Source organism: Dorea sp. AF24-7LB (genome assembly GCF_003478575.1).
Classification (GTDB): domain Bacteria; phylum Bacillota; class Clostridia; order Lachnospirales; family Lachnospiraceae; genus Dorea_D; species Dorea_D hominis.
The window spans coordinates 403,700-461,370 of record NZ_QUFR01000001.1; the positions used below are offsets into that span (position 1 = coordinate 403,700).

Sequence of the window (57,671 nt, forward strand, 5' to 3'; positions counted from 1 at the left end):
GTTTATCCTTTTTCACTTCTACTTCTAAATATTTGTTATCTGAATACTTGCAGATTGCTTCATGCTTTGCTTAACTGCAATTTCCCACTTGTTCACATATAGAATAGAATATAATCTTAATCAATAATTGCAATACGCATCATATTACTGAATCCGCTCTTCTGTGCTCCAACATTTGGAGAAGGGATTCCTGCTGTCAGGATTACGATATCTCCTGTCTCTGCAAGCTGTTTTGCGCATACAAGATCAATCGCCCCTGTACAGATATCTTCTGTTGTCGCTACTTCAATAGATTTCAGTGGCTGTACACCCCAGTAAATCTGCATTCTGCGGAGAGTTGCCTCGTTCGGGCTTACACCGATAATATTTGTCTTTGGTTTGAACTTGGATACCACTCTTGCAGTTGCTCCGGATACAGTCGGAGTAATAATGCATTTCGCTCTTAAGTTCGTTGCTGTTGTAACGGTTGCATGTCCCAATGCGCTGGATGCACTCTTCATACGGTGTTCTTCAGCTTTTCTCAGAATAGAATCGTATTCCAGATGCTCTTCTGTGCTTTCTACAATATGGACCATCATCTGCAATGCCTCAACCGGATATTTACCTTGTGCAGTCTCACCGGATAACATTACTGCATCTGTTCCATCATATACAGCATTGGCAACATCTGTCACTTCCGCTCTTGTCGGACGTGGGTTACGAATCATGGAATCCAGCATCTGTGTTGCAGTAATAACCGGTTTAAAATTATCATTACATTTCTGGATCATCAATTTCTGTAAATACGGAACTTCTTCTGCCGGAATCTCTACACCAAGATCTCCACGGGCAACCATGATTCCATCTGCGCAGCGGATGATCTCATCAATATTCTTAATTCCTTCTGCGTTCTCAATCTTTGCAATGATTGGAATATAAGGTGCATTGCACTGCTTCAATACTGCTTTGATTTCCAAAATACACTCTGCATTTCTTACAAAAGAAGCTGCGATAAAATCAACACCCTGTTCTACACCGAATTTGATATCGTCTCTGTCTTTTTCTGTAATAGCCGGAAGTCTGACCGGTACATTCGGCACGTTGACTCCCTTCTTCTCACCAAGCTCACCACCGTTGATGACTTTACAGACAATCTCATCATTTCCTTTGTCTTTAACTTTCAGTTCGATCAGTCCGTCATCGATCAAAATTGTGCTTCCGATCTGCACATCATTGACAAGTCCTTCGTATGTGATGTAAGTCTTTGTCTCATCTCCAACACATTCTGTTGTTGTCAGAGTAAATGTCTCGCCTTCTTTTAAATGTACTTTCTTACCGTCTTTCAGAACACCGGTACGGATCTCCGGTCCCTTTGTATCCAGGAGGATTGCGATCGGCTTGCCTTCTTCTTCACGGATTTTCTTCAGCATATCCATACGGAACTTCTGCTCTTCATGATCTCCGTGTGAAAAATTAAATCTTGCAATATCCATTCCATTGCGTACAAGTGCACGCATTGTATCTTCGTTATTTGTATTTGGTCCCATTGTGCATACAATCTTTGTTTTCTTCATAATAAACCTCTTCATCCTTTCCCATTTACTTCATTTACTAAATTTACTATTGTTCATTTACTGAACATGTATATGTGTGAACAAATGCTCCTGGCAATATTCATAGTTGCCGTGGCATTTTGAACAATACCGAAATTCAAGATTCGGATCATCTAATTCGGTCCGCCCGCATACTGCACATCTGTGCTTTGCACCACCTGTCGCATACGGATTCTGTGTCGAACGCGCCTGTCTTACATTCTTCTGAAAATCTCTCTTGCGTTTCATCTGCTTCGGGCTGTATGCTCTTGTCTTTCTTGAACTCAAGAAAAACAGCAAGAAGTTAAGAATCGACACAAATGCAGCAAGCGCATTTGCTTTATAATAAATGCCATAAACGGCATTTCCGCCATAACTTGGAATAAACGCCTGTGCAATCCCGTAAAGGAAAAATGCACCGTCAAGCCATGCAAGCCATTTTGCTTTTACCGGAATGACAAACCATACCAGGAACTGTACGTCCGGATACAGAAATGCGAATACAAAAAACAGCGACATATTCAGATACGCTGTATCAAGATGCATGGAAATACCTGTAATCAGATAGACAAGGATCGCTGCAATCACATGGAACAGTACTCCCGCAAAGAAATATACATTAAATCGGAACGCTCCCCATGCTGCTTCAAGCTGCTTTCCGATAAAATAATACAGCATTAATGCAAATGCCACCCAGATAAGGCTTGTACTCGGCGGATCAATAATAAATGTAATAACTCTCCACACCTGACCATGTAAGATTGCCGGAGCATCCAGGCTCAGCCATGTAGAATAAAATGTTGGATTCACCATGTCAAGTATAAACCCGAAACCATACAATATTACTATGTAAAGCATCAGATTGTCAATGGCATACCTGCCAAACTTTCTCTCTAATTTATCTAACCAGTTCATAATCTAATCTTCTATACTCCTTTTTCTTATCATGACTCTCATTCTAACGGCTTCAAAAATATTTGTCAATTCTGTCATATAAGTTTCACAGCTTTTTTACAATTCTATAACATTTGTTAATTGTCTTTTTGTTTTTTTTGTCGTATAATGTTACAGTCTATTAAGCTTACATGCATTTAATAAGAAAGAATACATATATTTAACTAGATAAGGAGTACATATTATGAGCCAAAACGAAGTATACACACTGGGGATCGATATTGGTTCTACTACCGTGAAGATTGCTTTGTTAGATTCTGATAATGAAGTAGTCTTTTCTGATTATGAGAGACATTTTGCTAATATCCAGGAGACACTGTCCGATCTGTTAGGACGTGCCATTTATAAAGTCGGACCTGTTTACGCATCCCCGGTCATTACCGGTTCCGGCGGACTGACACTTGCCAAACATCTGAAAGTGCCGTTCGTCCAGGAAGTTATTGCCGTATCTACAGCATTACAGGATTACGCACCACAGACAGACGTTGCGATTGAGCTTGGCGGAGAAGATGCTAAGATTATTTATTTTGAAGGCGGCAATGTAGAGCAGCGTATGAACGGTGTCTGCGCCGGTGGTACCGGTTCTTTCATTGATCAGATGGCTTCTCTGTTACAGACAGATGCTTCTGGTCTTAATGAATATGCAAAGAATTATCAGGCGCTTTACACGATTGCCGCAAGATGCGGTGTATTTGCCAAATCGGATATCCAGCCACTTATTAACGAAGGAGCCTCCAAAGAAGACCTGGCTGCTTCTATTTTTCAGGCTGTTGTCAACCAGACCATCAGTGGTCTTGCCTGCGGAAAGCCGATTCGTGGTCACGTTGCCTTCTTAGGTGGACCGTTACACTTCCTTTCCGAGTTAAAGGAAGCATTTATCCGTACTTTAAAACTGGATGATGAGCATACGATTGCTCCTCACCATTCACATTTATTTGCAGCGATTGGTTCTGCACTGAATTCAAAAAAAGACCTGCACGTTTCCTTACAGGAGATGCAAAAGCGTCTGGAAGGCAAGATCCAGATGGAATTTGAAGTAGAACGTATGGAACCATTATTTGCAACGGAACAGGATTTCAAAGAATTTAAAGAACGTCACGACAAAGACCAGGTACCGATGGGCGACCTTGCCTCTTATAAAGGAAAAGCATTCCTGGGAATCGATGCCGGTTCAACAACTACAAAGGCTGCTCTTGTCGGCGAAGACGGCACACTGCTTTATTCTTTCTATCATAATAACGAAGGAGATCCGCTTGGTACAACAATCCGTGCGATCAAGGATATTTACAGTAAACTGCCGGAAGGTGTTGAGATTGTTCACTCCTGCTCGACCGGATATGGCGAAGCGCTGATCAAAGCTGCTCTTCTGCTGGACGAGGGAGAAGTAGAGACAGTTTCCCACTACTATGCTGCATCCTTTTTTGAGCCGGATGTAGACTGTATCCTTGACATCGGTGGTCAGGATATGAAATGTATTAAGATCAAGAACCATACAGTTGACAGTGTACAACTCAATGAAGCATGCTCTTCTGGATGCGGTTCTTTCATCGAGACATTTGCAAAATCATTGAACTACAGTGTAGAAGATTTTGCACAGGAAGCATTATTTGCAAGAAATCCGATCGACCTCGGAACCCGCTGTACGGTATTTATGAATTCCAAAGTAAAACAGGCGCAGAAAGAGGGCGCAGAAGTTTCCGATATTTCTGCCGGTCTTGCTTATTCCGTTATCAAAAACGCATTGTTTAAAGTAATCAAAGTTTCCGACGCATCCGAGCTCGGTGAGCATATTGTTGTGCAGGGAGGAACTTTCTATAACAATGCCGTTCTCAGAAGTTTTGAGAAAATCGCAAACTGCGAAGCCGTACGTCCGGATATTGCCGGTATCATGGGAGCATTCGGAGCTGCCCTCATTGCCAGAGAACGTTATGTTGACTGTGAAGGTACTACGATGCTTTCCATTGAGGACATTGAAGCGCTGGAATACTCTACAACAATGACTAAATGTCGAGGATGTACAAATAACTGCCGTCTGACGATCAATCATTTCAGCGGCGGACGCAGATTTATTACAGGAAACCGCTGTGAAAAAGGACTAGGCAAAGAAAAATCAAAAAATAATCTTCCAAACCTTTTTGCTTACAAATTAGAACGTTATTTTAATTATGAACCATTAAAAGCCGAGGATGCAAAACGCGGTACGATCGGTATCCCACGTGTACTGAATATGTATGAGAACTATCCGTTCTGGTTTACATTTTTCAATACATTAGGATTTTCCGTTGTACTCTCTCCTGCTTCTACACGTAAGATTTATGAACTGGGAATTGAGTCCATACCGAGTGAATCCGAATGTTATCCGGCGAAACTTGCGCACGGACATGTACAGTGGCTGATCAACCAGGGCATACAGAATATTTTCTATCCAAGTATTCCTTATGAGCGCAATGAGTTTGAAGAAGCAAATAACCACTATAACTGTCCGATCGTAACCTCCTACCCGGAGAATATTAAAAATAATATTGATGCGATCGTCCAGGGCGAAGTGAATTTCATTCATCCGTTCCTCTCCCTGCAAAGTGAAGAGACGATCCGCTATCGTTTAAAAGAAGAACTCTGCGAAAGATTTGATATTTCCGGAGCTGAGATCGACACTGCTGTACATGCAGCATGGGAAGAATTAAAAGCATGTCGTGAAGATATGCGCAGAAAAGGCGAAGAGACAATTAAATTTCTTAAAGAGACCGGCAACCGCGGCATTGTCCTTGCAGGACGTCCATATCACATTGATCCGGAAGTCAACCACGGTATCCCGGAACTGATCAACTCCTATAACATTGCCGTTCTGACAGAAGATTCGATCTCTCATCTGAATCCTGTCGAGCGTCCATTAAATGTTATGGATCAGTGGATGTATCACTCCCGCCTTTATGCAGCCGCAAACTATGTGAAGACAGTAGATAATCTGGATCTCATCCAACTTAACTCTTTCGGCTGTGGACTAGATGCTGTTACGACAGATCAGGTTGCTGAGATCCTTACAAATTCAGATAAGATTTATACTTCTCTGAAGATTGACGAAGTAAATAACTTAGGTGCTGCACGTATCCGTGTCCGCTCTCTACTGGCTGCGATCCGTGTCAGAGAACAGAGAAAAGACGAAAGACATATCCAGTCTTCCGCGATCAAGAAAGTTTCCTTCACAAAGGAAATGCGTAAAGACTATACGATCCTCTGCCCGCAGATGTCACCAATCCACTTTGAACTTCTGGAGCCTGCATTCCGTGCTTCCGGATATAACATCGAAGTACTTCCGAATGACAACAAACAGGCTGTTGACGTAGGGCTTAAATATGTAAATAATGATGCATGCTACCCATCTCTGATGGTTGTCGGACAGATCATGGAGGCAATTCTTTCCGGCAAATACGATACTGAAAAGATTGCTGTGATCATCAGCCAGACCGGTGGTGGATGCCGTGCTTCGAACTATATCGGATTTATCCGCCGTGCCCTTAAGAAAGCCGGTTATGCACACATTCCGGTAATTTCCATCAACTTAAGCGGACTGGAAGGCAACCCTGGATTTAAGATTACACCTTCTCTCGCACTCCGTGGCGTATATGCGGCTATATTTGGAGATATTTTCATGAAATGTACTTACAGACTTCGCCCTTACGAAGCCGAAAAAGGTGCTGTAAATGCCATGCATGAGAAATGGAAGAAAGTCTGCATTGACTTCTTATCTTCCGGATATCCGTCCAGACGCAAATTCAAGAAACTGTGCCGTGAGATCATCGAAGACTTTGACAACAACATTAAACTGTTGGATATTAAGAAACCGCGTGTCGGTGTTGTTGGAGAAATTCTTGTCAAATTCCTTCCGGCGGCAAACAACTATCTTGTAGAACTTCTGGAAAGTGAAGGTGCCGAAGCTGTTGTTCCGGATCTTCTGGACTTCCTGCTTTACTGCTTCTACAACCAGAACTTCAAGGTAGAAAAACTTGGATTTAAGAAATCCAAAGCCACACTCGGCAATCTTGGTATCAAGGCACTGGAGTGGTTTCGTGCACCGGCAACCGAGGCATTCAAAGCAAGTAAACACTTCGATCCACCGGCTAAGATCGAAAATCTTGGCAAGATGGCTTCCAAGATCGTATCTCTCGGAAACCAGACCGGTGAAGGCTGGTTCCTGACCGGCGAGATGTTAGAGTTGATCCACAGTGACGCACCGAACATTGTGTGTACACAGCCGTTTGCCTGCCTGCCAAACCACGTCGTAGGAAAAGGCGTTATCAAGGAACTGCGCAGACGCTACCCACAGTCCAACATTGTCGCTATCGACTTTGATCCGGGCGCCAGTGAAGTAAACCAGCTGAACCGTATCAAACTGATGCTGTCTACGGCTAATAAGAATTTAAATCAGTAATAAAGTTTCAATATAAAAACGACACAGAGAAAAATTACTTTTAATTTATTCTCTGTGTCATTTTTTATTTCCGATTACACCAGAAATTACGGCATCATACATATTTCAGTATATCCGCAACATCTGCCTCTACATAATCGGCTCCTGCCTGTGCAAATTCTTCTTTGTCTCCGAATCCATATAAAATGCCAAGACAGTCTATTCCAATCTTATGCGCGCCGATAACATCATATTCTCTGTCTCCGATCATAAGCACATTTTTCAGATCTGTAATGCCATTTTCACGAAAAGCATATTCTATCACTTCCGCCTTCGTCCCTCTGCCACCATCCAGTTCCATTCCGGCAACGCATGTGAAATACGGCGTAAGTGAGAAATGATCCATAATCTGTTTTGCATATACTTCCGGTTTGGAAGTTACCACCAGAGCTTTTTTTCCTGCTTGTTTAACGGCTTTCAGCACATCAGGTATCCCATCATACAGCTTACACTCAAAAATGCCTTTGTCCTGATAATACTCGCGGTAAGCGTCAACCGCTTTCCAGCTTTCTTCTTCAAAAAATCCATAATATTTTGTAAAAGAATCCGTAAGCGGCGGTCCGATAAACGCATGCAGTTTCTCACGTTCTGTCTCCTCGATTCCGAATTTCTTCAACGCATAAATAACTGAATTGATAATCCCTTCTGACGAATCAATTAATGTCCCGTCCAGATCAAATAAAAATGTGTTATATTCCATGAGCTTCTTCCCCCTGATTTATTTTATCATATAGCGGATCAGACATAAAATCAGCAAATGCACCGGATAAAATATATAGAAAAACCACTGGTTCCATTTTTTGAACTTTGTCATCTGATTTCCATTATAATAGCACAAAAGTATAATCCCGGACAAGGCGATTCCAAGTCCGTTTCCGCAGGCGAGGCATGCCGCTTTAAAAATTCCATGCGCACTTATATAGGTACTGAAATTTAAAATCATAAATAAAATTGCCACGATCACATAACTCTTTGCAAGCTCTTTTTTCCTACCACGATAACGGACAAATAAATACACGCCAAGTGGCGCAATTAATTTCCAACAACAAAAGAAACTGGTTGCAAAAATCAAAACCAGAGAAATCTTGTGCTCCCACTCTGCCATCGGACGTTCCATAAGCTCCGGAACTGCCAGGCATAGAAGCAATGTAAACAGCATATTTAACTGTCCATCCCGAAACGCCATACTATATGGGATCTGCGAAAGGACTGCAAAAACAAGTAATCTTCCTGCATAATTTTTTCGGCTTCTCGTGTAATAATACCCTTCCACAAGAAAATAGCACATGGTCATCGCTGCAAAATATCCGATGTCGCTTAAGCTCTCATATAAAAAATTGCCCGGTGTCAAGAACATCCGGGCAATATGATTGCAAACCATTGTCAGAATTGCAATGTATTTACATGTATCACGGTTCATTATTTCACCAGTAAAGAAGTGCCATTCATCTCTTTTGGCTGCTCCATACCCATTAATTCGATCAGTGTTGGAGCGATATCAGCCAGGCATCCACCTTCTCTTAATTTGTAAGCCGGATCAGCATTTACAAGGATAAACGGTACCGGGTTTGTTGTGTGGGCGGTAAATGGTTCTCCTGTCTCATAATCAATAAGCTGTTCTGCATTTCCGTGATCAGCACAGATGAACATCTGTCCGTTAACTTCTTTCAAAGCTTCAACTGCCTTGCCAACACACTCATCAACTGCTTCCACTGCCTTAATCGCAGCTTCCTGTACTCCGGTATGTCCTACCATATCCGGATTTGCAAAGTTGATGATGATAACATCATACTTATCAGATTTGATCGCAGTTGTTAATTTGTCGCATACTTCGTATGCACTCATCTCCGGTTTCAGATCATAAGTTGCTACTTTTGGAGATTTAACAAGGATTCTGTCTTCGCCCTCATTCGGTTCTTCCACTCCACCATTGAAAAAGAATGTTACATGTGCATATTTCTCTGTCTCTGCAATACGTGCCTGTTTCAGACCGTGTGCAGCCAGATACTCACCGAATGTATTTGTAATCTCTTCTTTGACAAATGCAACCAGTTTATTTTCGATCGTAACATCATATTCTGTAAAGCATACAAATGTTGTCTTTACTCTGTCACCTCTCTCAAATCCGTCAAATGCGTCATCACAGAAAGTTCTTGTGATCTCTCTTGCACGATCCGGACGGAAGTTAAAGAAAATAACAGAATCATCATTTTTAATCGTTGCAACCGGTTTCCCGTCTTCAACAACAACGGTCGGCAGAACAAATTCATCTGTTGTATCTTTGTCGTAAGAAGCCTTGATTCCTTCCGGTCCGCTTACTGCCTGCTCGCCTTCACCGCAGACAAGTGCACGGTATGCTTTCTCGACACGATCCCAGCGGTTATCACGATCCATAGCATAGTAACGTCCCATAACCGATGCAACTTTACCTACACCGATTTCTTTCATCTTAGCTTCCAGTTCTTCTACATATTCTTTACCGGATGCCGGTGGTGTGTCACGTCCATCCAGGAAGCAGTGTACATATACTTTCTCGATGCCCTGTTTCTTTGCCAGTTCCAGAAGTCCGTAAATATGTGAATTGTGACTGTGTACTCCACCATCAGATACCAGTCCAAAAAGATGCAGTGCGCTGCCATTATTCTTCACATTCTCGCACGCAGCAAGAAGCGCTTTATTTTCAAAGAAGTCTCCATCCTGGATTGCTTTTGTGATCTTTGTCAGATCCTGATATACGATTCTTCCGGCTCCCATATTCAGATGTCCGACTTCCGAGTTACCCATCTGTCCATCCGGAAGACCTACTGCCATTCCGCTTGCATTTCCTTTTACAAAAGGATATTCTGCCATTAATTTATCCATAACCGGTGTGGCTGCCTGCGCAACTGCATTACCGTTTGTATTCTCATTTAATCCATAACCATCCAAAATCATTAAAACTGTTGGTTTTTTACTCATAAAATATTGTATCTCCTTTCTCGTTTTTTGCAATTAAAAACTGCTTCGATTCCTGCATACAGAAATCGAAGCAGTCAAAATACTTATTATTTGTAATTTACAATCTTGCCAAAGTCAGCTTTCAGGGAAGCTCCACCTACAAGACCACCGTCGATATCTGCCTGTGCAAATAATTCAGCAGCATTTCCTGCATTTACAGATCCACCATACTGGATACGGATTGCTTCTGCTGTTGCCTCGTCATATACTTCAGCGATGCATGCACGGATTCCTGCGCATACTTCTTCAGCCTGCTCTGTTGTAGCTGTCTTACCTGTTCCGATTGCCCAGATTGGCTCATAAGCGATAACTGCTGTCTTAGCCTGATCTGCTGTAACATTCTGGAATCCGACTTTAACCTGCTGGCGAATGAAATCCATTGTTACACCCTGTTCTCTCTGCTCAAGCGTCTCTCCACAACACATGATCGGTGTAAGACCATGTTCAAATGCTTTGAGGACTTTTTTATTAACAGTCTCATTTGTCTCTGCGAAATATTCTCTTCTCTCAGAGTGGCCGAGAACAACATATTTAACACCAGCGTCTGTGAGCATTGCCGGAGAGATCTCTCCTGTGTAAGCTCCGCTTTCTTCAAAATACATATTCTCTGCTCCGACTTCAATGTTGCTTCCTTTACATGCTTCTACAACCGGAATGATATCAATTGCAGGTACGCAGAATACAACATCTACTTCTTCGTTAGCAACTAATGGTTTTAATTCTTCAACCAAAGCAACTGCTTCACTTGGAGTTTTGTTCATTTTCCAGTTTCCTGCTACAATTTTCTTTCTAGCCATTTTTATCTCTCCCTAATTTTATATTTGTAAGTCTTTACTTATCATTTGCAGCCGCAACACCCGGCAGTTCCTTTCCTTCCAGGAACTCTAAGGATGCACCGCCACCAGTAGAGATATGAGTCATCTTGTCACCGTATCCAAGCTGGTTAACAGCTGCTGCAGAATCGCCACCGCCGATAATTGTAGTAGCTTCTGTATCAGCAAGCGCTTTTGCTACTGCTTCTGTTCCTTTTGCAAAGTTCGGCATCTCGAAACATCCCATTGGTCCGTTCCATACAACTGTCTTTGCGTCTTTTACTGCATCACAGAAAATCTTGATCGTCTCTGGTCCGATGTCAAGTCCTTCCCATCCGTCCGGAATCTCGCCACGTTTTACAACTTTGATATTTGCATCGTTAGAGAAATCATCTGCGATTACGTTATCTACAGGAAGAAGAAGTTTTACACCTTTTTCTTCTGCTTTCTTTTTCATGTCCAGTGCATACTGGCAGTAATCTTCTTCCAGAAGGGACTTACCAACTGTACCACCTTCTGCTTTTGCAAATGTATAAGACATTCCACCACCAATGATCAGTGTGTCAACTTTGTCAAGCAGGTTGTTGATTACAGAAATCTTGCTGGATACTTTGGCTCCTCCAAGGATCGCAACAAACGGTCTTGTCGGATTGTTTACTGCATTTCCGAGGAAATCGATCTCTTTCTGCATAAGATATCCTACAACTGCTGTATCCACATATTTTGTAACACCCACATTGGAACAGTGCGCACGATGTGCTGTACCAAATGCATCATTTACAAATACATCGCAAAGAGAAGCGAGTTCTTTGCTGAATGCATCCCCGTTCTTTGTCTCTTCTGCTCTGTAACGGGTATTCTCAAGAAGAATAACATCTCCGTCTTTCATTGCAGCTACTGCTGCTTTTGCATTCTCGCCTACGACTTCTCTGTCTGCTGCAAATTTAACTTCCTGTCCGAGCAGTTCTGATAAGCGTACTGCAACCGGTGCCAGAGACAGCTCCGGTACTGGCTCTCCCTTCGGCTTTCCAAGGTGAGAACAAAGAATAACCTTACCTCCGTCTGCAATCAGCTTCTTGATTGTTGGAAGAGCTGCTACAAGACGATTCTCATCTGTGATCTTACCATCGATAAGCGGTACGTTAAAATCGCATCTTACGAGTACCTTTTTTCCTTTTACGTTGATGTCATCAACTGATTTTTTGTTAAGCATATCGTTTACCTCCTAATATTCAAAAAAAGAGGCCCGGTCCAATAAGACCGGACCCTTTTTTGAGTCATAATTAAGCTAATTCAGAGAAGTATTTGATTGTTCTTACCATCTGGCTTGTGTAAGAATTCTCATTGTCATACCAAGATACAACCTGAACTTCTGTTGTTCCGTTGTCTAATGGCAGAACCATTGTCTGAGTAGCATCAAATAAAGAACCATATCTCATTCCTACGATGTCGCTTGAAACGATCTCATCTGTGTTATATCCGAAAGACTCTGTAGAAGCTGCTTTCATAGCTGCATTTACTTCGTCAACTGTAACTGTTCCGTCAACAACTGCTGTAAGAATTGTTGTAGATCCTGTAGGTGTTGGAACACGCTGAGCAGATCCGATTAATTTTCCATTTAATTCTGGAATAACAAGACCGATTGCTTTTGCAGCACCTGTGCTGTTAGGTACGATATTAACTGCAGCAGCACGGGATCTTCTTAAATCACCTTTTCTCTGCGGTCCGTCAAGTGTCATCTGATCTCCTGTGTAAGCATGGATTGTGCACATGATACCAGATTTGATAGATGCAAGGTCGTTCAATGCTTTAGCCATTGGAGCTAAGCAGTTTGTTGTACAAGAAGCTGCGGAAATAACTGTGTCTTCCGGTTTCAGTTCTGTATGGTTTACATTGTATACGATTGTAGGAAGATCGTTTCCTGCCGGTGCGGAAATAACAACTTTTCTTGCTCCTGCTTTGATGTGTGCAGATGCTTTCTCTTTAGATGTGTAGAAACCTGTACACTCAAGGACAACGTCTACTCCGATTTCTCCCCAAGGAAGTTCCTCAGCGTTAGCCTTTGCATAAATTTTGATTTCTTTTCCGTCAACAATGATGGAATCTTCTGTAGCTTCTACTGTATCAGCCAGTGCATATTTTCCCTGTGATGAATCATATTTTAACAGGTGAGCAAGCATCTTAGGAGATGTTAAGTCGTTGATTGCAACTACTTCATATCCCTCTGCTCCAAACATCTGTCTGAATGCCAGACGTCCAATACGTCCAAAACCATTAATCGCTACTTTTACTGCCATGATCAATTCCTCCTAAAGTTTATTCTAACTATACTTTATTGTGAACGCTTTAACATTTTAAAGCACTCCCAACTGGCTTAATTGTACTAAATCTGGTACAAAAGTTCAAGTGTCTTCTATATTTTTATGAAAGTTGCTTAAAAACAGGCTTTCTTTGCTTAAATTCTGTATAATATGTAAAACCGCATGCCCGCAATATGCCATTTGCCTTGTCAAAATCCCATGCAATATGCTCCGGACAGTGTCCGTCTGCACCGACTGTGATGATCTCTCCACCTAACTCCCGGTATCTTTTTAATACATCCGGGTGTGGGTGTGCATATGGAAGTCCATATTTTAATCCTGCCATATTGAGTTCAAGTCCTTTGCCTTTTGCAATGATATTTTTCAGGATCTCATCGATCAGCTCTGCATATTTCAGATACGAATATGCCTGTTCTTTATCTTTTCCATAACGGATCATATAATCCAGATGTCCGAGCACATCATAATCTTCATAAATACGGACATCTTCCAGCATCTCTTCCAGAACTTCCCGGTAAACTTCTTCATCTGTTTTTCCATCAAAGATCTCTCCGTGTGCGATATCCAGTTTATGTGTGGAATGTACGGATCCAATCACAAAATCAAATGGATATTTTTTTACAAATTCCCGGTAAAACGGTTCCAGATAAGGCTGAAGTCCGATTTCTACACCGATCCGTACATCAATCTTATCTTTGTATTTGTCCCGCAGCGGCGGCATTACTTTAAAATATTCTTCCGGCTTAAACACTTCTTCCGGTCCCCATGCAAAATCATCTTTGTCGTGGTGATCCGTAAAACAGACTGCCTGAAGCCCTTTGGCTATCGCACCAAGGATCATCTCCTCCGGTGTGGACTTTGAATCATGTGAAAAATTCGTATGCATATGCACATCTGCCCGCATCATCGCATTTCCTCCTGTCACTGTTTTTCATTTACTGTTTCGTATTCTCTAGCGGTCTCCGATGATCGTTCCACCGCCAAGCACATAATCCCGGTCATAGAGGACAACTGCCTGTCCCGGCGTAATTGCTCTCTGCGGTTCTTCAAATGTACAGAGGATCTCATCTTCCCCTGTTTTCTCTACCATGCACCAGGCGCCTCTGTGATTATAACGGATCTTCGCCCAGACGCGTTTCGGTTCTTTAAGGTTCTCCACAGACATGAAATTAACCGCATTGGCACGGACATAACGCGACATGGACTCTTCATTGGAACCAACTACTATTTCATTCGTCTCCGGTCTGATCTCAAGGACAAATACCGGATATCCGAGAGAAAGTCCGAGCCCTTTTCTCTGTCCTACTGTATAATGGATGATTCCTTTATGTCTGCCTACAACAGTTCCATCACTTGTCACGAAATTGCCCGGCTGCATCTTCTCTCCGGTATACTCTTCTATATAAGAAGCATAATCTCCATCCGGAACAAAACAGATATCCTGACTGTCTGGTTTGTGCGCCACCTGAAGTGCGACTTCCGATGCAAGCTCACGGATCTGGTCTTTCGTATATTCCCCGACTGGCATAAGTGTTCTCGCAAGCTGTTCCTGCGTCAGATTATAGAGTGCATAAGTCTGGTCTTTTGCTCCGGTTGCGGATGTATGAAGCGCATAGCGTCCGTTTGGAAGCTGTTCGATCTTCGCATAGTGACCGGTCGCGATATAATCTGCTCCGATATCCAGGCTTCTCTTCAGGAGAGATTCCCATTTTACATATCGATTACAGGCAATACACGGATTCGGTGTCCTTCCGTTTTTATATTCATTTACAAAATAATCAATGACATGTTCTTTGAATTCTTCCTTGAAATTCATAACATAATAAGGGATACCGATTGCTGCTGCTACACGTCTGGCATCGTCTACGGCGCTTAAACCGCAGCATCCGCCATTCTCTTCCTGGACAAATTCATCTTCATCCTGCCAGATCTGCATCGTTACCCCTACTACATCGTATCCCTGTTTTTTTAAAAGCCAGGCAGCCACGGAGGAGTCAACTCCTCCTGACATGCCTACAACTACCTTCTTTTTATCCATGCTTTTTTCCATGTTTGTCTCCCGGCTTTAATATTCCTCTTCTTCGTCCTCTTCACCTTCGTGAATATCAGACTTTGGTTTCTCTAATCCTTCGATCGTAATACCATTTTTTGTTGCATAGTCCCAGAGTGCTGCATGAATTGCTTCTTCTGCAAGAAGTGAGCAGTGTACTTTTACCGGCGGAAGTCCGTCCAGCGCTTCCATTACGGCTTTATTTGTTACCTCCATTGCTTCTTGGATTGACTTTCCTTTAACAAGTTCTGTCGCCATACTGCTTGTTGCTACAGCAGCTCCGCATCCAAATGTCTTGAATTTGACATCACGCACGATCTGGTTCTCATCGATATCAAGATAAATTCTCATGATATCTCCACATTTTGCATTACCAACTGTTCCTACTCCGCTGGCATTCTCTATCTCTCCGACATTTCTCGGATGCTGAAAATGATCCATTACTTTTTCTGAATACATATTAAATTCCTCCTGTATCTTATATCTTGTCTGTGTCTTGTTATTTATTTCTGTTTCTTTACAAAATCTTCATATAATGGTGACATATTTCTTAAGTGTGCCACGATCTCTTTCAGATTATCCACAACGTAATCAATGTCTTCTTTTGTGATCTCTTCGTTGATTGTCAGTCTCAAAGAGCCATGTGCGATTTCATGAGGCAGTCCGATTGCAAGTAGTACATGGGAAGGATCAAGAGATCCGGATGTACATGCAGATCCGCTGGATGCACAGATTCCTTTCATATCCAGCATGATCAGAAGAGATTCTCCTTCTACAAACTGGAAACTGAAGTTGGCATTGTTTGGAAGTCTGTCAGTTCTGTGTCCATTCAGACGGCAGTATGGAATTTCTTTCAATACACGATCAATCAGATAATCTCTGACCTCGATCTCTTTTGCCACTCTCTCTTCTCTTGTATTCGCAGCACGCTTTGCTGCTGTTCCGATTCCGACAATTCCAGGAACATTTTCTGTACCTGCACGACGTTTTCTTTCCTGTGCTCCACCATGAACGAATGAACGGATCTTCACACCTTTACGGATATAAAGAAAACCGATTCCTTTCGGTCCGTTAAATTTATGTCCACTTGCACTGAGCATGTCAATATGACACTCGTCTACATTAATTGGAAGCTGTCCATATGCCTGTACTGCATCTGTATGAAATAAAATACCGTGCTCTTTGGCAATCTCACCGATTTCTTTGATCGGCTGGATCGTTCCGATCTCGTTATTTGCAAACATAACAGAAATCAGGATGGTTGTCGGACGGATTGCTGCTTTTAATTCATCCAGTTTTACTTTTCCGTCTTCATCTACATCTACATAAGTAACTTCAAATCCTCTTTTTTCCAGATACTGTGCAGTGTGAAGGATCGCATGATGCTCGATCTTTGTTGTAATAATGTGATTGCCTTTCCCTGCATATGCTTCTGCTGTTGCTTTCAACGCCCAGTTGTCAGATTCTGAACCACCTGCTGTGAAATAAATTTCATTTGCACTGGCTCCAAGTGTATCAGCAATTGCTTCTCTCTGTTTGCTGATCATTTCTTTATTACCGGATGAAAAGCTGTAAACGCTGGAAGGATTTCCATAATGCTCTGTAAAATAAGGAAGCATTGCATCTACGACTTCCGGTGCTGTTTTTGTTGTTGCTGCGTTATCAAGATATAACAGTTTACCCATGATAAATTCCTCCATTTTCTATTCTGAATGAGTACACTTCGTATGATCATATACACCGTGTGGATTCATTTCTTTGCTTTCTTTTACCAGTTCATCTAACATCATCTCATCAACTGCATGATTGATGCTGTCGTTGATCCTCTGCCAGACATATTTGGTTACACAGCCTTCAGAAGCCATACATCCTTCTTCTGAAAAAAAAGCTGCACATTTGACCGGTTCCAGACTTCCTTCGAGTGCCCGCAAAATATCTCCCACTGAAATCTCACTGGAATCTTTTGCCAGTACATACCCGCCGGAGGCTCCCCGGATACTCTTCACCAGACCTGCTTTCTTCATCTTAGCCACGAGCTGCTCCAGATACCGTTCGGAAATTCCCTGTCTCATTGCAATACTTCCAATAGAAACCGGTTCCTCTTCACTGTATCTGGCGAGATCTATCATTGCCCTTAAGCCATATCTGCCTTTCGTGGAGAGCTTCATCTCATCACCTTCTTTAATTCCTACCAATTCAATTCCCACTAAATTACTAGGATTTTTCCTTTTGTAGAATAGCACCCTCTTAAAGTTCTGTCAAGGACTTCATTCAAATATAATATAATAATATTTTCAGCGGTTTTCCGACCGAAAGGAGTCTGTTTATGACAGAGAAACATATCATCCTGAAAGGAACATTTGTTCTGACCCTTGCCGCTTTTATATCACGATTCCTCGGTTTTTTCTACCGTATGTATTTAAGTCACACCTTCGGTGAAGCAAATGTCGGGCTGTATCAGCTCATTTTCCCGGTCTATACACTGGGGATTGCCATAACATGCGCCGGAATCCAGACTGCGCTTTCCCGACATGTTGCCGGTTACGTTGCTAAAGGGGAAAAAAAAGAAACAGAGCTGCTTCTTTTTACTTCTATGATTTATACTGTTTTTCTCTCAGTGATTCTTATGCTTTTTACGCAGCACTATGCGCATGACATCGCATGTACGCTGTTGAAAGAACCGGCATGCAAATCCCTGCTGCTCCTGCTCTCTTACTGTTTTCCTTTTGCTGCCATCCACTGCTGTATCCTCGGCTATTATTTCGGTATGAAACAGGCTAAAATTCCCGCCTGGTCTCAACTTCTGGAACAGTCTGTCCGAATTCTTTCTGTATATGCAGTCTATTCTTTTGGCATCCGACACGGGCAGCATTTTTCTGTCTCCGTTGCAGTACTTGGAATGATCGCAGGCGAAGCTGCCGCAGCATGGTATTGTCTCCACAGTTTAAATTCATATTCCGAGACATTATCATCCCGCAAATCAACAGACATCCTTTTTCTCCGAAGGCTGTGCTGTCTGGATAATTTAAAGGCATTTCTTTCACTGCTTCGTTTTTCAATTCCGCTTACCGTAAGCCGGATCATGCTTACACTGCTGCAATGTCTGGAGGCATTCTCCATTCCATGGAATCTACAATATTACGGTCTGGATCGGAATGAATCTCTTCGTATCTACGGTGTACTGACCGGAATGGCACTTCCGTGTGTCCTGTTTCCAAGTGCGCTGACCGGATCTCTTGCAACAATGATCCTGCCATCTGTTGCACAGATTGAAGCAGAAAACAATACCCAAAAATTACGTCGTCTGATACGTAAAGTGACAACTACGTGCATTTTGCTCGGAAGCACATGTTGTATCCTGCTTCTGCTTTCAAGCTCTTTTATAGGAGTATGTCTCTTTCACAGTCCTTTAGCATCCAGATACATTTTTACACTCGCATGGATCTGTCCATTTCTGTATACGAATACAACATTTATCAGTGTTTTAAACGGAATCGGTAAAGCTGGCATATCCCTTTTCATCAATATGTTTACAATACTCATCCGTATTGCAAGTATCTATCTCAGCATCCCGGCATACGGAATCCGAGGATACCTGACTGGACTACTGTTAAGCCAGATATTTATGTTTTGTTTCTGTTTTATTTATCTGCATTATCATTACAGATTCAATGCGAACCGAAGGACAGCTGGGCTCACATAGCATTCCAGGAAAATACCGATAGCAAACAAAATTAACACGCCAGTTGTCTTATTTATATTCCAGCGATTTACAACAGGATAATTCAGTAAATAGATCAATATTGCCACATATGCCGCGACATAGAAAGGCATATGTGGCAGCAGTGCCAGCACGCAGATAAATATTCCTTTTATTCCAAGTTGTAAGACTGCTGCGCAGAACAATACGCCTGCCAGAAAACCTGTCCATAGAAAAAACAGTACCGCACTTGTCTTTTTCCATCTTGTTGCCCCTGCAAGCGTAAGAATGCAAAGAGGTAACAGGCGCATACGCACAATGTACCATATATATTCCAGTCCAGGTACGCACACTTTCACACTCTCTGTTAAATGATTTTCTGCAAATATTCCCATCTGCATGATGGATTCCTGCGCAATCAAATTCGCATACAGGATTCCTGCCATCACTCCCGCTGCATATACTGCTACCCAGATTTTTGTATGTTCACGCATTGCCACGCCTCCCGACCTAAAGATAATTTATTATATGTCAGGATTCTTCTTACTAATGACAGTGTTTTTTAAGAGGCTTATCTAAAATAAATACATTTAATGACAGTATTTGGATTCGTATGCCAAAATTGAGGCGATTGTCTTGGAATCTTCAATCTTGCCGGTAAAGATCATCTCCCTTAACTCCTCCAATGTATATGCCTTCACCTGGATAAATTCATTCTCATCCAAATGTTGTTTCGCAGGTTTGAGATCCCTTGCAAGAAAAATCTCTACCTTTTCATCACAAAATGCGACCGTTGTACGCAGATCCATAAGCCACTCTATATTCTCCGCCCTGTAGCCGGTCTCTTCTTCCAGTTCTCTTCTTGCGCATTCGATTCCAGGCTCTCCTGGTGCATCCAGCTTTCCTGCCGGGATTTCCAGTGTATCCCGCTCCAGTGCATTACGGTACTGTGTAACCATCAGAATCTTGCCGTCATCCATAACCGGAATTACGGCAGCCGCTCCGTCATGGTGAATAAAATCCCAGTCTTCATGATTGCCATTCGAAAATTCCATACGATCTTTGTATATTTTTAGAACTGTTCCTGTATAAGCCAGTTCTCTGCTTACTCTCTTTACTTCGTTGCTCATAATTTACCTCCTTGCCACAACAGCAACCAAACACGCTTCGCGAGTTTTATTCACTGATTAGCAGTCATCAAATGCTGCCATTCATACATGGCGCATTTTCCTCGTTGCCATAACAAAAGGCAGAACCGATATTCACCGATTCTGCCTCTATTTTATCTTCTACTTGGCATAGTCTGTAACACGTGATTCACGGATTACATTGACTTTGATCTGTCCAGGATATTCGAGTTCAAACTCGATCTGCTTTGCTATATCTCTGGCCATTAATACCATATCTGCATCAGATACTTGTTCTGGAACTACCATAACACGAATCTCTCTACCTGCTTGAATTGCAAAAGATTTATCAACACCCTTGAACTGGTTGGTGATATCTTCTAATTGTTTTAACCTGTTTGTATATGTTTCTAATGTTTCTCTTCTCGCACCCGGTCTTGCAGCAGAAATCGTATCTGCAGCCTGTACAACACATGCAATCAGAGTTTCCGGTTCTACATCTCCATGATGTGCTTCGACAGCATTAATAACTGTTGCAGATTCTTTGTATTTTCTACAAAGATCCACACCAATCTGAATATGCGATCCTTCTACATCATGATCTATAGATTTACCGATGTCGTGCAGAAGTCCTGCTCTCTTAGCAGTACGGACATCCAGTCCGATTTCCCCTGCAAGAAGTCCAGATAACTGTGCAACTTCCATAGAATGTTTCAGCGCATTCTGACCATAACTTGTTCTGAACTTCATACGTCCAAGAAGCTTGATCAGTTCCGGATGGATTCCGTGAACACCGACTTCTAACGCTGCTGCTTCTCCTTCTTCACGAATCATCGTATCGACTTCTTTCTGTGCCTTTTCCACCATCTCCTCAATTCTTGCCGGATGAATACGTCCGTCAACAATTAATTTTTCAAGTGCAATACGTGCAACTTCTCTTCTTATTGGATCAAATCCGGATAAGACAACTGCTTCCGGTGTATCATCAATAATCAGTTCAACACCTGTCATCGTCTCCAGTGTACGAATATTACGTCCCTCTCTACCAATAATTCTGCCCTTCATCTCATCACTTGGAAGCTGTACTACGGAAATCGTAGTCTCAGCAACATGATCCGCGGCACAGCGCTGAATAGCAGTTACTACATATTCTTTTGCTTTCTTGTCCGCTTCTTCCCTTGCCTGGGCTTCCAGTTCTTTTACCATCTTGGCAGTGTCATGTTTCACATCTTCTTCAACAGTTTTCAACAAATATTCTTTTGCTTGTTCGGAGGTAAGTCCTGAGATTCTTTCTAGTTCCTGTACCCTTTGCTTACTCAGCTCGTCTACTTTAGTTTCACGCTGTCTGAGCTGTTCTTCCTTTGCTGCAAATCCTGCTTCACGCTTTTCTATAGCATCTGCTTTCTTGTCCAAAGTCTCTTCCTTGGAAAGTACACGCTTCTCATAACGCTGTAATTCAGCTCTGCGTTCCTTTGTCTCTTTTTCAAGTTCATTCTTGTTCTTGATAGACTCTTCTTTAATTTCCAAGAGAGACTCCTTTTTCTTTGCCTCAGCCGTCTTCACTGCATCATCAATGATCTCACGCGCCTTTGATTCTGCATTTCCGATCTTCGATTCTGCATTCTTACGCAGATTCGAAACTGTAACAAAATGACTGATGATTACACCTGCTATGACAAGCACTACTGTAACAGCAATCATAATTCCGTCCGGCACAGGAGCACCTCCTTATTTAATTTTTATTGTAAAAATACAACGTACAAATACAACACTTAAATTTTATACTGTTTTACCAAAGATGTCAAGCGCTCCCCTCAGAAACTTGTATTACTTGACGTATGTCTTCATAACGGAATCCTTTTCTCGTCAGATAGCCCAGTATTTTGCGGGTTTGCACATGATCCGCCGTCTTCGGGTCATAATGCTTCTTTGCAAGAAGCGTCATGATCGCATGTCTGGCATCTTCATGCCCGTAACACTCTTCCATCGCCTCGTCAATCTCATCTCTTGCGATTCCCTTCTCTGCCAGCGCCGCATAAATCTCTCTCTTGCTCTTTTTATCCTTCCTGCTGTCGATAAAGCTGCGGGCATAAGCCGCATCATTGATATAGCCGAAAGACTTCACATAAGCAATCACTTCCTTCACGATATCATCCGGATAGCCTCCACGCTTAAGCTTCGTACGGAGTTGCTCCTCCGTTCTCCCCATATCTGTCAGTAAATGCATGGCTCGAAGCTTTGCACGTTTCAGTACAATCTCACTCCGGATCTTCTGATATATGTCTTCTGCTATCTCCCGGCTCTCTGCCAGATGATACCGCTTAACCTCTCCCTGATAGAGAACAAATGCCGGATGTTCATCTATATAGATGCGGAACTTTGTCTTTGTCAGTGGTTCCACTCTGGTGACTGTCATTACTCTTTCTCAGCTTTCTTTGGAGTCTCTGTCTGTTCTTCTTCCTCTTCACCGTCTTCAAATGCATAGTGCTTGCGGATCTTGTGATCCAGTTCCTCCATGATATCCGGGTGTTCTGTCAGATAGTTCTTGGCATTCTCACGTCCCTGCCCGATCTTATCACCGTTATACGCAAACCAGGATCCACTCTTGCTTACCAGTCCAAGGTTTACTGCGAGATCAAGGATGTCTCCTTCTTTTGAGATTCCCTTACCAAACATAATATCAAATTCTGCTTCCTTAAACGGAGGCGCAATCTTATTCTTCACAATCTTCACTCTTGTACGGTTACCGATCATCTCACCACTCTGCTTCAATGTCTCAATTCTTCTGACATCCATACGGACAGATGCGTAGAACTTCAGTGCACGTCCGCCGGTAGTTGTCTCCGGATTGCCAAACATAACACCGACTTTTTCACGTAGCTGGTTGATAAAGATCACGACGCAATTGGACTTGCTGATTACAGGCGTCAGTTTACGCAACGCCTGAGACATCAGTCTTGCCTGCAGACCAACGTGTGAATCTCCCATATCTCCTTCGATCTCCTGTCGCGGTACGAGAGCCGCTACCGAATCAATAACAATAATATCCATAGCTCCGGAGCGCACCATCGTCTCCGCAATCTCCAGCGCCTGGTCTCCACTGTCCGGCTGTGAGATATAAAGCTCATCAATATCTACACCGATATTCTTTGCATATACCGGATCCAGCGCATGCTCTGCATCGATAAAACCGGCAATACCGCCCTGCTTCTGCACTTCTGAAATCATATGAAGCGCAACCGTTGTCTTACCACTGGACTCCGGTCCGTAAATTTCTACAATTCGTCCCTTCGGCACACCGCCCATACCGAGCGCGATATCCAGACTCAGAGATCCTGTCGGAATTGTCTCAACTGCAACCTGTGCTGCCGGATCTCCCAGCTTCATAACCGTACCTTTACCGAAATCCTTCTCCAGCTTTGCAATGGCTGCATCTAATGCCTTCTTCTTATTCTCATTCTTTGTATCATTACCTGCCATAAAAGTTATCTCCTTCTCTCGTGACGAACGCATGTTCGTTTTTCTGTTTACAATAGTAGTACACTTGTTCTGTTTTGTCAATATACTTTCGTCTCTCTCTGTGAAATAATCCGGCGAAGTGCCGATGTTGAATTACAGAATGTATTTATATTCAGCATGCTTAAATACATTTTTACTCTAGCATACTCTCCGGAACAAGTCAAAGAGAATTTCTGATATCGCCACACTTTACTTTATTTACACACGTCGATCCATTTCTTACACTGTCCGTATCGCTCCAGTTCCGGAATCGTAAGTTGGATCATGCTGTTGCCGCTTCCTGCTGCCGGATAGACCGTTTTATAAGCTTTGAGTGATTCATCCAGATATACCTCTACGCCTTCATTGACAGCAAACGGACATACGCCGCCGACCGCATGACCTACCAGCAGTTCTACTTCCTCGAATTTCAGCATATGCGCTTTGCTTCCAAACTCTGTACGGTATTTCTTATTGTCAATCTTCTTATCTCCCGCCGTTACGATCAAGATTACTTTTTCATCCAGATGAAAAGACAGTGTCTTAGCGATTCTTCCCGGCTCGCAGCCTAATACATCTGCTGCCTCTTCCACCGTTGCACTGGAACTATCTTTCTCCATGACTCTGTCTTCCATCCCATAATTCTTAAAATATGCTTTTACTTTTTCAATTGCCATGTTTTTATTCCTCGTTTTCGTCTTTTGTCATATGTAAAACATTATACTTTTTTCTTTGCACAAGCGCAACCGTCCCATATGAAATCCTTTTACCTGCAAAACCTGCCACTGATTGCTCCATCCTAATGCTATGGTGACAAAAACAGCTTTCTCATAACAAACGCAAGACATCCTCCCGGGGAACGGGCTTCTACCGTTTCATCTGCAATAACCGGACAGGCACACACGGCTTTTCCGTTAAGGAAATACTGCACTTCACCAATCTGTTCTCCCTTTTTCACCGGCGCATGCAGATTCTTCGGAATCTTCTTTTTTACTTCCAATTTTTCATCTTTTCTCATCAGGATTTTCTCTGTTTCTTTCTGAATATGTGCCGTCAGATGTTCCCCTTTCTGGTATGGATTTCCTTTATTTACAGCATCCTTTATATATACCTGGATTCCTTCTTCATCCGGGAGCTCTGCCTTTTGATAATTTTTCAGTCCATACTCCATCAGTTTTCTCGTATCTTTCCATTTATAAGAACGGTTCCCTGGCCACCCGCAGGCAAGAAGTACCACAATAAATGTCCGGTTATCACTTTTTAACGCTCCGATATAGCAGTATCCTGCTTTCGCTGTAAATCCCGTTTTTCCGCTTAGTGCCCCATCCATCATTTTCAAAAACGCATTATGATTCCGGCAGGAAAATGTCCTTGTCTGCTCGATGTTCTGGAACGAATACATCTCCTTTCGTGTAATCTCAAGAAACTGTTCTCGTTTTGGCGATTCTGTGATGCAATATCGGAAAATCCGTGCAAGATCTTCTGCTGTCGTCCGATGTGCACCTTTTTCATCCGTTCCATCCAGACCGTTCGGTGTCACAAAGTGCGTATCTTTGCATCCAATCTCTTTCGCTTTTTTATTCATTTCCACAGCAAATTCCTGTACACTCCCGGCAACGTTTTCCGCAACCAGCACTGCACTGTCGTTATGGGACTCCAGCATCAGCGAATATAACAGATCTTTCAGTCTGTAATTTTCTCCTTTCCGCACGCCGAGACGGACCTGTGGCTGCCGGCATGCCTCTTCTGATACTTTTACTTCACTATCTGTTTTTCCTTCTTCCAGTGCCAGAATACACGTCATAATCTTCGTTGTGCTTGCCATCGGGCGCACTGCATTTCCTTCTTTTTCAAATAAAATACGCCCACTATCCGCATCCATCAGGACTGCCGACCGGGCGTATAACTGTTCTGCAAACTGTTCTCCCTCTGCTTTAACTGCAACCGGTTTCCGGCTCCACCAACTCACAAGAAAAACGATAAGCAAAATACATGCTCTGTTTCTTCTATTTTTCATATTGCACCGCCCATACATTACTATCCTAAATGTATGCAGACAGTCCAGAATCTATACATCTAATTTTAGCTGCACTTCTTCTTCCGCTTCTGATTTGAAATGCTCCACCTGTTCCGGATTCAGAACCGGAAGATCATCTACAGACTGGATACTGAATCTGCGCAGAAATTCTTCTGTCGTTCCAAACAAAATCGGTTTACCCGGCGCATCCAGCCTTCCCACTTCACAGGCAAGGTTATATTCCACCAGTTTATTCACCGCATGATCCGACTTCACACCTCTGATCTTTTCAACCTCCAGCTTCGTCACCGGCTGTTTGTACGCAATAATCGACAACGTTTCCAGCAGGACATCTGTAAGCACATACCGTCTCGGCTGTTTGGCGATACGGATCAGATAATCATAATTTTGCTTTTTCGTACATAACTGGAAAGAATCCTCCAGTTCTACGATCTGGATTCCACGGTCTTCTGCCTGGTATTTATCCATCATCTGATGGACGATCTTTCTTGTTGTCTCTTCATCGTGTTCAATGGCAGATGCAATCTTGCCAAGTTCCACAGAGTCTCCCATTGTAAATAAAATTGCTTCTATTGCGCTTTCTAATCTATTGATCTCCACTGTCTCCATACCTTTCTTCTCCTACATGCGAAGTGATCAGAATGTCATCAAACGGCTGTTCCTGACTGATACTGATCTGTCCTTCCTTCATCATCTGCAAAATCGCAAGAAATGTTACCACAACCTGTGTTTTTGAACTTTGCTTTGTCAGAAGACTCCGGAAACTAAAGTTTCTGTGTTCCTTTGCATACTCATAAACATAGCCAAGCTTGTCTGTCAGCGTCACTTCTTCTTTTTCGATTTTACCGAATTTGCTCCGCACCGGATCGACTTTGTCCACCTGACGTCTCATGACATCTTTGAAAATACGGTTCAGTTTTGCCAGCGTAAGATCTCCTAATAGCTTGTCCAGATCGACCGGCTCCACATATTCCATGACTTCTTCCGGAATAGTTGCTTCCTTGTACAGGATTCCTTCCGAATCTGTCTCTCTGTCCTTCAACTCATAGGACATGAATTTATACATCTTATATTCCAGTAACTGTTCTACTAATTCCTGTCTCGGATCTTCCTCTTCCCCGTCTTCCGTCACTTCTTTTGGAAGTAGCATCCGGCACTTAATATCCAGAAGCGTAGCCGCCATAACGAGGAACTCACTCATAATATTCAGATCTTCCCGTTCCATGGCTTTGATGTAGTCCATGTACTGGTTTGTGATCTCTACGATTGGAATATCATAAATATCTATTTTATTTTTGTCTATTAAATGTAAAAGCAGATCCAACGGACCTTCAAACACCTGTAGTTTTACCGGAATTCCCATTTCTCATCCTCACATTATTTTCATATACCGTAACTTATTTATTATACAGAATTTTCCTGTTAATTACAAGTTTTCAAATGCAATACGATAAATTCCGCCGGATTCCACAGACGGATATGAAATGTATGCGTTCCAAGACCTTTGCTTACAACACTGATTTTGTCGCCATCCCGGTACAGATCACCTGAATATTTCGGAAATAGTTCAAATGCCGGAGAAATAACCCCTAAGATTCCTGGTATTCTCACCACACCTCCATGCAGATGTCCGGACAGCACAAGATCCGCCCCCCACTTCTGATATGTCTCCATATAAGTTGGATTATGTGCAAGCAATACCTCGTACGTTGTCTCATCTGGCTGTCCGATCCGTTCGATTATTTCTTCCACAGTAAGCGTACCTTTCCGGAAACGCCGATAACAGGCTAACGGAATCTCCAGCCCGCGAAGTGTGATATTATACTCCGCAAAACGCACTGTTTCATTTTCCAGAAAATGTACTCCGCAAGCCTCCAATACTTCTTTGTATTCCACATAAGAATATTGATAATCTTCCGGGTTCTCTTTCATACGCTGCTCGTGGTTACCACTCGCACAATAAACCGGGCAGATCCCGGTTATTTCTTTTACAAAAGAAAGCGCCGGCGTATAATCGGTATCTTCTTTTCCGATCAACATATCACCGCCAATCCAGATAAAATCCGGATCAGACTCACGGATCGCTTTTACAAGGTTCTCATTATTCTGTCCATATTGCTGATTATGAAGATCACTTAAAAATACAATTTTCTTTTCTTTCCCTTCCGGAATATTCAGTTTTTCAGATACGATCGCATAATCGGTTCTCTTAAAACAATGTACTTCTCTGTAAATCTTGATTCCGGCAAGAATAGCCAGAACGAGAATAATTTCTGCTATGATCTGCACGGCTTACTCTCCTTTTGCCCTCTTAAATGCCTGCAACAGTGTACGAATATCTGCGAATGCATAATCCGGCATATATTCTGTCTCTTTTAAGTCTTCCGGCTTTGCTTCCCCTGTATAGACGAGTGCCGTCTGCACTCCGGCATTGATGCCACAGGCAATATCCGTATACAAACGGTCTCCGACTACCAGCACTTCTTCCGGCCTGGCATTCACCTGTTCCATACACATCCGTACAATCTCCGGATTCGGTTTCCCGACATAATAAGGCGTCCGGTCAACCGTCACTTTTAACATTTCACAGATTCCACCACAATCCGGCACAAAGCCGAACGCTGTCGGACAACGGTAATCTGGATTTGTACCGATATAATCCACTTCCGTGCGAAGAAGCAATTCACAGGCTGTCTCGATTTTTCCATAATGAAGCGTCCGGTCAAATCCTGCCACAACACAGGCAACATCCGGCTCTACCTGCTCTGTTACAAACAATCCACATTCTTCTACTTCTTTTCTGAAAGATGGTGTACCGAGAACGAAAAGCTTTTTTCCGGCATAGTGCGCTTTCAAATACTCACAGGTTGCATAAGATGCTGTCATAAACTGGGATGCCTCCGCCCGGATCCCCCAGCGGGCAAATTTTTCTATATAATCTTTTCTGCTTTTCACAGAATTATTTGTGATATAAAAAGATTTCCCTCCAATTTTCTCTATATAATCCAGCAGTTCTTTTGTTCCGTCATATAAAGTCTCGTCCACTGCCAATGTTCCGTCTATGTCAAATAAAAAATATCTTTTGTCTTTCAGCATATATGTTCTCCTTCATTTCATTCAGTAACAGTATATAATTAATGTCAGGACTTTGCAAACAGAAAAGAAGACGCAAACTCCCGGATAACATCAAATAATCTCTGTCTGCCGATACTTTCTTTCGATACAACCGGAACAGTTCCAATCGACTTTCCATCCAGTGTATATTCTATTGTTCCCACTTTGTCACCTTTCTTCACCGGTGCATGCAGATTCTTCTTTATATGAAGAGAACGCTTAATTTTGGATATATCTTCTCCCTGTGACAGGACATAGGAAAACCTTTTTTCCGTCATAATTTTAAACATATCTTTTTTGCCGCGTATCAGTTTTATCTCTTTTAATTTCAGATTTTCTTTCTCCCGGTATACTTTGCATGAGCCGAATCCATATTCCAGAAGAGAAATGGCATCTTTCATCCGCTTCTTACTGTCATCTGCCGCCATGATCACTGCGATCAGTTCTACATCGTCTTTTTTTGCAGTCGCAGAAATGCAGAATTTTGCTTTTCCGGTAGAACCTGTTTTCAGTCCGGTTGCATATGCATAATGCCTGATCAGTTTATTCGTATTGCTAAGTCCGAATGTTGTCTTTCCTTTTTTCGTCTCGTGTGTAATGTCTTCCATCCAGATTTTGCAATACTTTTCAATCTGAGGGTGTTTACGCAGCATCTCTCTCGACATTTTTGCAATATCTCTTGCTGTTGTCTCATGTCCGTCTGTATCCAGACCGTTACAGTTCTTAAAATGTGTATGCATCATTCCCAGCTCTTCTGCTCGCTTATTCATCTGTCCGACAAACACTTTCTCACTGCCTCCGACATGTTCTGCCATTGCCACTGCCGCATCATTGGCGCTTGCCACAGCAATACATTTGATCATCGTCTTAACGCTCTGTGTCTCTCCCGGTTCAAGAAATACCTGGGAACCACCCATAGATGCAGCATACTCAGAAACGGTCACCGGATCTTCCAGTTTTATTTTTCCAGCATCCAGTGCGTCAAATACAAGCAGAAGTGTCATAATCTTCGTTACGCTTGCAGGCGGGCGTTTCTCATCTGCATTCTTTTCATACAAAACTTTCCCAGTCGATACTTCCATTAAAAGAGCAGACGGAGCTGATACCATTTCTTTTGTATCCTCTGTCTCCTTCTGCTCTTTTTCTTCATTATCTGTATTTTCTGTAGTTTCCCTTTCTTCTTCCGCCAGACTTAAGATACTGCTCTGGCAGGTCATCATAACAACCGCTAGCAAAAACACTATCCCTCTTTTTATAATCTGTTTCATCCGGCATCCACCAATTTTATGTAGTTACTACTAATATAATAAATGCTTACATAAAATATGAGTAAAATCTATTTTTCCTCCGGGTTCTCCTCTTCATACTTTTCTTTGTTTGCTCTTGCTGTTTCTATCGCTCCCTTGAAATAAATGATACTGCATCCAACCGTTATCACTGTTCCAATACCTGCCGCTGCAATTCCTTCTATACCACCTGCTTTAATTCCATTTATTACAGCACCTGAGCCAACAATCCAGATCATCCATGCAGCTCCCATAGTTGCATAAAACAGTTCTACTTTCTTGCTGGAATGTCTGAGATTTTTTTCTGGCAGGTAACGTTCCAGATAGGAACCACACCACATGAACACTATAATAAGACCAATCAACAATATGCTTCGTCCTTTTAGTAGCAATACATTTCCTTCTGGCCAGAACAGTACATTCAATATCCATACCGGATCCCCCCATAATGTCGGCAATAAAATTAATACAAGTGGTAAAGTCATCAACAGATAAATAATCAGCTGAAACCTGTGCATCGTATTTTCTCTTACTGTTCCCATAAGCATCTTTTCGGTCTCTTCTTTATAATGCTCCGGTTCTATCTTTTTCCCGGCCAACAGTTCACTTACTTCGATATCCAACTCTCTGCAAATCTCCTCGATCAGATTCACATCTGGAAAGGACCTTCCGTTTTCCCATTTGGAAACTGCACGGTCTGTTACATTCAGTCTGTCTCCTAATTCTTTCTGTGTCAGATTTTTTTCATGTCTGCACTGTGCTATAAATTTTCCCGTCTTCCGTACATCAATCATATTCTGTACTCCTCTCTGATTTACTGCCCATATCATAACATAATTTCTTATTTTTCTCACCACACTGTCAGTTGAGTTATATTTTCATCCTTCAAATTGTGTATTTCGCATGATTTTTTCTTGAAAATACAAGTTTTTCGTGTCATAATATAACACAATACATCTATAAGGAATGCTTATCATTAGAGGAGGTTTTAACATGCAAAAAAGAAGTAGTTTTTCCGGCAAGCTCGGTTTCGTACTGGCAGCCGCCGGATCTGCGGTAGGACTCGGTAACATCTGGCGATTCCCCTACCTCGCTGCAAAATATGGTGGAGGAACGTTTTTATTTATTTACCTGATCTTGGCAGTCACATTTGGTTTTACACTGATGACCGCAGAGATCGCAATCGGACGTAAGACAGGACTCAGCGCCATTGGTGCTTTCACTATACTTGATAAAAGATTCAAGTTTCTCGGTATTCTGGCATCAGCAGTGCCGATCATTATTTTCCCATATTATTCCGTTATCGGTGGATGGGTTGTCAAATACTTTTTCGTATTTGTCACTGGTTCCGGTCACACAGCAGCGGGCGACAGTTATTTTACAGATTTCATTGGCGGAACATTCGAACCGATCGGATGGTTTTTCTTGTTTATTGCAGTTACAGCAGTTATCGTTGGTTTTGGTGTAGAGCAGGGTATCGAAAAGGTCAGCAAATTCATGATGCCGATCCTCGTTCTTCTGACTCTGTTCGTTGCCTTATATGGACTGACGATCGACGGTGCCATGGACGGACTTTCTTACTATCTGAAACCACATATGGCTGACGTATCCGCGAAGACAATCCTTGCAGCTATGGGACAGCTCTTTTATTCCATGTCACTTGCCATGGGTATTATGATCACATACGGTTCCTATATGAAGAAAGAAAATCATCTGGAAAGTTCTGTACGACAGATTGAAATATTCGATACCGGTGTTGCTTTCCTTGCAGGTCTTATGATTATCCCAGCAGTATTCGCATTTTCCGGTGGTGACAGTTCTGCACTGCAGGCAGGTCCGGGGCTAATGTTCATTACACTTCCAAAAGTATTTGGCAATATGAAATTTGGCAATGTTGTCGGAACAGTATTTTTCCTGCTTGTGTTCTTTGCGGCGCTTACTTCCGCAATTTCACTGATGGAGACGATTGTATCAATCTTAAGAGATAAACTTGGCTGGACAAGAAAAGGAACCTGTGTGTTTGTAACAATTCTGGCACTTGTTATGGGTGTTCCGTCTTCTCTCGGATTCGGTCCACTCAGTTTCATTTCCTGGATGGGAATGTCTGTACTTGATATTATGGACTTTGTCAGCAACAGCGTACTAATGCCGATCGTAGCATTCTTCACCTGTATCTTTATCGGTTTTGTAATTAAGCCATCTACGATCGCAGACGAAGTAAAAGTGACAGATGGAACGTTTAAAGGCGAAAAATTATTTGCAGTTATGATCAAATGGATCGCTCCGATCTTCCTTGTGCTGATCCTCTTGAGTTCCGTAGCAAGTGCATTAGGAATCTTTACTCTGTAAGAAGTATATTGCAACTACAGGAATACATTATACACCAACAGCAGAATATGATAATTTGGGACTTTCTTCCCAAGATAAAACGGACAGGATTTCAGTTAATATTTTCTAAAATCCTGTCCGCTGTTTATTTAATTACCAGAAGCTCGTAAAAATCGCCATTGACTGACTGCCTTTTGAATCTTTCCATCCATAGACTGTCTGGCAAGATCTGAGCAGGCTTCTTTGCCTATCTCTTTCCACCCATATGGAATACCGCCAGTACACCCGGACCGGTATGGCTTCCAATCACGGTTCCGATATTATTGATAAGAATATTCTCCACTCCCATCTTCTCACGGACAACTTTTGCCAGATATTCTGCATCTTCCGGGCAGTCTCCATGTGTGATCATGATAATCTCATTATCCCATCCTTTTGAACGCTCTACAGACATATCTACAATCTTCTGGATAGAACGTTTTCTTCCTCTCTCTTTACCGATCACCTGCAGCTTACCTTCGTCATCTACATGGATGATCGGCTTAATCTGTACCATTGTTCCGAGAACTGCCGCTGTCTTTGACACACGCCCGCCTCTCTGCAGATGATGCAGGTCATCTACTGTGACATTGTGGCAGACATGTAATTTATTCTGCTCTACCCAGTCTGCAAGTTCTTCTACGGACATGCCTTCCTTCTTATGTTTCAGTGCATAATACAGAAGAAGTCCTTCTCCCATACAAGCACACAACGTGTCAATCACGATGATCTTACGCTCCGGATATTCTTCTTTCAGCTCTTCTGCCGCAATCCGCATACTGTTATATGTACCGCTGAGTCCGGAAGAAAATGCCAGATGAAGGATATCTTTTCCCTCTCTTACAATCTTCTCCAGACCTTCTTTTGCCTGCTCCGGGTTTACCTGTGTCGTCACAGCCATCTTTCCTTCTCTTAACTTTTGGAAAAATTCCTTTGACGTAAGACCTGACATATCATCATAAGTTTCATTATCTATCGTATATTTTAACGGAATCACCGGAACAGCTCTCTCCTCAAGCCATTCCCTTGGTAAGTCAACTGTACTGTTGACAGAAATTACATATTCACTCATCTTTCAAATCCTCCTATTTCTTAGGTTGGCTACATTATACCACCTGGAAACAGGATATGCAAAACATAATACTACACCAACTTACACCAAAATTACACCAAAATTATTACGGTTTGTTCACATTTTCCGGCGTATCAGTTTAACCGTATATGCAGATAACTCCACCCGGACAATGTCTTATTAAAACAGATACTACACACCACAACGATACATCCGATCAGAAAACCGATCCAGTTAAAGAGAGCAGTCAATATAAGCAATTGAAGCCGCATAAATTTGAGTGCATAGCCAAGTTCAAAATTCGGCTGGGTGTAATTAGCGACAGCCACAAAAGCCATGTATAACATTACCTCACTGTTAAACCAGCCGGACTTTACGGAAAATTCTCCCATCACAAGACCTGCGATCACGCTGAGCGGTGTGCTTAACATACTCGGTGTATTAAGAGCTGCAAGTCTTAATCCGTCAATTGCAATCTCCAGAATCAACAATTGGAAAATAAGCGGAATATTTATCATATCTTTTACTGCCACAAACGCAAACATTTTCGGGAGCCAGTTCAAATTCTGCATAAACAGAAGAAACACCGGTGTTAAAAAAATCGTCAAAAAGCTAATCAGCCCTCTCGCTGATTTCAGATACACTCTTGTAAGTGTTGGAAAATAATAATCATTTGCTTCCTCTATGACGTCCAGGATCGATGTCGGCAAGATCATCGCTGATGGAGAATTATCTACCAGCAGAACCACTTTTCCTTCAAAAAGACATGCAGCAGCCGTATCCGGTCGTTCTGTAAACTTAAATTTCGGAAATGGATTGTACCATTTTCTCTTCATCAGACATTCTGCAAGACTCTGTTGGTTCATTCTGAGATCATCGGTTCGGATTGAAAGGACTTTCTGTCTTAAATCGCAGAGAATCTCCTTGTTCACCCGGTCTTTCATATAGCAGATGGCAATATCTGTGCGCGAACTGTCGCCAACCTCCTGCATCTCCATTACAAGATGCTCGCTCCTTATCCTTCGTCTTATCATTGCCGTATTGCTGACAACGGTCTCGACAAAACCATCTCTGGAACCACGAAGTGATTTATCTTTATCCGGCTCTTCCACACTTCTTGCCGGATAAGTACGGCAATCGATTGCGATTGCTCCCTCATAGCCATCCACAAAAAGACAGGTAACACCAGAAAACAGATTTTTTAACACCTGGTCAAAATCTTCTATTAGCTCTACTTCCGTATAGGGAATCGCCATTTCCATAAATTGCAGAATCCCTGCCGGCATATCTTCTTTTTTGATCTTTAAAAGTGCATCCATCAGCTTTAACATATCATCGTCTTTATTTAGACCATTGATAAAATAAAAAGAAGCCATCCTTTCGCCGATCATCAGATCGCGCTGAATCAGGTCAAAGCTCTCCCTCATCGGGAGAGTCTGATTCATATAGGATGTGCTTTCTTCTCTTGAAGCGGTAATCTTTTTCCCGTCTTTCATATATGTTCACCCTCCACTGTCTTACTGACAGTTAGGATGTCCTTTTTCTTTTATCTTATTCACTCTTTGTGGTGCTTCCGAATCCTCCGTTGCGTACTTCTTCTACATCATCATCGACGGTAATTCCATATTCAACGAAAATTCCCTGCATAAATCCGGTACCTTCTTTTAATTCGACTTCTTTCCCTTCTTTTCCATCATTTGTCAGCTTTGCGAAAATATGTCCCTCATTATCGGAACCATAATAATCGCTGTCAATAATTCCAACTGTATTATTAAGCTGCAGACGGTATTTGAATCCAAGACCACTTCTCGGATAGCATTTCAGTACCCAGTTTGCATCCATCTTCACACGAATTCCTGTCGGAACTTTTAATGTCTCCTGCACTTTTAATGTCTTCGTCACAGGCATGAAGAAATCATATCCTGCCGAACCTGCTGTTGCTCGTCTTGGAAGTTTTATTTTTTCATAAATTTCCCGGATTTCTTCATCCGAAACATCTCCGAATGCATCTTTGTATCCTTCTTTAAACTGTACAAAACTTACTTTTTCAAACTGTGCAATTCTCTTAGCCATATCATAATTCTCCTTATTTTGATCAACTATCATATAGCATACCATTATTTAGTTCCCACATTCAATACTGATTTCATTAAACATTGTAAGAATATCATCAATAGAGGTTGTTTCTTTTTCCTTTTTCTTCTTATCTAAAACAATTTTTCCCTGATGCATCATAAGAAGCCGGTTCCCATACTCTACTGCATAACGGAGATTATGTGTTACCATAATCGTTGTAAGATTTTTCTCCTTTACGATTTGATCGGTCAGTTCCATGATAAGGTCTGCCGTCTTTGGATCTAACGCTGCCGTATGCTCATCGAGGATCAGATAATCAATCGGTGTCATCGTTGACATCAGAAGTGCCATCGCCTGTCTCTGACCACCGGACAATACACCGACTTTCACACTCATCTTATCTTCCAGTCCGAGATTCAGTCTGGATAACTGTTCTCTGTAATAAGAAATGCGGTTCTTGTTTGTTCCCCGCAAAAGTCCATACATTTTTCCTTTGTTGTCGGCAAGTGCCATATTTTCAAGGATCGTCATGGAAGGACAGGTTCCCATCGCTGGGTTCTGGTATACTCTTCCAATCCGGAGATTTCTTTTATATTCTTTTTCTTTTGTAATATCCTTTCCGTCCATCAGAATACTGCCTTTTTCCGGTGAAATACTGCCACAGATCAGATTCAGCATAGATGTCTTGCCGGAGCCGTTGCTTCCAACTACGGATACAAATTCACCTTTTCCAATCTGAAGTCCAAAATCATCAAACAGACACATCTCATTGACTGTTCCCGGATTATAATATTTGTGAATTCCTTTTAATTCTAACATCTATTTCACCTTCGTCTTTCTTTCCATACTGATGACCAAAATAATCAGGAATAATACTGCTGTGATCAGCTTCATTGCCTGCGGTTCAAAGTTACGGATTGCAACCGCCACACATGCTTTGTAAATGATCGAACCGATAATGACCGCTGTTGTCGTCTTTACATACGAGATTTTCTTGAAAATACTTGTTCCGATGATTACGCTCGCAAGTCCGATAACGATCGCACCTGTTCCCATGGAGATTTCAAACACACGCTCTTCCTGTGCAAATACACATCCTGCCAGAGATACAAGTCCATTTGCAATTGCAAGTCCTAATATTTTCACATTGCCCTGATCTTTTGCAAGTGCAGTTACGACTGTCTCGTTATCTCCGACTGCCCGGAGCAGATAGCCAGACTTCGTATTCATATAAAGATCCAGAATGATCTTACATACAACCGCAAGGATGAGTACAATAATCAGCGTCACATAACTTTTCATGCTCTCCGGTACAATTTCTATTAGAAAATCATTTTTAAAAATAATGTCCCGAGAAAAAAGCGGTACATTCGCTGTACCTGCAATGTAAAGATTTACAGTCCACAGTGCTGTCATCATAATAATCCCGGACAACAGATCTCTTACTTTACATTTCACATGAATCAGTCCGGTACATACACCTGCCAACACTCCTGCCAAAAAGGAAACCGGCAGTGTCAGATAAGGATTCATCCCTCTTGTAATGAGAGCAGCTGTAACAGCTGCTCCCAGAGGGAAACTTCCATCTACTGTCAGATCCGGAAAATCCAGTATCTTATAAGTAATATATACACCCAGTGCCAATATTGCATATATCAGCCCCTGTTCTAAAATCGTTACGATAAAATCCATGAAACTTCCTCCCAAAACATTACTTTCTTAATTCTTCTTATTTATCTGTCTTTTTGCTTGCTGTGATCTCGTCAAAACTCTCTACTGCACTCTTGGATAGTTCATCCGGAACTTTGATTCCAAGATTAGAAGCTACTTTTTTATTTACATAAAAACCAGGTTTTTTAATGGTTTCATAGTTCATTTCTTCTGCTTTCTTTTCACCTTTTAATACCTGTGCTGCCATCTTACCTGTCTGCTCTCCAAGTGCAATGTAATCCAGTCCTTCTGCTGCAAGGCATCCGATCTTAACCTGTTCGATCTCACTTCCGAATACCGGGATCTTCTTTGCATTTGCTTTGTCAAGAATTGTCGGCAGGGAAGATACGACCGTGTTGTCTGTCAGGTTTGTAATGCAGTCCACTTTGCTTAACAGATCATCTGCAGCAAGTGAAACATCTGCTGTTGTTGAGATTCCTTTCTTCACAAGTGTAAATCCATAATCTTTTACAAGGCTTTCATATTCTTTGATCGCAGATACAGAATTTGCTTCACTTGTTGTATACATGATTCCGATCTTTTTTGCATCCGGTAACATCTTACGGATCATTTCCAGCTGTTCTTTTATCGGAAGTTTGTCAGATGTTCCGGTTGTATTTCCTACGGCTTCGCCATCTTTGTCTGCAAGTTCAGCACTTACCGGATCGGTAACGGCTGTATAAATAACCGGAATGTCTTTGTCCATTGCTACATTGTATGCACTCTGTGCACTTGGTGTTGCGATCGCACAGATCAGGTCCACTTTATCTGAAACAAAACTTTCTGAAATCTGTCCGGCAGTTCCCATATCTGCGGCTGCATTCTTATACTTAACTTTCAGATTCTTGCCTTCTTTGATTCCTTCGTCTTCCAGTCCTTTTAAGAAACCTTCCCGGCAGTTGTCCAGTGAACCGTGCTCTGCAAACTGTTCAATACCGATTGTGTAACTGTCTTTTTTTGCTTCGCTCTTTGTGTCTGACTTTCCACATCCTGCCATCATCGTTGCTGCCATCATTGTTGCTAATACTGCTGCTAATACTCTTTTTTTCATTGTCTTTTTCTCCTTTTTCTGTGTTTATTGATTTTTGTTTCCTGTTAGGAGAGAAAAATGATCGGAACCGACTGGCAGATAAGGAAGTCTTATAAAATAAGAAAACCGCCTCAAACCTATCGGTTTGAGACGGTAATATTATTCTGAAATACTATCGCGGTACCACTCAACTTGACGAATCGTCCACTTTTCTCATGTACTAACATACACTCCTGATTGATAACGGGTTCGGTTCCCGACAAGCCCTACTCTCAAAGATTTCAGACTGCCCTCGAAAGGCCATTCAATTATCCATTCCATACGATGTTCCACCACCCATCGCTCTCTGTAATGTCATCAGATAATCTACTACTCTTTCTCAACGGTTTTGCTTATCTACAATCATTACTTTACTTCATTAAAGTATATTTGTCAAGAACAACTTTGATTAATTTTGTAACTCAAATTTTTAACTAATCTTTAATAACCGGAATTGGTGTGTCATCTTTTGCGTCGAGATCGTTGATGTATTTCTTCGTTTCACTGACGATAACATTTGACAACAACAATACTGCCACAAGGTTTGGTATCGCCATTAGCGCATTCAATGTATCTGCGATCAGCCATACAAGATCTAGCGCTACAACCGGTGCGATAACTGCAACTGCCACATACAGGCAACGATACAGTAATAATACTTTTTTGCCGGCAAAATATTCTACACAGCGTTCTCCGTAATATGCCCATCCAAGAACAGTAGAATATGCAAATGAAATAATACCAAGTGTCAGAATGATCGGTCCAAGAACCGGAATCTGACCAAATGCAAGAGATGTCAAGACACCACCATCCGGGATCTCATCTGCATTAATCGATGGGTTCTTCATAATTGTTGTTACAAGTACAAGACCTGTCATTGCACATACAACAACAGTATCCCAGAATGTTCCTGTAGAAGATACCAGAGCCTGACGGACCGGATTCCTTGTCTGTGCTGCCGCTGCTGCGATCGGCGCAGATCCAAGACCGGATTCATTGGAGAAAAGCCCTCTTGCTACACCAAACCGGAGTGCCATCATAATTCCGCTTCCTACCAGACCACCTGCTGCTGCGCCTGGTGTAAATGCAAGCCGACATATGACTCCAAGTGCTGGAATTATGTAATCATAATTCATACAGAGAATCACGATACATCCCAGTACATAGAAAATTGCCATAAATGGAACAAGCTTCTCACATACATTTGCAATCGCTTTGATTCCACCGAAAATAACAATTGCTGTTAATATTGCAACTACCACACCTACCAGCCATCTTGGAATGTGGAAGTTTGTATAGCAGACTGTTGCAATTGCGTTCACCTGCGTTGCACATCCGATACCGAATGAAGCAAATCCTCCGAAAATAGCAAACAGAAGACCTAACCACTTCATATTCAATCCACGCTCCAACGCATACATAGCACCACCCTGCATACGTCCATCGTCTGTCTTTACACGATACTTCACCGCGATCAGTGACTCTGCATATTTTGTTGCGATTCCAAAAACGCCGGTAAGCCAGATCCAGAGAACTGCCCCCGGTCCACCAAGAGCGATTGCTGTTCCTACACCTATAATATTACCAGTTCCGATTGTTGCCGCCAGAGCAGTCGTAAGCGCACCAAACTGTGATACTTCTCCTTCTGCTTCCGGATCCTTTGTTACAGATAACTTGATTCCTTTTGTTACGGACTTCCACTGGATGAATCCTGTCCGGAAAGTCATATAAAGATGAGTTCCAAACAAGAGTATGATCATCGGCCAGCCCCATACAACACCATTAATTGCGGTAACGACAGAATTAATTGCTTCTAACATAATGTGCCCCCTTTTCATGAATTCTCTGTCCTTAAGTTACTGTACATGTACTTTCTATACCGGTTATTTAGTTATTGAATACATTTTAACCGAACTTATTGAACACATCAATAATTGTTATATAATTATCGAATAATTCGGCATTTTATCTAATATTTTTAGAAAATCTTTTTTCAAATAAGTTGTCCTTGCATGTATTCGTCAATACACACTGGTATGTTTTATCCGCTGATTAGCGTTCGAGGATGCACTTGCATAAGTGCGTGTATTTTCCTCTTTGCCATAACAAAAAGACTCCGGGGAAATTCCATCCTTGGAGTCTAATTTTCGCACAACTTGTATTCATTAAACCAATTGACAAAATTATACTACCATATTTGGAATTTGCATGCAAGTATTTTTTGTATATTATATGTTTTAAATATTCCGTATATGACTACAATTTAAGAAAAAAGAAGACAGCCAAAGTAGTTTTATTTCCTGTCAATGTCAGTTTGTAAAACAAGGGTTTCCAAACTGATAAATATTATCGCTCTCCAAACTGGCGTGGTTATTTTTGCAATAACTGGTTCTTTATTTCAATCCAGTTTCGTTGTAAAGTTTCTACAACAAAACAAAAGAAATGAGGTCTGATAGTTATGAATTCAAATCTGAAAAAAATTGTTATGACAGCTTTATTTGCTGCTTTATCGTGTGTAGCAACCATGTCGATTCACATTCCTACTCCTGGAACCGGCGGATATATCCATCCGGGTGATGCAGTTGTGATTCTCTCCGGTGTGATCCTTGGTCCGGTATACGGACTCCTTGCCGGCGGTATCGGTTCTGCAATGGCTGATTTGATTGGCGGATATTTTATCTATGTACCGATTACATTTGTGATCAAAGGTCTGGTTGCTCTTGCAGCAGGACTGATTTACCAGAAACTTGGACATTCTTCCAAGACAAGATTTACAGCCGTTATCCTTGGCGGAGTTGCTGATATTGTACTTGTTGCCGGCGGCTACTGCCTCTGCGAGATTTTCCTTTACGGAGCTTCCGGAGCACTTGCAAGTGTTCCGGCCAACATCATTCAGGGTGTCGGCGGACTGATCATTTCCGCAATCTTATATCCGGCTCTGATCGCCATTCCGGACGTAAGACAGCTTGCCGGGGAACGCGCTCATTCCTAAGTGACATTATCATTTTTGTTCAGATATTTGCCCCTCATAAAAGAACCAGCACATGAAATCATGCGCTGGTTCTTTTTAACTACTTATGTATGTTTTCTTTTTAGACGTTTATATTATATTTTAAACTTTTCACCTTATATTTATAAGATGATTTTGAGTTCTTAACAATTCGGATGAATCTTAAGTTGTTTTTTCTGTCCTTACACAAGAACGACCTTTTTTGCGGAATCTGCCGACGCAGTTATGCAAGTTCGTCCAGATGCAAGACCTCCCACAACCAATGCAGAGAGCATGACAAGCAGGCAGCTTTGTACGACTTTTCTTTTTGATCTTTTCATTTTCCTTCTCCTTTTTCTACCGAAAATCCGGTGTTCATAACATAATATATCTCCCAATATATTAATCAAATTACTGCTTTTTTACAATCTTTAACTCATATCCTAATGCATTTAATAAATTATTAAATGCCGTTATAGTAGGAACTGTTTCCTTGCGTTCTATCTTTGAAATTGTCTGTTGTCTTTTACCGGATAATTTTGCTAATTCTTTTTGTGTTATATTTTCTTCCTTTCTCAGCATAATCATTTTTTCTATTAATTCATACTCCGCACGAGATTCATCCCATGCTTCTCTAAATTCACTGTCATCCTTTCTTTTTTCTTCAATTTCTTTTTTTATATTTGCTTGTATGAATGGCATATCTTTCACTCCTCTTTTTCTATATTTTTATATAAATTTCTTTCCCAATGCCTTTCCCAATTCTTTTGCTCTCTTTTTTATTATTTTTGAATCTCCCTTTTCCGTTTTGTTTTTTTGCTTTCTGCATGCATGTAATAAATAAATATTGTCACCGTCTGGGATAATATAAAATATGCGATTGTGTTTGTAAAAATATACTTCGTATATTTTTTCTCCCATCTTTTAATATTCAATTTCTCGAATTCTCCATTCTCCATTTTTTCTCTGACACTATATCCATCAACCATTTCAGGGATTGTCAAAGAATCAATATATTCTTTAATTACATTCCTTCCAGAAGAAGTTTCATAATCATATAGTATCATAATTACATATTCTCCTTTCTTCTTTTATATTACACATAATACATCATATATGTTGTATTCGTCAATGTAAAACATCTGTTTATATTATTTTTGCATTAAAAAAAGGAATGCCTTAATTGGCATTCCCATTTTTTAACAATTTTTCTATTTCTGTACACCTTTTCTACACCATTTTCGTAACAAATCATACTAAATTATAATAAATTACGTGATATATAGGATACTTGTAATTCCCGTAAAATCAACGAAAATCCGGTGTTCCGATCATATCATACGGCGTTGCCTGATATACATAATAATTCAGCCAGTTTGTATACAGGTTATTCGCAGTCGCTCTCCACTTAAGGAGCGGTGTCTTTTCCGGATCATCACCCGGATAATAATTCTTCGGCATTGCGATCTCCAGGCCTTTGGAAAGATCACGTTTGTATTCGCCATCCAGAGTTACCCGGTCATATTCCGGATGTCCCATTACGAAAATCTGTCTGCCGTCATCTGCCATAGCAAGGAAAAGTCCAACTTCATCGGACTCAGCAAGCACAGTAATTCGCTCGTCATCCCTTACTGCATCCATCGGCACTTCTGTATGTCTGGAATGTGGTGCAAGGAAACAGTCATCAAATCCACGGACAAGTGGAATCTTACGGTTGAGTACTTTATGCCAGAATAATCCAAAAGCTTTCTCCGGCAACGGCTTCTTATCAATTCCGAAATGATAATACATACCTGCCTGCGCACCCCAGCACAGATGCAGTGTTGAGGTAACATGCGTCTTTGTCCATTCCATGATCTGCTTTAATTCTTCCCAATAATCCACTTCCTCAAATGGGATCTGCTCTACAGGAGCTCCCGTAATGATAAATCCGTCAAATCTCTCATCCCGAATCTCGCCAAAACGATTATAAAACTGGTTTAAATGACTGGTCGGTGTATTCTTTGCTTCATGACTGGATACCATAACAAACGTTACATCCACCTGCAACGGTGTATTGGACAGCGACCGGAGGATCTGAAGCTCCGTATCCTCCTTAAGCGGCATCAGATTCAGAAGTCCGATCTTGATCGGACGGATATCCTGATGCATCGCACGGTGTTCATCCATTACAAATATGTTTTCACTCTCTAAGATCTCCTTTACCGGGAGATCATTCTGCACACGAATCGGCATAATTAAATTCCCCTTTATTTGTTATCTTTTTTATGATTCTCTTCCTGATCATCCGTTTTCTTTGGTTTAATTTTTGCATCAAAGGTTTCCATATGACCAAAATACTCCATATGTATTGCTGAATGTTCCGGATACTTATATTCCTGCGTTGCATGCACATGCTCCTGTGAAGAATGTACATACTGTCCTGCATTGTCTACATAACTGTACTGATCGTAAGCTTCCGTATTTTTAGGCAGCATTTTTTGTTCCAGCTTGCTGTTTACAAGCATCTGAACAATGTAATAGATCACAGCAAATGTCGGCACTCCCATAAGCATACCCGGGAATCCGAACAAACCTCCTCCGAGAAGGATCGCAACAATTACCCAGAATGCAGACAATCCTGTGGAATTTCCAAGGATCTTCGGTCCTAATATATTACCGTCAAACTGCTGCAATACCAGTATAAATATCAGGAAATACACTCCTTTTATCGGGCTGTCCAGCATGATCAGGATTGCACTCGGAACAGCTCCAATGTATGGTCCAAAGAACGGGATGACATTCGTCACACCGACGATCACACTTACTAATAACATATATGGCATATTTAAAATTGACAATCCAAAGAAACACAATACTCCAATAATTGCAGAATCAATGATCTTTCCAATAATAAATCCACCAAATATCTCATTACTTTTCGTTGTCAGATGCAGGATCAGATTAGCATGTCTTATTGGAAATACTGCATAAACAATCTTCTTGCACTGTTTTGCAAACAGTTCCTTACTGAATAAAATGTAGATGGATACAATCACTCCGATCAGGAAGTTCACAACTTCACCAAGAAAATTGAGAACTCCGACTGTCAGATTCGACATCAGTTCATTGACCTTTCCAAGGAGATCGTTGCGTAACCAGTTCTGCAGCATTGTCGTTCCCTGTTCAATTGCTGTCTTTACTATAGAACCCGTCGTGGAATCTTCCAGTTTAATATCGTTCAGCGATGATACCATATGGTTAAGCTGCTCCGGCAGCGTATAGATCATGTCACGGATACTTACATATAGTTCCGGTATCAGCAGATTACATAAAGCGCTTATCAATGCTAACAGCACGATCAGCGAGGTAAACACACCGACAGACCTGGAAATATTCTGTGCTCTTCCCGGTTTTGTAACCTTTTTCTCTAATACAGGGATCAGCCTCTTGTCTACTCTTTTGACGATTGGGTTCAGCAAATATGCGATCACGGCTCCGTAAATAATCGGTTTCAGTACGTCATATACCTTCCACAGCACGTTAAAAATATGCCGGAAACGCAACAGTGCAAAATAAAATGCAAGCGATGCCGCTATCACAAGAAAATATGTCATTCCTCTGTTAAACTGCTGTCTGATTTTCGAAGGACCATTTCCGCCAAGTCTTGGTTTTGAATTGTAATATGTTTCCCGTTCTTTCTTTTCATTTTCACTCATATAATTATTCCTCTTCTTTGCACAAATGCACATAAAATAATTATACTCTCCGATCTTTTATGCGTCAACTATAAAGGCGTAACAGTAAGCAATCAGCGGCACAAAAGAAAACTCCCGGAGAGAGATCTCCGGGAGTTTCCATTGTGCTATGAGAGGCACGCTTATTTTTCTTATCTGCAGCTGCAATCAAATGTTGCACATTCTGTCTGCCCACATGTGCAGGCGTTTCCACCTTCCACGCTGATCTTACCAGCCTGACAGGAACAGTTGTTATTATATTTACATTCTGTTGCCTGGCAGTCTACCTGGCTGACCGGCGATGCCTGTTTTCCTGTGCTGTTTGAATATCCGTCTTTACGTTCTTCAAAACTGTCGCAACAAGTGTCCTTCGGTGCAACTGCGGCGTCTCCGCCCACTGTAATCTTGTCAAGATCACAGTAATAATTCTGATTGTGCTTACATGTCTGTACGGTACACTTTAATTCCGGCATATTATACCCTCCTTTTCTATCCTGTTACCAGATCAAAGTTAGTATATCCGGAAATAAAATTTTTAACCGTTTGATATCATAAAAGCTTTAATCTTCTTTTTCGACTTCGCGGATTGTTTTTGTATCGATCTCTTCTTTCAAAGCATCCATAAATGCTGTCAGATCTTTCTGTCCTTCGTCACCTGCAAAACGACTTCTTACAGATACCACACCTGCTTCTTCCTCTTTTGCTCCCACAACAAGCATGTATGGAATCTTCTGCATCTGTGCTTCACGGATCTTGTATCCAATCTTCTCTGCTCTGGAATCAATTTCTGAGCGGATACCTGCATTGTATAATGTATCCTGTACTTTCTGTGCATAATCCATGTATTTATCGGAAATCGGAAGTACTTTAACCTGTACCGGTGCAAGCCATGTCGGGAATGCTCCTGCAAAATGCTCAATCAAGATACCAATAAATCTTTCGATAGAACCAAATGCAACTCTGTGGATCATGATCGGACGATGTTTCTCTCCGTCAGCTCCTGTATATTCTAATTCGAATCTCTGTGGAAGCTGCATATCAAGCTGGATCGTTCCGCACTGCCATGTTCTTCCGATAGAATCTGTCAAATGGAAATCAATCTTCGGTCCATAGAATGCTCCATCCCCTTCATTTACAACATAATCCAGTCCAAGATCGTCTAATGCTCCTCTTAAACCTTCCGTTGCAAGTTCCCAATCTTCATCGCTTCCCATACTGTTGTCCGGACGGGTAGATAACTCTACGTGATATTTGAATCCGAACAGGCTGTATACTTCGTCGATCAGTGCTGCAACACCTTTGATCTCATCACGGATCTGTTCCGGCATCATAAAGATGTGCGCATCATCCTGTGTAAAGCAGCGTACACGCATCAGTCCGTGAAGCTGACCGGATTTTTCATGACGGTGTACCAGTCCAAGTTCACCGACACGGAGCGGAAGATCTTTATAAGAACGAGGCTCTGCTTTATAAACAAGCATTCCACCCGGACAGTTCATTGGTTTGATTGCAAAGTCTTCATCATCGATCACGGTTGTATACATATTTTCTTTATAGTGATCCCAGTGTCCAGATGTCTCCCACAGATGTCTGCTTAAGATGATCGGTGTGGAAACTTCCTGATAACCACAGCGTTTATGCAGTTCTCTCCAGTAATCGAGCAGTGTATTCTTTAATACCATTCCCTTTGGAAGGAAGAACGGGAATCCAGGTCCTTCTTCACACATCATAAAAAGTCCGAGCTCTTTTCCGAGTTTTCTATGGTCACGTTTCTTCGCTTCTTCCATCATATGCAGGTATTCATCTAACTGTGCTTTCTTCGGATAAGCAACACCATAGATTCTTGTCAGCATCTTATTCTTCTCATCTCCACGCCAGTAAGCACCTGCAAGGCTTGTCAGCTTAAATGCTTTTACTGTCTTGGTAGACATCAGATGTGGCCCTGCACAGAGATCTGTAAATTCTCCCTGTTTGTAAAAGCTGATCTCTGCTCCTTCCGGAAGGTCTTTAATCAGTTCTACTTTATATGGTTCCTCCTTTTCTTTGAAAAATGCAATTGCCTCTTCTCTTGATTTTGTAAATCTTTCCAGAGGAAGTGCTTCTTTTACGATTTTTTTCATTTCTTTCTCGATTTTTTCAAGATCTTCTGCTGTAAATGCAGTTTCACGATCCAGATCATAGTAAAAACCGTTAGCAATAGAAGGTCCGATTGCCAGTTTTGTCTCCGGATACAGACGTTTTACAGCTTGTGCCATAATATGTGCTGCTGTATGATTAAATGCACCATTTCCGTCTTCTGAATCAAAAGTAAGAATTTCCAGTTCGCAGTCTTTGTCAAGTACAGTACGAAGATCTACAATATCTCCGTCTACTTTTGCAGATGTTGCTACTCTTGCAAGACCTTCGCTGATTGATTTTGCAACATCAAGAACGGACATTTCCTGTTCAAATTCCATAACAGATCCATCTTTTAATGTGATTTTCATAATGTTTTCTCTCCTTTTATTTTATTATTTCGCTTTTTATTCGCTGGTAAGGGGTTAAATAGAATGTTGCGAGTACATATCCTGCCGGAGGCTTTTAAAATAATAGGAAATGCGGTTTTCTATTATTAAAAAAATCCCTTACAGCAATCACTGTAAGGGACGAGTTCTCTCGCGGTTCCACCCTGTTTGAAACGATCATACTTGTATATTAAAAATATCTCTGATCGAAACCACTTCATTCATGATGATAACGGAATCACCGGGCTGTTTTACAGCCACTCCGAGGTAGTCTTCAGAAGGTTCCAAAATAAGAAGCTTGCAGCCGGTGACTTCTCTCTCTGCTATTCCTTTCCCAACTTACTCGTCTCATCTACGCATTTGGCATATGTCTTTCATACACGCTTTATATTATATCACTGTCTTTTTCTTTGTCAAGCCAGAACTTCCACATCGCCGGAACCTCACGCATCATATAATTCAAAAAGAGACTTCCTTTACATCCGGCAGAAATCGGATACACATGTGGATATCCGAGTCTATTTGCAAGAGCACATGACCTGTGTAAATGGAAATTATTTGTCACAATTCCAACCTTTACGATCTCCGGTGTAAATAATGCTTTGGAAAATCTTAAATTCTCTCTCGTCGTTGTCGATGCCGTTTCCTTTAAAATCCGTTCTTTCTCAATGCCATGCTCCCACAGATAGATCTCCATCACTTCTGCTTCTGTAATATCTTCGCCCTTTCCCTGACCTCCGGAGACGATGACTTTAGTCATCGGATGTGATTTCAGATATTGCTCCGCTTTTCTGATTCTGCGTTCCAGTGAATCACTTGGTACCCTGCCATTCACATGCGCACCCAATATGATCAGATAGTCGCATGCATCATTTTCTTTAACAAACATCGTATACAAAATCGGTATACAGGTCAGTATGATCAATACACAGATTGCCAATATTGCCAGCATCATTACATGTGGCAGACGTCCTCTCCATTCCAGATAGGAAAAAGCCAGTAACAGGATTCCTGCTACTGGCCAGACTCTTGCAAATGTTGAATTCCATCGCCCGGTTGCCAGTCGAATCACTCCATAATAGACCAGGCACAAAACTGCGAGCATTAGCAATATTATTTTCCACAACATTTCTTATACTTCTTTCCTGAACCGCACGGGCACGGATCGTTACGTCCGATCTTCTTGCCTTTGCGGATTGTTGTAGACTCTTTCTGCTCTTTGTATAACTTTTTCAGTTCAGACTCAGAAAAAATCTCTTTCCACTGTGGAAGTTCATACAGCCAGTCGGCTCTCGCTGCAACCATGTTTTTGTAAAGTTTTTCCTTGTCAAACACAAGATTCACAACGGTATCTTCGTCCATTGTATCGATTGGGTTTGGCACAACCAGACTCTCGTCAATACCATCCAGAAATCCTACCATTGTCATGACATCCTGTCCATATCTCTCAGCCAGCTCTTTTACAGTTCCTCTGACTTCTTCATCCGGATTAGAAAGAAGCTTTTCATAAATCTCCTTCTCAATCTGGAAATAGCTTCCCCAGAAGTTCTGAAGCTGTCCTCTGTCAGCAGTCTCATCATAAGCGATGTCTTTCCACTGTTCTAATAATGTACGACTCATATCTATGTTACTCCTTCTTATGTTTCTAGTTCATTTCTCTTATATATACATCTCGGCGAACGCCCATGCAACATTCACAGGAATGGTAGCTTCCATCTTGCTACTGTTCTCAGGGGCATTCTTTTTCTGTCTTTTTCTCTTGTCTAAATACTCTTCCATCGATATCACTTCCTGATATTCTGAAGTAGTTTTCTGATTCATAAGTATACCTCCTTCTCGGTCATTCTTACTCCCGCCTTACTATTATATTCACAGATTGCTCTGTATATGACGTAATTCTTAGCGGTAAAATCATCTTATCAGCAGAATGTGTACATCCTGTGGCAGATTTCTAAAGATAAAATAACACTTTTCTTAAGAGGTATTAAGAATCTTAATTATTTATTACGATAAATAATGTCTTCTCTTCCAGGTCCGTTTGATACCATTGTGATTGGATAACCAATCTGCTCTTCTACGAACTCGATATACTTACGGCAGTTTTCCGGAAGGTCTTCATATTTCTTGATTCCACGGATATCACAGTTCCATCCCGGCAGTGTCTTAAATACCGGTTTTGCTTTCTCAAGAAGATGTGTCGGCGGGAAGTCTGTTGTAACTTCACCGTCAATCTCATATCCTACGCATACCGGAATCTCTTCCAGGTATCCAAGGACATCCAATACTGTAAATGCAACATCTGTTGTTCCCTGCATACGGCATCCATATTTGGAAGCTACACAGTCAAACCATCCCATACGTCTCGGACGTCCGGTTGTTGCTCCGAACTCGCCACCGTCTCCGCCGCGGCGTCTTAACTCGTCTGCTTCTTCTCCGAAAATCTCACTTACAAATGCACCTGCTCCAACTGCACTGGAGTATGCTTTGCATACTGTCACGATCTTCTGGATCTCATACGGTGGAATACCTGCTCCGATTGCTCCGTATCCAGCCAGTGTGGAAGAAGAAGTAACCATTGGATAAATTCCGTGATCCGGATCCTTCAGAGAACCTAACTGTCCTTCTAACAGAATGCTCTTTCCTTCTTTTAATGCATTGTGCAGGAACAGGGATGTGTCACATACAAACGGCTCAACTTTTGCTTTGTACTCCATCAGCTCTTCATAGAGATCATCCGGATTGATCAGCGGTTTGTGATACAGATGCTCCAGAAGAACATTCTTCTGTTCTGCAACTCTTACTACTTTTTCTTTTAATAATTTATCATCAAATAATTCGCTTACCTGGAAACCGATTTTTGCATACTTATCTGAATAGAACGGTGCAATTCCGGACTTTGTAGATCCGAAAGACTTGCCTCCGAGTCTTTCTTCTTCATATGCATCAAAATCTTTGTGGTAAGACATTACCATCTGCGCTCTGTCAGATACAAGAATCTTCGGCATCGGAACATTTCTGTCAACGATAGACTGTACTTCCTTGAAAAGTACCGGAATATCTAATGCAACACCATTTCCGATGATACTTGTTGTATGATCATAAAATACCCCTGACGGTAATGTATGAAGGGCAAATTTTCCATAATTATTAACGATTGTATGTCCTGCATTGGCTCCACCCTGGAAACGTACGATAATGTCAGCTTCCTCAGCAAGCATATCTGTAATCTTTCCTTTACCTTCGTCTCCCCAGTTAGCACCTACGACTGCTTTAACCATATCAATTCCTCCTGTATTATTATCACATATCATTCTTCATTCGGGTGTTCTAAGACACCATTCGTTATTATACTATATTTCCGTGTTTCTGTAAAACGAATTTTGTACATTTTCACTGTTTTTCCACGTTTTTTTCTATTTTTACATAAGCGGCGCTACAAGTTTTAATACCTGTCCGACAATCTTGGTCAGCAGTGACCGATTCTTTACTTCCATCAGCGTCACTTTATGACATTTCTCCAGTGTTTCCTGAAAATCACGTTCAATTCTGTCAATTTCTGAATTATTGTAAATAAAGGCTCCGCATTCAAAATGCAGATATAGGCTCCGGTAATCCAGATTGATCGTACCTACACTTGCCGTATCATCGTCTGCCACAAATACCTTTGCATGAACAAACCCCGGCTCGTATTCATAAATCCGGACGCCGCCTTCTATCAGCTCTTTGTAATATGTCTTGGCCACAGCAAAAGCATACCACTTATCCGGAATATGTGGCATGATGATACTGACCTCCACGCCACTTTTTGCCACACGCGTCAACGTCGTGATCATCTCGTTATCCAATATCAGATACGGGGTCATAATATGTACATATTTTCTCGCATGGTTCAGAATATGGAAATAAACCTCTTCGCCTACATTTTCATCATCATACGGACTGTCTGCATAAGGAATTATATAGCCATATTCCCGGTGCAATTCCCGGCGTTTTGGTGTCAGATAGCGATGATAGTTTTCTGAATATCGCTCATCTACGTTCCACATCTCCAGAAACATCATTGTAAAGCTCTGTACCGCATCCCCCTTTAACATGATTGCTGTATCTTTCCAATGGCCGAACCGTTCTTTCCGGTTAATGTACTCATCTCCAATGTTGATTCCTCCTGTAAATGCTGTTTTTCCGTCTATAACACAGATTTTCCGGTGATCTCTGTTATTCTGTGTTGTAGACAGAAACGGCTTTACTGCATTTGCCATTTTACACTGGATTCCATAGTGTTTTAATTTCTCCGGATAATCATACGGAAGCATGGAAATCGCACACATTCCGTCATACATAAAACGAACTTCCACACCTTCTCTTACTTTCTGGATCAATATCTCCAGAATCTGATCCAACATGTATCCTTCTTCGACAATAAAATATTCCATAAAAATAAATTTTCGTGCTTTCTTAAGCTCCGCAAGCAGGCAACGGAATTTGTCTTCCCCCAAGGGGAAATAACGGACCTGCGTATTCCGGTATGTCGGAAAGTTCAGCTGGTTTGAAAGATAATGCGACAGCCTTGCATTCGCTGATCGGCTTGCCCATAGTGCATCTACTGTATCTTTATCCTGCACCATATACTGGGACATCTCTGTTTTGAGTGTACTAAGTCTGTGCTTCAGAAAGCGTGTCCCCACCTGCAACTTCACATAAATATAAAACAGCGTTCCTACAACCGGAAACGTGATAATACACAAAATCCATGTCATCTTAAATGCCGGATTGCCCTCCGAATTGATTACGTAAATGATTACTATAACTCGCATGCAAAGCATGATTCCGCTGATTGCTGTCGAATATGCCTGCAGCCGGGATGTAGTTATCGTAAAGACTCCGATCTGCATGAGAATCAGCAGGAGCATAATACCGGAACGACTGAAAACAATACGAAACAATCCTTTTTTTGCTGTTTTTTTTGGTTCATGTTTCTTCATAAACTAACTACCAATCTCCTCTTTTACTACACTTTCTCCAAAAAATATATTTTACAGTGTATCACAATTTTGTCAAGTTTTATAGTATTTTTATAAGTCTATCCCTTTCTTTTTCTTCTGAAAAGTATTACAATACATCTATTAGAACAACACGACGAAAGGAGTATTTACTTATGAATAAATTATGGAAACGTTTATTCGGACTCGCTGCGATCGGCAGTGCTGCCGCAGGTATTTTCTATTACTTTAAGAAGACAAAAGCTGACGACGAGGACGATTTTGACGATGATCTCGACGATATCTTTGAAAATGAAAGCTTTGATCTGGACAATGATCTGAAGCCGGTCTCTGACAGAGGTTATGTACCACTTACACCAAAGACTGACAGCGAAGAAAATGCTGACTCTGATGAGGATAACGCCTCTGATAACAGTACTGAAGCTGATATAACAGAAAACGCTGACACTTCCAGCAAAGGAACTGAAACAGAAAATACTGATCCGGATAAGGAAGAACAGGAATAAATTTTCAAATCAGCATTCATTTAATAATAAACACAGATTTTGTTAAATGAGCAAAAGGGCATTACACAAATTCTAAATTTGTATAACGCCCTTTATTTTATGCCTGTGCTCTATATGCTCACATCTTGTTCATTTCTGCCATGGCAGTAACCGACAGCCGCTAATGCTTTTTATAACTCTGTCCAGCACTGGTTCAGAAGGTTTACTGCTTCTTTGATATCTTCTTCAGACATATTCGCATATCCAAGAAGAATTGTCGCCGGCTCTTCTGTAGTTTCGATACGGTACTGGGACATTCCATACACACGGACGCCGGCTTCCTTTGCCTTCCGGATCAGAAATTCTTCTGATGTACCATCCTTGAAATTAAGTAGCAGATGCACACCTGCATGTTCCCCGGAGATCCTGCATCTGCCTAGCAGTGGCTTTAATGCCTCAATCAGCACGTCATGCCGGTTCTTATATAACGCTCGCGTCTTGTTCAGATGGCGCTCATAATATCCTTCTTCAATGAATTTCTGCACGATCAGTTGATCCACCTTCGATACGGTAGAATTAATGAACCGGTAATTTTCCCTGTATTTTTTTAGAAGCGGTACCGGCAGAACCATATAGCTCAGTCGAATTGCCGGTGCGATCGACTTTGAAAATGTTCCCAGATAAATAACTTTCTCATCGGAATCATATCCCTGTAATGCCGGAATCGGTTTCCCTTTATACCGGAACTCACTGTCATAATCATCTTCAATAATGAAACGTCCTTCTTTTTCATTTGCCCATCGCAATAATTCCAGACGGCGTTTCAACGGCATGACAATCCCTGTCGGATACTGATGAGACGGCGTTACATAAGCAATATCAGCATTTTCCATTTTCAAAGCATCCACACGCAGACCATTTTTATCTACCGGAGCAGGCACTGTCTCGTATCCCAGACCGGAAAGTACGTGGTATGCCTGTTTATAAGTCGGATCTTCAAAAGCAATCCGGTGATTCTTTCCTAAAATGATACTTAACAACATCAGAATATAATCACTTCCGGCTCCGATCAGAATCTGCTCCGGCGTACAATGCACTCCCCGCGCCTGATATAGGTAATTACAGATTGCATTGCGGAATCCATATTCTCCCTGCGAATCCCCGCTTCGGAATAATTCTGTCCGATCATCAATCAATATATCTTTGGAAAGCTTTCTCCAGACATTATACGGAAAACTCTTAAGATCTACACCATTTGGTGTAAAATCAAACCGATATTTTTCTTGTTTTTCTTGTTTTTCTTCCACAACTGCAGGCTTTGCTGCCGACAACTGATACAATTCTTCAATCTGTGCTACAAAATAACCGCGGCACGGTTCTGATTCCAGATAACCTTCGGACAATAACTGTTCATAGGCTAGTTCAATCGTGCTGCGGCTGACTTCCAGATGTCTGGACAGCGCTCTCGTAGAAGGAAGCTTCTCCCCATAGGAGAGCTTCCCTCTGCGGATCTCTGTTTTAATATGTTCGTAGATCTGCTCATAAAGCGGAACCTTACTGTGTGTTTTTAGATCAATTGTTAATTCATTCATATCCTTTATTTTGGAAGTTTAAACGAACTCTTCAGTGAAACAATCCGGTTAAATACGAGCTGCTCCGGTGTAGAATCTTTGGAATCTACGCAGAAGTAACCATTTCTTACAAACTGAAAACTGTCAGACGGACCTGCCTCAGCGAAGCTGTCCTCTACATAACATCCCTTGCGGATCTCCAGTGAGTTCGGATTTAAATTAAGAGAACCATCTTCTTTGTTATATACACCCTTCTCTTCATCGATCAGATTCTCATAGAGACGGATCTCTGCCTGTTTCGCAAGAGGTGCATATACCCAGTGGATCGTTCCTTTCACTTTTCTTCCTGTAAATCCGGTTCCACACTTCGTCTCCGGATCATAAGTTGCATGTACAACTGTTACATTGCCATCCTCATCCGTCTCATAACTTGTACAAGTCACAAAATATGCATGCATCAGGCGTACTTCATTGCCAGGGAACAAACGGAAATATTTCTTCGGAGGCTCGATCATAAAATCGTTACGCTCAATATATAATTCTCTTCCGAATGGAACTTTACGCATGCCAAGCTCCGGATTCTCCAGATTATTCTCAACATCCAGATATTCTATTTCTCCTTCCGGATAGTTGTCGATTACTAATTTGATCGGATCTAACACTGCCATCATACGTGGTTTCTTCATCTTCAGATCTTCACGGATGCAGTACTCAAGCATTGCATAATCTACAGAGCTCTGGGATTTGGAAACGCCACATAATTCTACAAACTTACGGATAGATTCCGGGGTAAATCCACGTCTGCGCAGAGCTGCAATAGAAACAAGTCTCGGATCATCCCATCCATCCACGATTCCATCCATAACAAGCTTCTTAATATAACGTTTTCCCGTTACAACATTTGTCAGGTATAATTTGGAAAATTCGATCTGTCTCGGTGCCGGATCAAATTCACATTCCTTTACAACCCAGTCATATAACGGTCTGTGATCTTCAAACTCCAGTGTGCAGATAGAGTGTGTGATCTTCTCAATCGCATCTTCGATCGGGTGTGCAAAATCATACATCGGATAAATGCACCACTTATCTCCTGTATTGTGGTGTGTCATATGTGCCACACGGTAAATAACCGGATCACGCATGTTGATATTCGGTGATGTCATATCGATCTTCGCACGGAGAACACGTTTTCCGTCTTCAATCTTACCTGCACGCATCTCTTCAAATAACTGTAAGTTCTCTTCTACGGAGCGATCTCTGTACGGGCTATTCTTTCCCGGTTCTGTCAGCGTTCCACGGTATTCACGGATCTCTTCCGCACTCAGGTCACAGACATATGCTTTGCCTTTTTTAATCAGCTTGATCGCGCATTCATACATTGTATCAAAATAATCGGATGCGAAATAGAGATGGTCTCCCCAGTCAGCACCTAACCACTTTACATCTTCTTTGATGGACTCTACAAATTCCATGTCCTCTTTCATCGGGTTCGTATCGTCAAAACGAAGGTGGAATGTTCCTCCATACTCCTTTGCCAGACCGGAATTTAAAATGATGGATTTAGCGTGTCCGATGTGAAGGTATCCGTTCGGTTCCGGTGGAAAACGGGTACATACTTCCTGGTAAACGCCCTCTTTCAGATCTTTATCTATCTCTTGTTCTATAAAATTCTTAGAAACTGTCTCTTCTCCCATGTTCTTCCTCCTAGTGATTATTCTGCCCCTTATCTTACCATAAAACATATGGACGAACAAGGTTTAAAACAAAAGAAAACCTCTGAAAGCCATGACTTCCAGAGGTCTTTATCTTTTGTACAAGCTGCCTAGCGGAATCGAACCGCCGACCTCCGCCTTACCAAGGCGACGCTCTACCGACTGAGCCAAGGCAGCACGCATATGTGCTATGCAACGTTAATACTATACAACACATACGCTATTTTTGTCAATATGATTTTTCGTCACTCTTTAAGATTTTTTCGGTCTTATTTTTGATGCGCTGCAGTGCATTATCAATCGTTTTCGGGCTCTTATCCAGAAGCTTTGCAATCGTCTTATAGTCTGTTCCCCGAAGGTGCAGATACAATACTCTGCTTTCCAGATCACTGAGTGCTTCTTCCAGACGGCTCTCAATAAGAGTCGCATATTCCTGGCTGATAAGCAGCTCTTCCGGATTGTTCTGACCTTCCGCTTCTACTGTTTCGATCAACGGATTCTGGTCATCCGCACCGGTCTCATACAGAGAAATGTAAGAATTTAATGGGCTGTGTTTTTTTCTTCTGGATGCCGTTATTGCTGAATACAACTGTCTTGTAATACATAATTTTGCGAAACTGTAAAAGGATGAATTCTGATCCGGTGCATAGTCACGAACAGCCTTAAACAGACCGATCATCCCTTCCTGAATCAGGTCATCTGTCTCACCGCCGAGAAGATACATTGCATTGGCTTCTTTGCGGACAAGATTTTTGTATTTTTCCATAAGAAAATCAATGATCTCTTTCTCACCGCCGCGCAGCTTCTCAATCAGCAGTTCATCTGTCATCTTCTCATATTTCATGTGCTTCCATTCCTTTTGATTCTTATGACATTCTCTGTCTTACGATCTCATAAGCAAGGACACCGGCTGCCACAGACGCGTTCAGTGAATCGATATCACCGTGCATCGGAATGCTTGCTACATAATCGCAGGTTTCTTTTACGAGGCGGCTGACTCCCTCGCCTTCGTTTCCGATCACCAATCCGATCGGTCCTTTCAGATTAAGATCATACATCTTCTCGCCGCCCATATCGGCACAGACAAACCAAAGACCTTCTTTTTTCAGTTCTTCCATTGTCTTTACCAGATTTGTAACTTTTGCTACCGGTGTATAGTTCAGTGCACCGGCAGATGTTTTTGCCACGGTTGCTGTCAATCCGACTGCTCTTCTCTTCGGGATGATCACTCCGTGTGCACCGGCAAGATTTGCCGTACGGATGATCGCGCCAAGATTGTGCGGATCTTCAATTCCATCCAGAAGAACAAGGAAAGGATCTTCTCCACGCTCTTTTGCAAGCGCTAACATATCCTCTACTTCTGCGTATTCATACGATGCAGTATAAGCAATCACACCCTGATGTCTTCCCGTCTCAGAAAGCTGATGCAGACGCTCTTTTTCTACAAACTGAATGATCGTGTCG

Annotated in this window: 54 protein-coding genes, 1 tRNA gene and 1 other annotated feature (1 of these 56 cut by a window edge); of the genes, 5 read left to right on the forward strand and 50 right to left on the reverse strand. The window is 41.7% G+C overall.

What is annotated here, in order from left to right; all coding sequences use genetic code 11:
* Positions 1-116 precede the first annotated feature (116 nt).
* Together pyk and DWY31_RS02020 are read right to left on the reverse strand one after the other, a co-directional pair.
* On the reverse strand, positions 117-1,553 hold the full coding sequence (gene pyk / locus DWY31_RS02015) for a pyruvate kinase (RefSeq protein WP_118519386.1): 1,437 nt from the start codon (positions 1,551-1,553) through the stop codon (positions 117-119).
* 57 nt (positions 1,554-1,610) lie between these two features.
* Positions 1,611-2,486 (reverse strand): hypothetical protein, encoded by an 876-nt coding sequence (locus DWY31_RS02020; protein WP_021860507.1) that lies wholly within the window; start codon positions 2,484-2,486, stop codon positions 1,611-1,613.
* 223 nt (positions 2,487-2,709) lie between these two features.
* Here DWY31_RS02020 and DWY31_RS02025 point away from each other — a divergent pair, with 223 nt between their 5' ends.
* Complete coding sequence (locus tag DWY31_RS02025; protein ID WP_118519387.1) at positions 2,710-6,954, forward strand: 2-hydroxyacyl-CoA dehydratase; 4,245 nt, start codon at positions 2,710-2,712, stop codon at positions 6,952-6,954.
* Positions 6,955-7,048: 94 nt separating this feature from the next.
* On the opposite strand, the gene DWY31_RS02030 is transcribed toward DWY31_RS02025, so the two are convergent.
* The 11 genes from DWY31_RS02030 to DWY31_RS02080 all read right to left on the reverse strand — a co-directional run bounded on the left by DWY31_RS02030 (position 7,049) and on the right by DWY31_RS02080 (position 17,341).
* The gene (locus DWY31_RS02030; RefSeq protein WP_118519388.1) at positions 7,049-7,693 is read right to left on the reverse strand and encodes an HAD family hydrolase; all 645 of its coding nucleotides are present in this window, start codon (positions 7,691-7,693) and stop codon (positions 7,049-7,051) included.
* 18 nt (positions 7,694-7,711) lie between these two features.
* Positions 7,712-8,413: a TraX family protein gene (locus DWY31_RS02035; RefSeq protein WP_118519389.1), complete on the reverse strand. Its 702-nt coding sequence runs from the start codon at positions 8,411-8,413 to the stop codon at positions 7,712-7,714.
* Positions 8,413-9,951 (reverse strand): 2,3-bisphosphoglycerate-independent phosphoglycerate mutase, encoded by a 1,539-nt coding sequence (gene gpmI, locus DWY31_RS02040; RefSeq protein ID WP_117537168.1) that lies wholly within the window; start codon positions 9,949-9,951, stop codon positions 8,413-8,415. Before gpmI ends, DWY31_RS02035 begins: the two co-directional genes overlap by 1 nt.
* An 86-nt stretch (positions 9,952-10,037) precedes the next feature.
* Positions 10,038-10,787, reverse strand: coding sequence for a triose-phosphate isomerase (tpiA, locus tag DWY31_RS02045; RefSeq protein WP_021860512.1), 750 nt, complete (start codon positions 10,785-10,787; stop codon positions 10,038-10,040).
* Between the two features lie 34 nt (positions 10,788-10,821).
* Positions 10,822-12,015, reverse strand: coding sequence for a phosphoglycerate kinase (locus DWY31_RS02050; RefSeq protein WP_021860513.1), 1,194 nt, complete (start codon positions 12,013-12,015; stop codon positions 10,822-10,824).
* Between the two features lie 70 nt (positions 12,016-12,085).
* Positions 12,086-13,099 carry a type I glyceraldehyde-3-phosphate dehydrogenase gene (gene gap, locus DWY31_RS02055; RefSeq protein ID WP_021860514.1) on the reverse strand — a complete coding sequence of 338 codons (1,014 nt, stop codon included), beginning with the start codon at positions 13,097-13,099 and terminating at the stop codon, positions 12,086-12,088.
* A gap of 124 nt (positions 13,100-13,223) precedes the next feature.
* A complete protein-coding gene (locus DWY31_RS02060) occupies positions 13,224-14,027 on the reverse strand; it encodes a histidinol-phosphatase HisJ family protein (RefSeq protein WP_118519434.1) in 804 nt (267 codons plus the stop codon).
* Positions 14,028-14,075: 48 nt separating this feature from the next.
* Complete coding sequence (gene mnmA, locus DWY31_RS02065; protein ID WP_118519435.1) at positions 14,076-15,161, reverse strand: tRNA 2-thiouridine(34) synthase MnmA; 1,086 nt, start codon at positions 15,159-15,161, stop codon at positions 14,076-14,078.
* A gap of 27 nt (positions 15,162-15,188) precedes the next feature.
* On the reverse strand, positions 15,189-15,632 hold the full coding sequence (gene nifU, locus DWY31_RS02070; protein ID WP_021860518.1) for a Fe-S cluster assembly scaffold protein NifU: 444 nt from the start codon (positions 15,630-15,632) through the stop codon (positions 15,189-15,191).
* Between the two features lie 44 nt (positions 15,633-15,676).
* The gene (nifS, locus tag DWY31_RS02075; protein ID WP_118287852.1) at positions 15,677-16,858 is read right to left on the reverse strand and encodes a cysteine desulfurase NifS; all 1,182 of its coding nucleotides are present in this window, start codon (positions 16,856-16,858) and stop codon (positions 15,677-15,679) included.
* Positions 16,859-16,876: 18 nt separating this feature from the next.
* Positions 16,877-17,341 (reverse strand): RrF2 family transcriptional regulator, encoded by a 465-nt coding sequence (locus DWY31_RS02080; protein WP_021860520.1) that lies wholly within the window; start codon positions 17,339-17,341, stop codon positions 16,877-16,879.
* A 158-nt stretch (positions 17,342-17,499) separates the two neighbouring features.
* On the opposite strand from DWY31_RS02080, the gene DWY31_RS02085 reads away from it, so the two are divergent.
* Positions 17,500-18,876 carry a polysaccharide biosynthesis protein gene (locus tag DWY31_RS02085; protein ID WP_118519390.1) on the forward strand — a complete coding sequence of 459 codons (1,377 nt, stop codon included), beginning with the start codon at positions 17,500-17,502 and terminating at the stop codon, positions 18,874-18,876.
* On the opposite strand, the gene DWY31_RS02090 is transcribed toward DWY31_RS02085, so the two are convergent.
* The 13 genes from DWY31_RS02090 to DWY31_RS02150 form a co-directional block, all read right to left on the reverse strand.
* Positions 18,834-19,367: a stage II sporulation protein M gene (locus DWY31_RS02090; protein ID WP_117537164.1), complete on the reverse strand. Its 534-nt coding sequence runs from the start codon at positions 19,365-19,367 to the stop codon at positions 18,834-18,836. The two genes, DWY31_RS02085 and DWY31_RS02090, sit on opposite strands and share 43 nt — an antisense overlap.
* Before the next feature lie 96 nt (positions 19,368-19,463).
* The gene (locus tag DWY31_RS02095; protein WP_118287849.1) at positions 19,464-20,003 is read right to left on the reverse strand and encodes an NUDIX hydrolase; all 540 of its coding nucleotides are present in this window, start codon (positions 20,001-20,003) and stop codon (positions 19,464-19,466) included.
* Between the two features lie 159 nt (positions 20,004-20,162).
* Positions 20,163-21,701 (reverse strand): ribonuclease Y, encoded by a 1,539-nt coding sequence (rny, locus tag DWY31_RS02100; protein WP_442873159.1) that lies wholly within the window; start codon positions 21,699-21,701, stop codon positions 20,163-20,165.
* 100 nt (positions 21,702-21,801) lie between these two features.
* Positions 21,802-22,416: a regulatory protein RecX gene (locus DWY31_RS02105; protein ID WP_118519392.1), complete on the reverse strand. Its 615-nt coding sequence runs from the start codon at positions 22,414-22,416 to the stop codon at positions 21,802-21,804.
* On the reverse strand, positions 22,416-23,480 hold the full coding sequence (gene recA, locus DWY31_RS02110; RefSeq protein WP_021860526.1) for a recombinase RecA: 1,065 nt from the start codon (positions 23,478-23,480) through the stop codon (positions 22,416-22,418). Before recA ends, DWY31_RS02105 begins: the two co-directional genes overlap by 1 nt.
* A 233-nt stretch (positions 23,481-23,713) precedes the next feature.
* On the reverse strand, positions 23,714-24,175 hold the full coding sequence (locus tag DWY31_RS02115; RefSeq protein ID WP_021860527.1) for a YbaK/EbsC family protein: 462 nt from the start codon (positions 24,173-24,175) through the stop codon (positions 23,714-23,716).
* Between the two features lie 128 nt (positions 24,176-24,303).
* Positions 24,304-25,515: a D-alanyl-D-alanine carboxypeptidase family protein gene (locus tag DWY31_RS02120; RefSeq protein ID WP_199671901.1), complete on the reverse strand. Its 1,212-nt coding sequence runs from the start codon at positions 25,513-25,515 to the stop codon at positions 24,304-24,306.
* A gap of 51 nt (positions 25,516-25,566) precedes the next feature.
* On the reverse strand, positions 25,567-26,145 hold the full coding sequence (gene scpB, locus DWY31_RS02125; protein ID WP_021860529.1) for an SMC-Scp complex subunit ScpB: 579 nt from the start codon (positions 26,143-26,145) through the stop codon (positions 25,567-25,569).
* The gene (locus tag DWY31_RS02130) at positions 26,123-26,899 is read right to left on the reverse strand and encodes a segregation and condensation protein A (RefSeq protein ID WP_021860530.1); all 777 of its coding nucleotides are present in this window, start codon (positions 26,897-26,899) and stop codon (positions 26,123-26,125) included. Before DWY31_RS02130 ends, scpB begins: the two co-directional genes overlap by 23 nt.
* Positions 26,900-26,958: 59 nt before the next feature.
* Complete coding sequence (locus DWY31_RS02135) at positions 26,959-27,825, reverse strand: metallophosphoesterase (RefSeq protein WP_243060349.1); 867 nt, start codon at positions 27,823-27,825, stop codon at positions 26,959-26,961.
* A gap of 3 nt (positions 27,826-27,828) precedes the next feature.
* Positions 27,829-28,632 (reverse strand): HAD-IIA family hydrolase, encoded by an 804-nt coding sequence (locus DWY31_RS02140; RefSeq protein ID WP_021860532.1) that lies wholly within the window; start codon positions 28,630-28,632, stop codon positions 27,829-27,831.
* 44 nt (positions 28,633-28,676) lie between these two features.
* Entirely contained in the window at positions 28,677-29,918 is a 1,242-nt protein-coding gene (locus DWY31_RS02145; RefSeq protein WP_330411786.1) for a D-alanyl-D-alanine carboxypeptidase family protein, read from the reverse strand.
* A 68-nt stretch (positions 29,919-29,986) separates the two neighbouring features.
* The gene (locus DWY31_RS02150) at positions 29,987-30,730 is read right to left on the reverse strand and encodes a helix-turn-helix domain-containing protein (RefSeq protein ID WP_158575477.1); all 744 of its coding nucleotides are present in this window, start codon (positions 30,728-30,730) and stop codon (positions 29,987-29,989) included.
* 199 nt (positions 30,731-30,929) lie between these two features.
* Between DWY31_RS02150 and DWY31_RS02155 the strand changes: the two genes are divergently transcribed.
* Positions 30,930-32,285: a sodium-dependent transporter gene (locus tag DWY31_RS02155; protein WP_118519395.1), complete on the forward strand. Its 1,356-nt coding sequence runs from the start codon at positions 30,930-30,932 to the stop codon at positions 32,283-32,285.
* A gap of 226 nt (positions 32,286-32,511) precedes the next feature.
* Here DWY31_RS02155 and DWY31_RS02160 read toward each other — a convergent pair whose 3' ends face one another.
* From DWY31_RS02160 to DWY31_RS02190, 7 genes are all read right to left on the reverse strand, one after another.
* Positions 32,512-33,375 (reverse strand): DegV family protein, encoded by an 864-nt coding sequence (locus tag DWY31_RS02160; RefSeq protein ID WP_118519396.1) that lies wholly within the window; start codon positions 33,373-33,375, stop codon positions 32,512-32,514.
* Between the two features lie 134 nt (positions 33,376-33,509).
* Complete coding sequence (locus DWY31_RS02165) at positions 33,510-34,871, reverse strand: spore germination protein (protein ID WP_118519397.1); 1,362 nt, start codon at positions 34,869-34,871, stop codon at positions 33,510-33,512.
* A gap of 55 nt (positions 34,872-34,926) precedes the next feature.
* A complete protein-coding gene (locus DWY31_RS02170) occupies positions 34,927-35,448 on the reverse strand; it encodes a deoxyuridine 5'-triphosphate nucleotidohydrolase (RefSeq protein ID WP_118519398.1) in 522 nt (173 codons plus the stop codon).
* A 48-nt stretch (positions 35,449-35,496) separates the two neighbouring features.
* Entirely contained in the window at positions 35,497-36,270 is a 774-nt protein-coding gene (locus tag DWY31_RS02175) for an ABC transporter ATP-binding protein (RefSeq protein WP_118519399.1), read from the reverse strand.
* Positions 36,271-37,143, reverse strand: a complete 873-nt coding sequence (locus DWY31_RS02180) for an ABC transporter permease (protein ID WP_118519400.1) — start codon at positions 37,141-37,143, stop codon at positions 36,271-36,273.
* A 37-nt stretch (positions 37,144-37,180) separates the two neighbouring features.
* On the reverse strand, positions 37,181-38,212 hold the full coding sequence (locus tag DWY31_RS02185) for an ABC transporter substrate-binding protein (protein ID WP_118519401.1): 1,032 nt from the start codon (positions 38,210-38,212) through the stop codon (positions 37,181-37,183).
* A gap of 122 nt (positions 38,213-38,334) precedes the next feature.
* Positions 38,335-38,583, reverse strand: a binding site (T-box leader).
* An 81-nt stretch (positions 38,584-38,664) separates the two neighbouring features.
* Positions 38,665-40,050 carry an alanine/glycine:cation symporter family protein gene (locus DWY31_RS02190; RefSeq protein ID WP_118287840.1) on the reverse strand — a complete coding sequence of 462 codons (1,386 nt, stop codon included), beginning with the start codon at positions 40,048-40,050 and terminating at the stop codon, positions 38,665-38,667.
* A gap of 638 nt (positions 40,051-40,688) precedes the next feature.
* Here DWY31_RS02190 and DWY31_RS02195 point away from each other — a divergent pair.
* Positions 40,689-41,222 (forward strand): ECF transporter S component, encoded by a 534-nt coding sequence (locus DWY31_RS02195; RefSeq protein ID WP_021861045.1) that lies wholly within the window; start codon positions 40,689-40,691, stop codon positions 41,220-41,222.
* Positions 41,223-41,422: 200 nt separating this feature from the next.
* On the opposite strand, the gene DWY31_RS13860 is transcribed toward DWY31_RS02195, so the two are convergent.
* The 12 genes from DWY31_RS13860 to cls all read right to left on the reverse strand — a co-directional run bounded on the left by DWY31_RS13860 (position 41,423) and on the right by cls (position 52,421).
* Positions 41,423-41,560, reverse strand: coding sequence for a hypothetical protein (locus DWY31_RS13860; protein WP_158549885.1), 138 nt, complete (start codon positions 41,558-41,560; stop codon positions 41,423-41,425).
* 70 nt (positions 41,561-41,630) lie between these two features.
* Positions 41,631-41,921 carry a helix-turn-helix domain-containing protein gene (locus tag DWY31_RS02200; RefSeq protein WP_021861047.1) on the reverse strand — a complete coding sequence of 97 codons (291 nt, stop codon included), beginning with the start codon at positions 41,919-41,921 and terminating at the stop codon, positions 41,631-41,633.
* Between the two features lie 27 nt (positions 41,922-41,948).
* Positions 41,949-42,140: a type II toxin-antitoxin system RelE/ParE family toxin gene (locus tag DWY31_RS14420; protein ID WP_243059749.1), complete on the reverse strand. Its 192-nt coding sequence runs from the start codon at positions 42,138-42,140 to the stop codon at positions 41,949-41,951.
* Positions 42,141-42,527: 387 nt separating this feature from the next.
* The gene (gene metA, locus DWY31_RS02210) at positions 42,528-43,454 is read right to left on the reverse strand and encodes a homoserine O-acetyltransferase MetA (RefSeq protein ID WP_118519402.1); all 927 of its coding nucleotides are present in this window, start codon (positions 43,452-43,454) and stop codon (positions 42,528-42,530) included.
* Positions 43,455-43,468: 14 nt separating this feature from the next.
* The gene (locus DWY31_RS02215) at positions 43,469-44,917 is read right to left on the reverse strand and encodes an AI-2E family transporter (RefSeq protein WP_243060351.1); all 1,449 of its coding nucleotides are present in this window, start codon (positions 44,915-44,917) and stop codon (positions 43,469-43,471) included.
* Positions 44,918-45,087: 170 nt separating this feature from the next.
* Entirely contained in the window at positions 45,088-45,408 is a 321-nt protein-coding gene (locus DWY31_RS02220; protein WP_021861051.1) for a DUF1540 domain-containing protein, read from the reverse strand.
* 87 nt (positions 45,409-45,495) lie between these two features.
* Complete coding sequence (thrS, locus tag DWY31_RS02225; RefSeq protein WP_021861052.1) at positions 45,496-47,421, reverse strand: threonine--tRNA ligase; 1,926 nt, start codon at positions 47,419-47,421, stop codon at positions 45,496-45,498.
* 403 nt (positions 47,422-47,824) lie between these two features.
* Positions 47,825-48,568, reverse strand: a complete 744-nt coding sequence (locus DWY31_RS02230; protein WP_118519404.1) for a YdcF family protein — start codon at positions 48,566-48,568, stop codon at positions 47,825-47,827.
* Entirely contained in the window at positions 48,553-49,059 is a 507-nt protein-coding gene (locus DWY31_RS02235) for an SEC-C metal-binding domain-containing protein (RefSeq protein WP_021861054.1), read from the reverse strand. The genes DWY31_RS02230 and DWY31_RS02235 overlap by 16 nt, the downstream gene beginning before the upstream one ends.
* 39 nt (positions 49,060-49,098) lie before the next feature.
* Positions 49,099-49,260, reverse strand: coding sequence for a hypothetical protein (locus DWY31_RS13865; protein ID WP_158549884.1), 162 nt, complete (start codon positions 49,258-49,260; stop codon positions 49,099-49,101).
* A 176-nt stretch (positions 49,261-49,436) separates the two neighbouring features.
* Positions 49,437-50,717: an adenylosuccinate synthase gene (locus tag DWY31_RS02240; RefSeq protein WP_118519405.1), complete on the reverse strand. Its 1,281-nt coding sequence runs from the start codon at positions 50,715-50,717 to the stop codon at positions 49,437-49,439.
* Positions 50,718-50,858: 141 nt separating this feature from the next.
* Positions 50,859-52,421 carry a cardiolipin synthase gene (gene cls, locus DWY31_RS02245; RefSeq protein WP_118519406.1) on the reverse strand — a complete coding sequence of 521 codons (1,563 nt, stop codon included), beginning with the start codon at positions 52,419-52,421 and terminating at the stop codon, positions 50,859-50,861.
* Positions 52,422-52,594: 173 nt separating this feature from the next.
* On the opposite strand from cls, the gene DWY31_RS02250 reads away from it, so the two are divergent.
* Positions 52,595-52,945, forward strand: coding sequence for a hypothetical protein (locus DWY31_RS02250; RefSeq protein ID WP_199671902.1), 351 nt, complete (start codon positions 52,595-52,597; stop codon positions 52,943-52,945).
* Between the two features lie 170 nt (positions 52,946-53,115).
* Here the strand turns inward: DWY31_RS02250 and pdxR are convergent, their stop codons facing one another.
* The 5 genes from pdxR to rlmB form a co-directional block, all read right to left on the reverse strand.
* Positions 53,116-54,516: a MocR-like pyridoxine biosynthesis transcription factor PdxR gene (gene pdxR, locus DWY31_RS02255; RefSeq protein WP_118519407.1), complete on the reverse strand. Its 1,401-nt coding sequence runs from the start codon at positions 54,514-54,516 to the stop codon at positions 53,116-53,118.
* Between the two features lie 5 nt (positions 54,517-54,521).
* Positions 54,522-56,189, reverse strand: coding sequence for a glutamine--tRNA ligase/YqeY domain fusion protein (locus DWY31_RS02260; protein ID WP_118519408.1), 1,668 nt, complete (start codon positions 56,187-56,189; stop codon positions 54,522-54,524).
* 122 nt (positions 56,190-56,311) lie between these two features.
* Positions 56,312-56,384, reverse strand: a tRNA-Thr gene (locus DWY31_RS02265).
* A gap of 52 nt (positions 56,385-56,436) precedes the next feature.
* Positions 56,437-57,051 (reverse strand): RNA polymerase sporulation sigma factor SigH, encoded by a 615-nt coding sequence (sigH, locus tag DWY31_RS02270; RefSeq protein WP_021861061.1) that lies wholly within the window; start codon positions 57,049-57,051, stop codon positions 56,437-56,439.
* Positions 57,052-57,073: 22 nt separating this feature from the next.
* On the reverse strand, positions 57,074-57,671 hold the 3' portion of the coding sequence (gene rlmB / locus DWY31_RS02275) for a 23S rRNA (guanosine(2251)-2'-O)-methyltransferase RlmB (protein ID WP_117537140.1). The gene runs 161 nt beyond the window's last position; the window shows 598 of its 759 coding nt (coding positions 162-759); the start codon falls outside the window, past its right edge; its stop codon occupies positions 57,074-57,076.

Coding starts and splice junctions, on each gene's coding strand:
- pyk (WP_118519386.1), bottom strand. CDS start 1,553: ATGAAGAAAACAAAGATTGTATGCACAATGGGACCAAATACAAATAAC.
- DWY31_RS02020 (WP_021860507.1), bottom strand. CDS start 2,486: ATGAACTGGTTAGATAAATTAGAGAGAAAGTTTGGCAGGTATGCCATT.
- DWY31_RS02025 (WP_118519387.1), top strand. CDS start 2,710: ATGAGCCAAAACGAAGTATACACACTGGGGATCGATATTGGTTCTACT.
- DWY31_RS02030 (WP_118519388.1), bottom strand. CDS start 7,693: ATGGAATATAACACATTTTTATTTGATCTGGACGGGACATTAATTGAT.
- DWY31_RS02035 (WP_118519389.1), bottom strand. CDS start 8,413: ATGAACCGTGATACATGTAAATACATTGCAATTCTGACAATGGTTTGC.
- gpmI (WP_117537168.1), bottom strand. CDS start 9,951: ATGAGTAAAAAACCAACAGTTTTAATGATTTTGGATGGTTATGGATTA.
- tpiA (WP_021860512.1), bottom strand. CDS start 10,787: ATGGCTAGAAAGAAAATTGTAGCAGGAAACTGGAAAATGAACAAAACT.
- DWY31_RS02050 (WP_021860513.1), bottom strand. CDS start 12,015: ATGCTTAACAAAAAATCAGTTGATGACATCAACGTAAAAGGAAAAAAG.
- gap (WP_021860514.1), bottom strand. CDS start 13,099: ATGGCAGTAAAAGTAGCGATTAATGGTTTTGGACGTATTGGACGTCTG.
- DWY31_RS02060 (WP_118519434.1), bottom strand. CDS start 14,027: ATGCGGGCAGATGTGCATATGCATACGAATTTTTCACATGATTCAAAG.
- mnmA (WP_118519435.1), bottom strand. CDS start 15,161: ATGGATAAAAAGAAGGTAGTTGTAGGCATGTCAGGAGGAGTTGACTCC.
- nifU (WP_021860518.1), bottom strand. CDS start 15,632: ATGTATTCAGAAAAAGTAATGGATCATTTTCAGCATCCGAGAAATGTC.
- nifS (WP_118287852.1), bottom strand. CDS start 16,858: ATGGGTAAACTGTTATATCTTGATAACGCAGCAACAACAAAAACAGCA.
- DWY31_RS02080 (WP_021860520.1), bottom strand. CDS start 17,341: ATGAAGCTCTCCACGAAAGGCAGATATGGCTTAAGGGCAATGATAGAT.
- DWY31_RS02085 (WP_118519390.1), top strand. CDS start 17,500: ATGACAGAGAAACATATCATCCTGAAAGGAACATTTGTTCTGACCCTT.
- DWY31_RS02090 (WP_117537164.1), bottom strand. CDS start 19,367: ATGCGTGAACATACAAAAATCTGGGTAGCAGTATATGCAGCGGGAGTG.
- DWY31_RS02095 (WP_118287849.1), bottom strand. CDS start 20,003: ATGAGCAACGAAGTAAAGAGAGTAAGCAGAGAACTGGCTTATACAGGA.
- rny (WP_442873159.1), bottom strand. CDS start 21,701: ATGATTGCTGTTACAGTAGTGCTTGTCATAGCAGGTGTAATCATCAGT.
- DWY31_RS02105 (WP_118519392.1), bottom strand. CDS start 22,416: ATGACAGTCACCAGAGTGGAACCACTGACAAAGACAAAGTTCCGCATC.
- recA (WP_021860526.1), bottom strand. CDS start 23,480: ATGGCAGGTAATGATACAAAGAATGAGAATAAGAAGAAGGCATTAGAT.
- DWY31_RS02115 (WP_021860527.1), bottom strand. CDS start 24,175: ATGGCAATTGAAAAAGTAAAAGCATATTTTAAGAATTATGGGATGGAA.
- DWY31_RS02120 (WP_199671901.1), bottom strand. CDS start 25,515: ATGAAAAATAGAAGAAACAGAGCATGTATTTTGCTTATCGTTTTTCTT.
- scpB (WP_021860529.1), bottom strand. CDS start 26,145: ATGGAGACAGTGGAGATCAATAGATTAGAAAGCGCAATAGAAGCAATT.
- DWY31_RS02130 (WP_021860530.1), bottom strand. CDS start 26,899: ATGGGAATTCCGGTAAAACTACAGGTGTTTGAAGGTCCGTTGGATCTG.
- DWY31_RS02140 (WP_021860532.1), bottom strand. CDS start 28,632: ATGCTGAAAGACAAAAGATATTTTTTATTTGACATAGACGGAACATTG.
- DWY31_RS02145 (WP_330411786.1), bottom strand. CDS start 29,918: ATGAAACAGATTATAAAAAGAGGGATAGTGTTTTTGCTAGCGGTTGTT.
- DWY31_RS02150 (WP_158575477.1), bottom strand. CDS start 30,730: ATGATTGATGTACGGAAGACGGGAAAATTTATAGCACAGTGCAGACAT.
- DWY31_RS02155 (WP_118519395.1), top strand. CDS start 30,930: ATGCAAAAAAGAAGTAGTTTTTCCGGCAAGCTCGGTTTCGTACTGGCA.
- DWY31_RS02160 (WP_118519396.1), bottom strand. CDS start 33,375: ATGAGTGAATATGTAATTTCTGTCAACAGTACAGTTGACTTACCAAGG.
- DWY31_RS02165 (WP_118519397.1), bottom strand. CDS start 34,871: ATGAAAGACGGGAAAAAGATTACCGCTTCAAGAGAAGAAAGCACATCC.
- DWY31_RS02170 (WP_118519398.1), bottom strand. CDS start 35,448: ATGGCTAAGAGAATTGCACAGTTTGAAAAAGTAAGTTTTGTACAGTTT.
- DWY31_RS02175 (WP_118519399.1), bottom strand. CDS start 36,270: ATGTTAGAATTAAAAGGAATTCACAAATATTATAATCCGGGAACAGTC.
- DWY31_RS02180 (WP_118519400.1), bottom strand. CDS start 37,143: ATGGATTTTATCGTAACGATTTTAGAACAGGGGCTGATATATGCAATA.
- DWY31_RS02185 (WP_118519401.1), bottom strand. CDS start 38,212: ATGAAAAAAAGAGTATTAGCAGCAGTATTAGCAACAATGATGGCAGCA.
- DWY31_RS02190 (WP_118287840.1), bottom strand. CDS start 40,050: ATGTTAGAAGCAATTAATTCTGTCGTTACCGCAATTAATGGTGTTGTA.
- DWY31_RS02195 (WP_021861045.1), top strand. CDS start 40,689: ATGAATTCAAATCTGAAAAAAATTGTTATGACAGCTTTATTTGCTGCT.
- DWY31_RS13860 (WP_158549885.1), bottom strand. CDS start 41,560: ATGAAAAGATCAAAAAGAAAAGTCGTACAAAGCTGCCTGCTTGTCATG.
- DWY31_RS02200 (WP_021861047.1), bottom strand. CDS start 41,921: ATGCCATTCATACAAGCAAATATAAAAAAAGAAATTGAAGAAAAAAGA.
- DWY31_RS14420 (WP_243059749.1), bottom strand. CDS start 42,140: ATGGGAGAAAAAATATACGAAGTATATTTTTACAAACACAATCGCATA.
- metA (WP_118519402.1), bottom strand. CDS start 43,454: ATGCCGATTCGTGTGCAGAATGATCTCCCGGTAAAGGAGATCTTAGAG.
- DWY31_RS02215 (WP_243060351.1), bottom strand. CDS start 44,917: ATGAGTGAAAATGAAAAGAAAGAACGGGAAACATATTACAATTCAAAA.
- DWY31_RS02220 (WP_021861051.1), bottom strand. CDS start 45,408: ATGCCGGAATTAAAGTGTACCGTACAGACATGTAAGCACAATCAGAAT.
- thrS (WP_021861052.1), bottom strand. CDS start 47,421: ATGAAAATCACATTAAAAGATGGATCTGTTATGGAATTTGAACAGGAA.
- DWY31_RS02230 (WP_118519404.1), bottom strand. CDS start 48,568: ATGTTGTGGAAAATAATATTGCTAATGCTCGCAGTTTTGTGCCTGGTC.
- DWY31_RS02235 (WP_021861054.1), bottom strand. CDS start 49,059: ATGAGTCGTACATTATTAGAACAGTGGAAAGACATCGCTTATGATGAG.
- DWY31_RS13865 (WP_158549884.1), bottom strand. CDS start 49,260: ATGAATCAGAAAACTACTTCAGAATATCAGGAAGTGATATCGATGGAA.
- DWY31_RS02240 (WP_118519405.1), bottom strand. CDS start 50,717: ATGGTTAAAGCAGTCGTAGGTGCTAACTGGGGAGACGAAGGTAAAGGA.
- cls (WP_118519406.1), bottom strand. CDS start 52,421: ATGAAGAAACATGAACCAAAAAAAACAGCAAAAAAAGGATTGTTTCGT.
- DWY31_RS02250 (WP_199671902.1), top strand. CDS start 52,595: ATGAATAAATTATGGAAACGTTTATTCGGACTCGCTGCGATCGGCAGT.
- pdxR (WP_118519407.1), bottom strand. CDS start 54,516: ATGAATGAATTAACAATTGATCTAAAAACACACAGTAAGGTTCCGCTT.
- DWY31_RS02260 (WP_118519408.1), bottom strand. CDS start 56,189: ATGGGAGAAGAGACAGTTTCTAAGAATTTTATAGAACAAGAGATAGAT.
- sigH (WP_021861061.1), bottom strand. CDS start 57,051: ATGAAATATGAGAAGATGACAGATGAACTGCTGATTGAGAAGCTGCGC.